42 protein-coding genes, 1 tRNA gene and 1 riboswitch (2 of these 44 cut by a window edge) are annotated in these 57,671 nt (G+C 56.3%); of the genes, 20 read left to right on the forward strand and 23 right to left on the reverse strand.

The genetic code is table 11. From position 1 onward, the window contains the following. Window positions 1-676, reverse strand: partial view of a transcriptional regulator ExuR gene (exuR, locus tag ACN1CO_RS17635; protein ID WP_090966126.1) — the 5' portion only. The gene continues 101 nt to the left of window position 1, outside the view; the window shows 676 of its 777 coding nt (coding positions 1-676); its start codon is at window positions 674-676; its stop codon lies beyond the left edge, outside the window. 86 nt (window positions 677-762) lie between these two features. Next, window positions 763-2,067: an MFS transporter gene (locus tag ACN1CO_RS17640; protein WP_419140079.1), complete on the reverse strand. Its 1,305-nt coding sequence runs from the start codon at window positions 2,065-2,067 to the stop codon at window positions 763-765. A 400-nt stretch (window positions 2,068-2,467) separates the two neighbouring features. On the opposite strand from ACN1CO_RS17640, the gene uxaC reads away from it, so the two are divergent. Genes uxaC through ACN1CO_RS17655 form a run of 3 tightly spaced genes read left to right on the forward strand, consistent with a single transcriptional unit; the run spans window position 2,468 to window position 6,829 of the window. Further along, window positions 2,468-3,883, forward strand: a complete 1,416-nt coding sequence (gene uxaC, locus ACN1CO_RS17645) for a glucuronate isomerase (RefSeq protein ID WP_419140080.1) — start codon at window positions 2,468-2,470, stop codon at window positions 3,881-3,883. A 2-nt stretch (window positions 3,884-3,885) separates the two neighbouring features. Further along, window positions 3,886-5,334, forward strand: a complete 1,449-nt coding sequence (locus tag ACN1CO_RS17650) for a tagaturonate reductase (RefSeq protein ID WP_419140287.1) — start codon at window positions 3,886-3,888, stop codon at window positions 5,332-5,334. 4 nt (window positions 5,335-5,338) lie between these two features. Further along, on the forward strand, window positions 5,339-6,829 hold the full coding sequence (locus tag ACN1CO_RS17655; protein ID WP_419140081.1) for a UxaA family hydrolase: 1,491 nt from the start codon (window positions 5,339-5,341) through the stop codon (window positions 6,827-6,829). Window positions 6,830-7,103: 274 nt separating this feature from the next. Here ACN1CO_RS17655 and sstT read toward each other — a convergent pair whose 3' ends face one another. The 3 genes from sstT to ACN1CO_RS17670 all read right to left on the reverse strand — a co-directional run bounded on the left by sstT (window position 7,104) and on the right by ACN1CO_RS17670 (window position 10,784). Continuing rightward, window positions 7,104-8,336, reverse strand: a complete 1,233-nt coding sequence (sstT, locus tag ACN1CO_RS17660; RefSeq protein WP_419140082.1) for a serine/threonine transporter SstT — start codon at window positions 8,334-8,336, stop codon at window positions 7,104-7,106. 235 nt (window positions 8,337-8,571) lie between these two features. Further along, the gene (locus ACN1CO_RS17665; protein WP_419140083.1) at window positions 8,572-9,540 is read right to left on the reverse strand and encodes a TerC family protein; all 969 of its coding nucleotides are present in this window, start codon (window positions 9,538-9,540) and stop codon (window positions 8,572-8,574) included. 257 nt (window positions 9,541-9,797) lie between these two features. After that, entirely contained in the window at window positions 9,798-10,784 is a 987-nt protein-coding gene (locus ACN1CO_RS17670; protein ID WP_419140084.1) for a Gfo/Idh/MocA family protein, read from the reverse strand. Window positions 10,785-10,930: 146 nt separating this feature from the next. Here ACN1CO_RS17670 and ACN1CO_RS17675 point away from each other — a divergent pair, with 146 nt between their 5' ends. Further along, entirely contained in the window at window positions 10,931-12,619 is a 1,689-nt protein-coding gene (locus tag ACN1CO_RS17675; protein ID WP_419140085.1) for a chloride channel protein, read from the forward strand. On the opposite strand, the gene ACN1CO_RS17680 is transcribed toward ACN1CO_RS17675, so the two are convergent. Continuing rightward, window positions 12,616-13,119 carry a M48 family metallopeptidase gene (locus tag ACN1CO_RS17680; RefSeq protein WP_010256568.1) on the reverse strand — a complete coding sequence of 168 codons (504 nt, stop codon included), beginning with the start codon at window positions 13,117-13,119 and terminating at the stop codon, window positions 12,616-12,618. The genes ACN1CO_RS17675 and ACN1CO_RS17680 overlap by 4 nt on opposite strands. Window positions 13,120-13,202: 83 nt before the next feature. Between ACN1CO_RS17680 and rlmG the strand changes: the two genes are divergently transcribed. Next, window positions 13,203-14,321, forward strand: a complete 1,119-nt coding sequence (gene rlmG / locus ACN1CO_RS17685; RefSeq protein WP_419140086.1) for a 23S rRNA (guanine(1835)-N(2))-methyltransferase RlmG — start codon at window positions 13,203-13,205, stop codon at window positions 14,319-14,321. Here rlmG and ACN1CO_RS17690 read toward each other — a convergent pair whose 3' ends face one another. Continuing rightward, window positions 14,322-16,340, reverse strand: a complete 2,019-nt coding sequence (locus ACN1CO_RS17690) for an FAD-dependent oxidoreductase (protein WP_419140087.1) — start codon at window positions 16,338-16,340, stop codon at window positions 14,322-14,324. Between the two features lie 184 nt (window positions 16,341-16,524). Continuing rightward, entirely contained in the window at window positions 16,525-17,232 is a 708-nt protein-coding gene (locus ACN1CO_RS17695; protein WP_419140088.1) for a polyphenol oxidase family protein, read from the reverse strand. A gap of 106 nt (window positions 17,233-17,338) precedes the next feature. Here ACN1CO_RS17695 and ACN1CO_RS17700 point away from each other — a divergent pair, with 106 nt between their 5' ends. The 4 genes from ACN1CO_RS17700 to ACN1CO_RS17715 all read left to right on the forward strand — a co-directional run bounded on the left by ACN1CO_RS17700 (window position 17,339) and on the right by ACN1CO_RS17715 (window position 22,526). After that, the gene (locus tag ACN1CO_RS17700) at window positions 17,339-18,148 is read left to right on the forward strand and encodes a 5'-nucleotidase, lipoprotein e(P4) family (RefSeq protein WP_419140288.1); all 810 of its coding nucleotides are present in this window, start codon (window positions 17,339-17,341) and stop codon (window positions 18,146-18,148) included. A 579-nt stretch (window positions 18,149-18,727) separates the two neighbouring features. Then, a complete protein-coding gene (locus ACN1CO_RS17705) occupies window positions 18,728-19,363 on the forward strand; it encodes a carbonic anhydrase (protein WP_419140089.1) in 636 nt (211 codons plus the stop codon). Beyond that, window positions 19,360-20,835 (forward strand): SulP family inorganic anion transporter, encoded by a 1,476-nt coding sequence (locus ACN1CO_RS17710; protein WP_419140090.1) that lies wholly within the window; start codon window positions 19,360-19,362, stop codon window positions 20,833-20,835. Before ACN1CO_RS17705 ends, ACN1CO_RS17710 begins: the two co-directional genes overlap by 4 nt. A 269-nt stretch (window positions 20,836-21,104) precedes the next feature. Continuing rightward, window positions 21,105-22,526 (forward strand): diguanylate cyclase, encoded by a 1,422-nt coding sequence (locus ACN1CO_RS17715; protein ID WP_419140091.1) that lies wholly within the window; start codon window positions 21,105-21,107, stop codon window positions 22,524-22,526. Window positions 22,527-22,546: 20 nt separating this feature from the next. Here the strand turns inward: ACN1CO_RS17715 and ddlA are convergent, their stop codons facing one another. Both ddlA and ACN1CO_RS17725 read right to left on the reverse strand, forming a co-directional pair. After that, the gene (gene ddlA / locus ACN1CO_RS17720; protein WP_419140092.1) at window positions 22,547-23,644 is read right to left on the reverse strand and encodes a D-alanine--D-alanine ligase; all 1,098 of its coding nucleotides are present in this window, start codon (window positions 23,642-23,644) and stop codon (window positions 22,547-22,549) included. 225 nt (window positions 23,645-23,869) lie between these two features. Then, window positions 23,870-32,455, reverse strand: coding sequence for a GH36-type glycosyl hydrolase domain-containing protein (locus ACN1CO_RS17725; RefSeq protein ID WP_419140093.1), 8,586 nt, complete (start codon window positions 32,453-32,455; stop codon window positions 23,870-23,872). A gap of 308 nt (window positions 32,456-32,763) precedes the next feature. Here ACN1CO_RS17725 and ACN1CO_RS17730 point away from each other — a divergent pair, with 308 nt between their 5' ends. Continuing rightward, window positions 32,764-32,919 (forward strand): YnfU family zinc-binding protein, encoded by a 156-nt coding sequence (locus tag ACN1CO_RS17730; protein WP_216844881.1) that lies wholly within the window; start codon window positions 32,764-32,766, stop codon window positions 32,917-32,919. A gap of 118 nt (window positions 32,920-33,037) precedes the next feature. Here the strand turns inward: ACN1CO_RS17730 and ACN1CO_RS17735 are convergent, their stop codons facing one another. From ACN1CO_RS17735 to ACN1CO_RS17745, 3 genes are all read right to left on the reverse strand, one after another. Next, window positions 33,038-33,310 carry a hypothetical protein gene (locus ACN1CO_RS17735; protein ID WP_238697655.1) on the reverse strand — a complete coding sequence of 91 codons (273 nt, stop codon included), beginning with the start codon at window positions 33,308-33,310 and terminating at the stop codon, window positions 33,038-33,040. A gap of 592 nt (window positions 33,311-33,902) precedes the next feature. Continuing rightward, window positions 33,903-33,978: transfer RNA gene (locus tag ACN1CO_RS17740), tRNA-Ile, on the reverse strand. A 202-nt stretch (window positions 33,979-34,180) separates the two neighbouring features. Next, window positions 34,181-34,972: an SDR family NAD(P)-dependent oxidoreductase gene (locus tag ACN1CO_RS17745; protein WP_191919303.1), complete on the reverse strand. Its 792-nt coding sequence runs from the start codon at window positions 34,970-34,972 to the stop codon at window positions 34,181-34,183. Window positions 34,973-35,110: 138 nt separating this feature from the next. On the opposite strand from ACN1CO_RS17745, the gene ACN1CO_RS17750 reads away from it, so the two are divergent. Next, window positions 35,111-35,695: a TetR/AcrR family transcriptional regulator gene (locus ACN1CO_RS17750; protein WP_061902026.1), complete on the forward strand. Its 585-nt coding sequence runs from the start codon at window positions 35,111-35,113 to the stop codon at window positions 35,693-35,695. Further along, the gene (mug, locus tag ACN1CO_RS17755) at window positions 35,692-36,210 is read left to right on the forward strand and encodes a G/U mismatch-specific DNA glycosylase (RefSeq protein WP_109652050.1); all 519 of its coding nucleotides are present in this window, start codon (window positions 35,692-35,694) and stop codon (window positions 36,208-36,210) included. The genes ACN1CO_RS17750 and mug overlap by 4 nt, the downstream gene beginning before the upstream one ends. A gap of 74 nt (window positions 36,211-36,284) precedes the next feature. On the opposite strand, the gene rpoD is transcribed toward mug, so the two are convergent. The 3 genes from rpoD to rpsU all read right to left on the reverse strand — a co-directional run bounded on the left by rpoD (window position 36,285) and on the right by rpsU (window position 40,579). Continuing rightward, a complete protein-coding gene (gene rpoD, locus ACN1CO_RS17760; RefSeq protein ID WP_419140094.1) occupies window positions 36,285-38,126 on the reverse strand; it encodes an RNA polymerase sigma factor RpoD in 1,842 nt (613 codons plus the stop codon). 373 nt (window positions 38,127-38,499) lie between these two features. After that, complete coding sequence (gene dnaG / locus ACN1CO_RS17765; RefSeq protein ID WP_419140095.1) at window positions 38,500-40,245, reverse strand: DNA primase; 1,746 nt, start codon at window positions 40,243-40,245, stop codon at window positions 38,500-38,502. Between the two features lie 118 nt (window positions 40,246-40,363). After that, window positions 40,364-40,579, reverse strand: coding sequence for a 30S ribosomal protein S21 (gene rpsU / locus ACN1CO_RS17770; RefSeq protein WP_001144069.1), 216 nt, complete (start codon window positions 40,577-40,579; stop codon window positions 40,364-40,366). Window positions 40,580-40,856: 277 nt separating this feature from the next. On the opposite strand from rpsU, the gene tsaD reads away from it, so the two are divergent. Next, window positions 40,857-41,870, forward strand: a complete 1,014-nt coding sequence (tsaD, locus tag ACN1CO_RS17775) for a tRNA (adenosine(37)-N6)-threonylcarbamoyltransferase complex transferase subunit TsaD (RefSeq protein WP_419140096.1) — start codon at window positions 40,857-40,859, stop codon at window positions 41,868-41,870. Window positions 41,871-41,898: 28 nt separating this feature from the next. On the opposite strand, the gene plsY is transcribed toward tsaD, so the two are convergent. Further along, complete coding sequence (plsY, locus tag ACN1CO_RS17780; RefSeq protein ID WP_419140097.1) at window positions 41,899-42,504, reverse strand: glycerol-3-phosphate 1-O-acyltransferase PlsY; 606 nt, start codon at window positions 42,502-42,504, stop codon at window positions 41,899-41,901. A gap of 108 nt (window positions 42,505-42,612) precedes the next feature. Here plsY and folB point away from each other — a divergent pair, with 108 nt between their 5' ends. After that, window positions 42,613-42,972 carry a bifunctional dihydroneopterin aldolase/7,8-dihydroneopterin epimerase gene (gene folB / locus ACN1CO_RS17785; RefSeq protein ID WP_419140098.1) on the forward strand — a complete coding sequence of 120 codons (360 nt, stop codon included), beginning with the start codon at window positions 42,613-42,615 and terminating at the stop codon, window positions 42,970-42,972. 190 nt (window positions 42,973-43,162) lie between these two features. After that, window positions 43,163-43,981, forward strand: coding sequence for an undecaprenyl-diphosphate phosphatase (gene bacA / locus ACN1CO_RS17790; RefSeq protein WP_064690002.1), 819 nt, complete (start codon window positions 43,163-43,165; stop codon window positions 43,979-43,981). A 15-nt stretch (window positions 43,982-43,996) separates the two neighbouring features. Here the strand turns inward: bacA and ACN1CO_RS17795 are convergent, their stop codons facing one another. Then, window positions 43,997-45,229, reverse strand: a complete 1,233-nt coding sequence (locus tag ACN1CO_RS17795; protein ID WP_419140099.1) for a multifunctional CCA addition/repair protein — start codon at window positions 45,227-45,229, stop codon at window positions 43,997-43,999. Window positions 45,230-45,387: 158 nt separating this feature from the next. Then, complete coding sequence (locus ACN1CO_RS17800; protein ID WP_008925741.1) at window positions 45,388-46,008, reverse strand: TIGR04211 family SH3 domain-containing protein; 621 nt, start codon at window positions 46,006-46,008, stop codon at window positions 45,388-45,390. Between the two features lie 273 nt (window positions 46,009-46,281). On the opposite strand from ACN1CO_RS17800, the gene ACN1CO_RS17805 reads away from it, so the two are divergent. The 3 genes from ACN1CO_RS17805 to hldE all read left to right on the forward strand — a co-directional run bounded on the left by ACN1CO_RS17805 (window position 46,282) and on the right by hldE (window position 51,973). Next, complete coding sequence (locus ACN1CO_RS17805) at window positions 46,282-47,592, forward strand: inorganic triphosphatase (protein WP_419140100.1); 1,311 nt, start codon at window positions 46,282-46,284, stop codon at window positions 47,590-47,592. A gap of 33 nt (window positions 47,593-47,625) precedes the next feature. Continuing rightward, a complete protein-coding gene (gene glnE, locus ACN1CO_RS17810) occupies window positions 47,626-50,478 on the forward strand; it encodes a bifunctional [glutamate--ammonia ligase]-adenylyl-L-tyrosine phosphorylase/[glutamate--ammonia-ligase] adenylyltransferase (RefSeq protein ID WP_419140101.1) in 2,853 nt (950 codons plus the stop codon). Window positions 50,479-50,548: 70 nt separating this feature from the next. Further along, window positions 50,549-51,973, forward strand: coding sequence for a bifunctional D-glycero-beta-D-manno-heptose-7-phosphate kinase/D-glycero-beta-D-manno-heptose 1-phosphate adenylyltransferase HldE (gene hldE, locus ACN1CO_RS17815; protein WP_419140102.1), 1,425 nt, complete (start codon window positions 50,549-50,551; stop codon window positions 51,971-51,973). Window positions 51,974-52,012: 39 nt separating this feature from the next. Here the strand turns inward: hldE and ubiK are convergent, their stop codons facing one another. Beyond that, the gene (gene ubiK, locus ACN1CO_RS17820) at window positions 52,013-52,402 is read right to left on the reverse strand and encodes a ubiquinone biosynthesis accessory factor UbiK (RefSeq protein ID WP_419140103.1); all 390 of its coding nucleotides are present in this window, start codon (window positions 52,400-52,402) and stop codon (window positions 52,013-52,015) included. Between the two features lie 171 nt (window positions 52,403-52,573). Beyond that, window positions 52,574-52,731, forward strand: a riboswitch (FMN riboswitch). A gap of 110 nt (window positions 52,732-52,841) precedes the next feature. Here ubiK and ribB point away from each other — a divergent pair. Both ribB and ygiD read left to right on the forward strand, forming a co-directional pair. Then, on the forward strand, window positions 52,842-53,498 hold the full coding sequence (ribB, locus tag ACN1CO_RS17825) for a 3,4-dihydroxy-2-butanone-4-phosphate synthase (RefSeq protein ID WP_283547063.1): 657 nt from the start codon (window positions 52,842-52,844) through the stop codon (window positions 53,496-53,498). Between the two features lie 222 nt (window positions 53,499-53,720). Next, the gene (gene ygiD / locus ACN1CO_RS17830; RefSeq protein ID WP_419140104.1) at window positions 53,721-54,506 is read left to right on the forward strand and encodes a 4,5-DOPA dioxygenase extradiol; all 786 of its coding nucleotides are present in this window, start codon (window positions 53,721-53,723) and stop codon (window positions 54,504-54,506) included. Window positions 54,507-54,559: 53 nt separating this feature from the next. On the opposite strand, the gene ACN1CO_RS17835 is transcribed toward ygiD, so the two are convergent. The 3 genes from ACN1CO_RS17835 to tolC all read right to left on the reverse strand — a co-directional run. Further along, window positions 54,560-55,720 (reverse strand): glutathionylspermidine synthase family protein, encoded by a 1,161-nt coding sequence (locus tag ACN1CO_RS17835; RefSeq protein WP_090966044.1) that lies wholly within the window; start codon window positions 55,718-55,720, stop codon window positions 54,560-54,562. A gap of 7 nt (window positions 55,721-55,727) precedes the next feature. Further along, on the reverse strand, window positions 55,728-56,399 hold the full coding sequence (locus ACN1CO_RS17840) for a DUF1190 family protein (RefSeq protein WP_136196749.1): 672 nt from the start codon (window positions 56,397-56,399) through the stop codon (window positions 55,728-55,730). Window positions 56,400-56,541: 142 nt separating this feature from the next. Beyond that, on the reverse strand, window positions 56,542-57,671 hold the 3' portion of the coding sequence (gene tolC / locus ACN1CO_RS17845) for an outer membrane channel protein TolC (protein WP_419140105.1). The gene runs 337 nt beyond the window's last position; 1,130 of the gene's 1,467 nt are visible here — the last part of the coding sequence; its start codon lies off the right edge, out of view — the gene reads right to left on this strand; its stop codon occupies window positions 56,542-56,544.

Consider the following 57,671-nt stretch of genomic DNA (forward strand, 5'->3'; position numbering starts at 1 on the left):
GCATCTGTTTAGTATTTTCCAGATGTTGCCACATCGCCAGTTTGCTGGCGGCGGGATCTTTGCGCATCAGCGCTTTGAGAATCTGATCGTGGTCGTCGCACCAGCTGAGAATGCTGCGCTGGTCGATGTGTTCGTGAAGTTTGAGCCAGTAGGGATTGTGCAGGCGATGCAGCCACATTTTTTCAACGATGGCGGCTAAGGCACTGTTCTGGGTGGATTGCGCGATGCGCACATGAAACTGCATGTCCCACTCGGAGTCGCGGAAATGATCCTCCTGGCGGGCTTTTTCCTGGATCGCCATCAGGTCGATGATGTCCTGACGCGTCACCTGAGTCGCTGCGAACTCCGCCACATTACTCTCAATCAGTTGGCGTGCCTGCAGTAATTCAAACGGGCCAAACGTCGCGAACTCAAGCTGACTGCTGGTAGGGGCGATGCGGTTCTGCTGCTGGCTGGCAATGACGTGAATACCGGATCCTTTGCGGACCTCAACATAGCCTTCCACTTCCAGCATGATGATGGCTTCGCGGACGACGGTGCGGCTCACTTCCATCTCTTCGGCAATCAGGCGCTCAGCAGGCAGTTTTTCACCGACCGGATAGATTCCGGTTTCGATGCGGCTTTTCAGCTCGCTGGCCAGCTGTTGATAGAGTCGACGGGATTCAGTGAGGTCCATAGCACAATCCTGGTAGCAGACAGATAAGTTGTTATACCACTTCAGGCGGTGCGAGGAAATGGGCTGGCTTGCGCCAGCCCGGCAGATCAATTGTGAACGGCGCTGGCTGGCGGAATCACCGTTTCCGCTTCCAGCTCGGAAATTGGTTTATTTTTCAGGACGGTCCAGATCACCACGGCACCCAGCAGATCGAACACCGCCAGTGCAGCAAACAGCGGGCTGAAGCCCAGCGTATCGGCCAGGGCACCGACAACCAGCGCAAACATGGTGCTGGCGGTCCATGCGGCCATACCGGTTAAGCCGTTAGCCGTCGCGACTTCATTGCGGCCAAAAACGTCTGACGACAGGGTGATGAGCGCACCAGAAAGGGCCTGATGCGCAAAGCCGCCGACGCACAGCAGACCAATGGCAACGTAAGGGCTGGTGAACAGGCCGATGGTGCCTGGCGCAATCATTAACACCGCACCCATCGTCACCACCATCTTGCGGGAGACGATCAGGTTAACGCCGAACCAGCGCTGAAACAGCGGCGGCAGATAGCCACCCAGGATGCAGCCGAAGTCCGCGAACAGCATCGGCATCCAGGCGAACATCGCAATCTCTTTCAGGTTAAAGCCGTACACCTTAAACATGAACAGCGGAATCCAGGCGTTGAACGTCCCCCATGCCGGTTCTGCCAGAAAACGCGGCAGGGCAATGCCCCAGAACTGGCGGTTACGGATAATCTGCAGGGCCGACATTTTGCGGGTGTTGCCGGTCTGATGCTGCGCTTCCTGACCAGAGAGAATATAGTCGCGCTCTTCATCGCTCAGCTTCTTCTGCTGTTTCGGGTGCTTGTAAAACACCAGCCAGCAGAGTGCCCACGCCATGCTCAGCACACCGGTCATGATAAAGGCCAGCTGCCAGCTGTGCGCCACGATCGCCCAGACGACCAGCGGCGGAGCCAGCATCGCGCCGATAGATGAACCCACGTTAAAGTAGCCTACCGCGACCGAACGCTCTTTGGCCGGGAACCACTCACTGCTCGCCTTCAGACCGGCCGGAATCATCGCGGCTTCAGCCGCACCGACGGCGCCACGCGCCAGCGCAAGACCGCCCCAGCTGCCCGCCATCGCCGTGGCGGCACAGAAGATCGCCCACAGTACAGCAAACACCGCATAGCCGACTTTGGTGCCCAGCAGATCCAGTACATAACCTGCCACCGGTTGCATCAGCGTGTAGCAGGCTGAATAGGCCGCAATGATGTATGAGTACTGCTGCGTGGTGATATGCAGCTCTGTCATCAATGTCGGGGCCGCCACGGCAATGGTGTTACGGGTCAGATACCCCAACACTGTACCGAGCGTCACCAGTCCAATCATGTACCAGCGTAACCCTTTGATCTTACGCATCCTCTACCTCTTCCAGTTCTGTATGCGGTCTTGCCGCTGTTGTTATCTGGAGCGGGACAGCACGTGATGCAGCTCTGCTCACGCCCGCAGGTTCTGTCTGAGCAACCCTGTTCTGACCTTGCCGTTATCTGAGTCATTAACGACCTCATGATGGAGCGAGAGCCTAACTTGTTATACAACTTTAAAAGTTGAGAGCCATCACAAAAACCCTTTCTGCACTGTGGGATACTGGAAACCTGCTTAATGACAGCCATTTAGCGCGCTACGGACGACTAAAACGTCCATAACGGCAGTCCGGTACCGCCGTTTATGTGAGCAGGATCGCAAATAAATCCGTAACGGACTAAAATTGGTATGATAACTTTGGACCATCAGTGGTTCAGTCGATGAGGAAGCATGTATGTCACGTTTCATGACCGAGGATTTTTTGCTGGATAACGAATTCGCCCGTCGTCTCTATCACGACTATGCGAAAGATCAGCCGATTTTCGACTATCACTGCCACTTACCGCCGCAGCAGATTGCCGAAAATTATCGCTTCGCCAACCTTTATGACATCTGGCTGAAGGGCGATCACTATAAGTGGCGGGCGATGCGCGCCAACGGTGTGGCTGAGGCGTTCTGTACCGGCAACGCCAGCGATCGTGAAAAATTTGACGCCTGGGCGCGTACCGTGCCGCACACCATCGGCAACCCGCTCTATCACTGGACCCATCTGGAATTGCGCCGGCCTTTCGGCATCACCGACACGCTGCTTTCTGAGAAAACTGCCGACAACATCTGGCACCGCTGCAATGAACTGCTGGCGCAGGATAGCTTCACCACACGCGGCATCATGCAGCAGATGAAAGTGAAGATGGTTGGCACCACGGACGATCCGCTGGATGACCTGCGCCATCATCGCGCGCTGGCAGACGACACCAGCTTCAGCGTCAAAGTGCTGCCGAGCTGGCGTCCGGACAAAGCGTTTAATATCGAAGCCGACACCTTCCTGCCGTGGATCGAAACGCTGGAGCAGCTGACTGACATCAGCGTGCAGCGTTTTGAAGATCTGCGTAGCGCTCTGCATCAGCGGCTGGATCACTTCGCCGCACACGGCTGTAAAGTCTCCGATCATGCGCTGGATGTGGTCTGTTATGCCGAGGCGGATGACGCCACGCTGGATGCGATTCTGGCGCGTCGTCGCAGCGGGGCCGCGCCGAGTCCGCAGGAAACGGCACAGTTCAAAACGGCGGTACTGGTCTGGCTGGGCAGTGAATATGCCCGCCGTGGCTGGGTGCAGCAGTATCACATTGGCGCACTGCGCAACACCAACCCGCGTCAGTACCAGTTGCTGGGGCCGGATGTGGGCTTCGACTCCATCAACGACCAACCGCTGGCAGAACCGCTGGCACGCCTGCTGGGCGCACAGAATCTCAATAATGCACTGCCGAAAACCATTCTTTATTGCCTGAATCCGCGCGACAACGAAGTGCTGGCGACCATGGCGGGTAACTTCCAGGGTGAAGGTCAGGCGGGCAAAATGCAGTTCGGTTCCGCCTGGTGGTTTAACGATCAGCTGGACGGAATGCAGCGTCAGATGACCCAGCTGGCGCAGATTGGCCTGCTGAGCCGCTTCGTCGGGATGCTGACCGACAGCCGCAGCTTCCTCTCTTACACCCGTCACGAGTATTTCCGCCGGTTGCTGTGCCAGATGATTGGCCGCTGGGTGGAGCAGGGTGAAGCGCCAGCCGATGAAGCGCTGTTAGGTCAGATGGTACAGAACATCTGCTTCAACAATGCCCGCGATTACTTCGGCATCGAGTTGGGAGCCTGATGATGAAAAGGCTAAACCGCCACGACTTTCCGGGCGCGGTCTATCGCGACCGGGTGATCCAGTTCGGCGAAGGAAACTTCCTGCGCGCCTTTATTGACTGGCAGATTGACTGGCTGAATGAACATCAGGGCACCGATGCCGGGATCGTGGTGGTACGGCCGCGCAACCGTGAAGTCAGCGACAGCCTGAATCAGCAGGATGGCCTCTACACCACGCTGATTCGCGGGCTGAACGACCAGGGCGAGCAAGTCAGCGAAACCCGGCTGATCCGCAGCCTCAATCGTGAGATCCAGCCCTGGCAGCAGTTTGGCGAATTTATGGCGCTGGCCCGGAATCCCGATCTGCGCATGGTCTTCTCCAACACCACCGAAGCGGGCATCGCTTTTGTCAGCACAGATCAACTCACCGATCAGCCCGCCAGCAGCTTCCCTGGCAAACTGACACAGCTGCTGTGGGCGCGCTATTCCCACTTCAATGGGGCCAGCGACCGGGGCTGGCTGGTGGTGCCGTGCGAGCTGATTGACCATAACGGCGACGCGTTACGCGATCTGGTGCTGCGCTACGCCGATCACTGGCACCTGCCATCCGAATTTAAAACCTGGGTTCATGAGCACTGTGCCTTCTACAACACCCTGGTCGACCGTATCGTTACCGGCTTCCCGGCGGAAAGCGAGCAGTTGCAAAGTGAACTGGGTTATGAAGATCGCTATCTGGTGGCGGGCGAAGTCTACTACCAGTTTGTGATTCAGGGACCGTCGGCGCTGTTCAGTGAGCTGAAGCTGGCGGCGCTGTCACCGCAGGTCCGGCATGTGGATGACATTGCGCCCTATAAAGCGCAGAAAGTGGCCATCCTCAATGGTGCGCATACCGCGATGGTGCCGGTGGCGTTTCTGGCCGGTATTGAGAGCGTCGGGGAGGCGATGGCCGATCCGGCAATTGCCGGATTTGTCGACAACCTGCTGCGCCACGAAGTGATCCCGACGCTGGATCTGCCCGCAAACGAACTGCACGCCTTTGCCGATGCGGTTCAGCGCCGCTTCCGCAATCCGTTTATCCGTCATGCGCTGCTGTCGATTGCCCTCAATGGCATGACCAAGTTCCGCACTCGTCTGTTGACGCCACTGCTTGCCGCACATCAGCAAACCGGCGAGTGGCCGACACACATTACCTTTGCGCTGGCAGCGCTGATCGCCTTCTATCGCGGCGAGTCAGCTGGCAAAAGCTGGCCGTTACAGGATGAGCCGCAGTGGTTACAGCGCTACGCCGACGCCTGGAAAGCGGTTAATGCGGACCAGATGTCACCGGCACAGCTTGTCGATACCGTACTAAGCGACGCGCAACACTGGGGCGAAGATTTAACCCGTCAGCCCGGACTGGCTGCGGTTGTCACCCAACACCTGCAAAATATCATCGCCCACGGAATGCGTGAGGCGCTGAGCCAACTGAGATAACGCTATGCAAGACGCAATTAAAATTGATCCCCGCGACAATGTCGCCGTGGCGTTACGTGACTTAGAGGCGGGCGCCACGATAGCGCTGCCGCCACTAAGTGTGGCGGTGCAACAGGCCGTCGGACGCGGGCATAAATTTGCCCTGCAGCCCATCGCGCAGGATGAACTGGTGATCAAATATGGGCTGCCCATTGCCCATGCCACGCAGCCTGTGGCCGCCGGTGAGTTAATCCATTCGCAGAACGCGCGTACTAATCTCAGCGATCTGGATGAGTATGCGTATCAGCCTGAGTTTGTGACATTACCAAAGCAGCCGGGCGATCGTGAGGTGCAGATCTACCGTCGTGCTAACGGCGAGGTCGGCATCCGCAATGAGCTGTGGATCCTCCCGACCGTCGGCTGCGTCAACGGCATTGCGCGTCAGATCCTGCAGCGTTTCCTGAAAGAGACACAGGAGGCAGAAGGCATTGACGGCGCATTCCTGTTCAGCCACACCTTCGGCTGCTCGCAGCTGGGGCAGGACCACGAAAACACCCGCACCATGCTGCAGAATATGGTGCGCCATCCCAACGCGGGGGCGGTGCTGGTGATTGGTCTCGGCTGTGAGAACAATCAGGTCGATGCCTTCCGCGATACTCTTGGTGCGTTTGAAAGCGACCGGGTCGAGTTCATGGTGTGCCAGCAGCATGACGATGAGGTTGAAGCCGGGCTGGAGCGTCTGCATGCGTTGTATGAAAAAATGCGTCACGACCGGCGCGAGCCGGGCAAACTCAGCGAGCTGAAGTTTGGTCTGGAGTGTGGCGGTTCGGATGGTTTATCCGGCATCACCGCGAACCCATTACTGGGGCGCTTCTCGGACCAGATGATCGCCAATGGCGGCACGACCGTGCTGACCGAAGTGCCGGAGATGTTTGGCGCAGAGCGGATTCTGATGAGCCGCTGTCGCGACGAAGAGACCTTCGGCAAAACGGTGGCAATGATCAACGACTTCAAACAGTACTTTATCGATCACCAGCAGCCGATCTACGAGAATCCGTCGCCGGGCAATAAAGCGGGTGGCATCACGACGCTGGAAGAGAAGTCGCTGGGTTGTACACAGAAAGCGGGGCAGAGCCAGGTGGTCGATGTGCTGAAGTATGGCGAGCGGTTGAAAACGCCGGGGCTGAATCTGCTGAGTGCACCGGGCAATGATGCAGTCGCTACCAGTGCGCTGGCGGGAGCCGGTTGCCACATGGTGCTGTTCAGTACCGGACGCGGTACGCCTTATGGTGGTTTTGTGCCGACGGTGAAGCTGGCGACCAACACGCCGCTGGCGGAGAAGAAACCGCACTGGATCGACTTTAATGCCGGACGGTTGATCGAGGGGATGAGCATGGATGCAATGCTGGAAGATTTTGTCGACAGCATTGTGGCGATTGCCAGCGGTCAGCAGACTAACAACGAGAAGAACGATTTCCGCGAGCTGGCGATTTTTAAAAGCGGTGTAACGCTCTAAGTTTGCCGGGCAAAAGTAGCAATCTTGAGGTCGTCATTAACGTCGGTTAATCCTATGCCCTTCGCGGGTGGCGGAGTCCGATCGCAAAGTCGCTTAAAGCATCCCTGCTCGCTCGGCCCGCGCAATTACGCACCTCATCCCTGAGGTGCGCCCGTTGCCGGGCCAACGCGTTGCGTTGTTCAAAAACGCTCCCGGCGTTTTTGTCCCTGGCGCGGGACGCTTTGCTCTTCGGACTCAGCCACCCGCTCTTTGAGCTGTTGAGCTATCTGAAAGATTAGGCCCGACTGGTTTCGCGCTCCGCTTCTGCCTGACAGACGGCTGCCGTAAACAGAATATCCGTTGAGGAGTTCAGCGCGGTTTCCGCCGAATCCTGCAGTACACCGATAATAAAGCCGACCGCGACGACCTGCATCGCCAGATCATTCGGAATGCCGAACATATTGCAGGCCACCGGAATCAACAGCAGTGAACCACCCGCCACGCCCGATGCCCCACAGGCACACAGTGACGCCACCAGACTCAGCAGAATCGCCGTCGGCACATCAATACTGATACCCAGCGTATGCACCGCCGCCAGCGTCAGCACGGTAATGGTGATCGACGCACCCGCCATACTGATGGTCGCACCCAGCGGAATCGACACCGAATAGGTATCCTCATCCAGATCCAGACGTTTCGCCAGCGCCATATTCACCGGAATGTTGGCGGCAGAACTGCGGGTAAAGAAGGCAGTCACGCCGCTTTCACGCAGGCAGGTGAAAACCAGCGGATAGGGGTTACGGCGGATTTTCTGGAACACCAGCATCGGATTCACTACCAGCGCCATCAGCACCATACAGCCCAGCAGCAGCGCCAGCAGATGCGCATATTGCCACAGCACGCCAAAGCCGGTTGAAGCCAGAATCGACGCCACCAGACCAAAAATACCGATTGGCGCGCAGCGGATGACGCAGCGAACCAGCCAGGTCACCGCCTCTGAGGCATCATTGAGGAAGGCGCGGGTAGTGTCACTGCTGTGACGGAACGCCAGCCCGAGGCCAATGGCCCACACCAGAATGCCGATATAGTTAGCCTGCATCAGGGCCGTGATCGGGTTCGACACCATGCTCATCAGCAGTCCACGTAACACCTCGGTAATGCCGGAAGGGGGAACGATTTCTGTGGTGCCCACCGCCAGCGTCAGCGTCTGCGGCATCAGATGGCTGAAGACCACCGCGACAACCGCCGCGAAAAAGGTGCTCAGCAGATAAAGCATGATAATCGGCCGGATATTGGTCTTCTGGCCCTGCTGGTGGTTGGCAATTGAGGCGATCACCAGCATCAGTACCAGCAACGGGGCGACCGCTTTTAGCGCACTGACAAACAGTTCACCCAGCAGACCGACCGCCAGCGCGGCATCGTGTGAAACCCAGGCGAGCGCCACACCAGCGATCAACCCAATCATGATTTGCTTCACCAGGCTTCCGGCGAGCAGCGTGCCCAGACGTGCGGAGAGAGTTTTCTGCATAATATTTTCTATATTTTGTCGCGGATGTAGTTTCAGACGCGATGTTTTGCATCGGCTAAAACGGTTTGCCCGGCGGAGTATAAGGAAAACATCGGATGAGAAAAGAGAAAGTTCTGTCGCTGTGGAGCAGGTCAGATTTTTATTATGCTGGATAGTGGAAGTGTGACAGAGGGATGAAATGGCGTGACAGGCTGTCGCAAAATAAAACAGGGGCATCCGCTGCCCCTGCAGGTAATTATGGTGCGATCTTTTTCTGGTCTCTTTTGCGGTTAACCCAGGCGTTAATCAGCAGGGTTGATGCCAGAATGGCACCGACTACACCCAGGGAGATACCGACCGGGATATGGTAGAGATCGACGATCAGCATCTTAAAGCCGATGAACACCAGCACAATCGCCAGGCCATACTTCAGCATCGAGAAACGTTCCGCCACGTTCGCCAGCAGGAAGTACATGGCACGCAATCCCAGGATAGCGAACAGGTTTGAGGTCAGCACGATGAACGGGTCGGTAGTCACAGCGAAGATCGCCGGGATACTGTCGACGGCAAAGATCACGTCGCTGAGTTCCACCATAATCAGCACCAGCAGCAGCGGAGTGGCAAACAGCACGCCATTTTTGCGGGTGAAGAACTTCTCGCCGTCGAGATCGTCGGTCATGCGTAAATGCTTACGCAGCCAGCGCACCACGGGTTTGTCGCCGACTGCACCGTCATCCTCTTTCGCCAGCGCCATCTTCACGCCGGTAAACAGCAGGAAGGCACCGAAGACATAGAGGATCCAGCTGAACTGCGTGACCAGCCAGCTACCCGCGAAGATCATGATGGTACGCAGCACGATAGCGCCTAATACTCCGTAGATCAGTACACGGCGTTGCAGGTTGGCCGGAATTGAGAAGTAGCTGAACAGCATCAGCCAGACGAAGACGTTATCCACCGCCAGCGCTTTTTCCAGCACATAACCGGTCAGGAAGGCGAGAGTTTGCGTATTGGCCACTTCACGTCCCGCGCTGCCCTCCAGATACCACCAGAAGGCGGCGCTGAACAGCAGTGAAACGGAAATCCAGATCAGCGACCAGACCGCCGCCTGTTTGAAAGACATGGTCTGCGCGCCGCGGCGTCCCTGCAACAGCAGGTCGATAGCCAGCATGATTAGCACCACAACCGCAAAGCTGCCCCACAGTAAAGGCGTACCCACAGTTTGCATATTCGTATCCTGTCTTAAAAAGAAAAAAAAACGGCTGAAGTCAGAAGACGTCAGCCGCTTATTTTTGTGTAAGCAAACCTCGCCTTCCGGCAAGGTCTCACTTACAACACAGAAATGGATTCCGGGTTGCCTGATGACCGGATGCTTTCGCAACGTAATGACGATCAATCAGCTTACAAGTTACTCCCCTTTGCAGGAGGCTAAGTTACGGATTAGCCGCACAGGAAGCAACACCTCTCAGACATATTTAGAAATATTTACACAGCAGTCAGATCGGCGGGGAAGATCACGCCGGTCTGACTGCGGATTTCAGTCAGGAGTGCTGCGGTAATGCGCGAAACCTCCAGTCCGGAATGGTCCACATGACGCTGCTCAACCAGCCGGGCAAACGCGGCCGCTTCATACAGCATGGTGTTGATGTGTTGCGGCTGGCTCAGCGCCTGCTTTTCAGCACCACGAAGAATAAAGGTCAGCTGCTGGCACTCCGATAACTTTTCAATCACCAGCGCGCCCGCTTCACCCTGAATCTCGCTGGGCAGGCTGGAATCACTCACTTTCGAATGCAGAATCGTCACGTCGAAATCACCATAGCTCAGCAGCACCACGCCATGCGCGTCCACGCCGCTTTCAAGCAGCGTCGCGGTAGCCTGCACGCGTTCTGGTTCGCCCCACAGCGCCACCGCCAAAGCCAGGCAGTAATAACCGATATCCATAATCGAACCGTTCGACCAGCGCGGATCAAAGGTATTCGGGTTCTCGCCGTTGAGATAGCGCGGATAACGTGAGGAGTACTGGCAGTAACTCAGCAGCGCTTTTCGCAGTTTACCGACGTCAGGCAGCGCCTGTTGTAAACGCAGGAAATTCGGCAGGCTGGCGGTTTTAAACGCCTCAAACAGCACCACCTGATGCTCACGGGCGCAGGCGATCATCTGCTCCACTTCGGCCAGATTCGAGGCCAGCGGTTTTTCGCAAATCACATGCTTGCCGTGCGACATAAACAGCAGCGCCTGCTGGCAGTGCAGGGCGTTGGGGCTGGCAAGATAGACCGCATCGATCTCCGGGCTGGCGGCCAGGGCTTCCAGTGAGGTAAAGGTCTGTTTGCAGGGATAATCGGCGATAAAGGCGTCGGCCTGCTGCTGACTGCGTGAATAGACCGCACAGAGCTTCATCGCTCCGGTTTCATGAGCGGCATCAATAAACTGGCGTGTAATCCAGTTTGTTCCCACAATGGCAAAACGAATCACGTCATCTCTCCGGCAGCGTTAAAGCGGCAGAGTAACATCTCCCCGGCGCTGTGCAATGGTGCCGGGCGGGCAGGGATTGATCCTGCGATCCGCATTCCAATAATATGCGGAAGCGATGATTTTTATGTATCAACCAGGGAGCGCAGGTGAAAGCAAGTAAGCACGCATTAAACTGGACCACACTTTTGATCGCTATTCCGGTCGGGTGTGCGGCGTCGCTGGTGACGCTGGCTTTTCGCGGCGTAATTGAACTGATCAATCATCTGCTGTTTGCCCGTAGTGGCGACATTACCGAATCCCTGCATCTCTGGCCGTGGATCTTCTGGCCGCTGCTGGTGGGCGCGGGCGGCGTGCTGGCAGGCTTTTTCCTGCGTTACGCGGTTGCCATTGAGCAGCAGCAGACGGTGAAAACGGATTACCTTGAAGTGATCAACGCCCGGCTCGATGCGGTGCCGACCAAAACGTCGCTGTTCCGCGCCTTATCGTCGATTGCCAGTATTGGCAGCGGCGCGTCGATAGGTAAAGAGGGGCCGATGGTGCAGCTCTCAGCACTGTGCGGCAGCGCGATTGGCCGCCTGTTACCGGCGTCGCTTAACCTGAAAAACAGCGATGTGGTCGCAATGGCGGCCGCGGCAGGCCTCGCATCGGTCTATCATGCGCCGCTGGCCTCGGCGATTTTCGTCGCGGAGATCGCCTTTGGTATTTCCGCGTTGCAGCGGCTAATCCCCCTGATTATCGCCTCAGCAACGGCGGTGATGACCATGTGGACGCTGGGCTTCCGCAGCGCGCTCTATCCGCTGGCGGACGCGAGCTTCGCCATGGATCTCAGCAGCCTGCTGATGACAGTGGTGATTGGGTTGAGCGCCGGGCTGGCGGGCTGGATTCTGATCAAATGCATCGCCCGCAGCAAAGTGCTGTTCAGCCGGGTCGCCACGCTGCCCGTGCGTCTGGGCGCGGGCGGATTCGCCGTAGGCTTACTGGCGCTGATCTCCACCGATATCCTCGGCAACGGCTACGAAGTCATCGTCAAAGTCATGGCGGGTGACTATCTGCTGCCGGGCCTGTTGCTGCTGCTGCTGCTGAAAACGCTCGCCACCAGCCTGTCGGTGGGGTCGAACGCCGTCGGTGGACTCTTTACGCCTTCGCTGCTGATTGGCGCGCTGCTTGGCGTCATCATCGCGACGGTGGGTGCGGCGCTCCATCTGCCGCTCGGCAATGTGCTGCTCTATGCCGCGATTGGGATGGCGGCGGTGCTGGCGGCGGTCAGTCAGGCGCCGTTGATGGCGATGCTGATGGTGCTGGAGATGACGCTCAACAGTAGCCTGCTGTTCCCGCTGATGATCGCGACCGTGCTGGCGTCGATGGTGGTCTATCGCCTGCAATCCGCCAGTACCTATCCGGTGGTAAGTCATCACTTCAGCCGTTCAGAGGCGAAATATGATTTCGACAACATGCGCATTGCCGAGCTGATCATTCCCGGTGCGGCGTTGCAGCCGGAGGAGTCCGTGGGGCAGGCGCTGGCGGTCAGCTCGCTGAAGCGTGAACGCTATGTCTACGTGATCAACGCCGCGGGTGCCTTCCTCGGCGTGGTCTCGATTCATGAGATTTCGCGCCGGGTGCTGGCGCAGGAGATCACCCTCGACTCACCGGTGCAGTGCGTAATGGATCAGGACTTCCCGGTAGTGTTTGAGAATCAGAGTATGCGCGAGGGGTGGGAGGCGTTTGCGGCAGTCACGCTGGAGCGACTGCCGGTGCTGAATAATCCGCAGGAGCGACGCTTTCTGGGGGCGCTGACCAAAACCAGCCTGATTCAGAAAGCGCAGGAGTTTCTTTAAGCTGCGTTGCCGCGCATCGCCTGGTCGGTCATCCACAGGCGCGCATCAAATTCGAGCTGGTGGTAATCCGGCTCCATATGGCAGCAGAGCTGATAGAACGCCTTATCGTGATCTTTCTCTTTCAGGTGTGCCAGCTCATGTACCACGATCATCCGCAGAAACGGCTCCGGCGCGAGGCGGAAAAAGGTTGAGATGCGGATCTCCGCTTTCGCCTTGAGTTTGCCGCCCTGAATCCGTGAGATAGCCGTGTGCAGGCCGAGTGCATGCTTCATCACCTTAATCTTGTTATCCCACATCACTTTGCTGATCGGCGGCGCATTGCGCATATAGCGATTTTTCAGCGCCTGCGTGTAGTCATACAGCGCTTTATCACTCATCACGTCATGAGTGTCAGGATAACGTTCCTGCAGGAACGCACCTAAGCGCTGATGGGCGATCAGCGACTGAACCTGCTCAAGAAGGGGGGCAGGATAACCCTGAAGGTAGATCAGTGAGGACATTAGGGATTCCAGGCGAAAGACAGTATACTGCGCCCCCGATTTTGGGGCGAAAATCAACCAAAGTGTACCACGCCGGAGAATGCATGAGCCAACTTGAACTGAACGATCGCACACTGATCCTGCATCGCTTCCCGCAGATGCGTGACGAAAGTCCATTACAAGCCTGGGATGCGGCTGATGAATATCTGTTACAGCAGGCGCTGCCAGAGGGGCCAGTGCTGGTCTTCAACGACAGTTTCGGGGCCTTAACCTGCGCCCTGAATTCGCGTACCGTCTGGCACGTCAGCGACTCCTGGCTGAGCCAGCAGGCCGCCCGTCAGAACCTGACCTTTAATGGGCTGGATGACAGCGACGTTCACTTTGTTGATAGCCTGGCGGAACTGCCTGCTTCACCTGCGGCTGTGCTGATCAAGGTGCCTAAAACCCTGGCGCTGCTGGAGCACCAGCTGCGCGCCATTCGCGAAGTCGTCACGCCTGATACGGTGATTCTGGCGGCAGCGCGCGCCAAAGAGATCCATAACTCTACCCTGCAGCTGTTCGAACAGATCATTGGTGAAACCAAAACCTCACTGGCGTGGAAAAAAGCGCGTCTGATCTACAGCCAGTTCAGCAAGCCTGAACTGCGTGAGGCCACGTCGACGCTGGTCTGGCCGCTGGATGGCACCCCTTATCAGATTCACAACTACGCCAACGTCTTTTCACGCGCTTCGCTGGATATCGGCGCACGGCTCTTTGTGCAGCATCTGCCGGAAAACATTGAGGGCGAGATTGTCGATCTCGGCTGTGGTAACGGCGTGGTGGGGCTGGTGGCGCTGGAGCAGAACCCGCAGGCCGAGGTGCATTTCCTTGATGAGTCTTACATGGCGGTCGCTTCCAGTCAGCTTAATGTGGAAATGAACCGTCCTGATGATCTGTCACGCTGTCAGTTCCTGGTGAACAACGTGCTGAGCGGCTATCCGTCAGATCGGCTGCACGCGGTGCTGTGTAACCCGCCGTTCCACCAGCAGCACGCGGTGACCGATCACCTGGCATGGCAGATGTTCCGCGATGCCAAACGCTGCCTTCAGTATGGCGGCGAGTTGCGCATTGTCGGCAACCGCCACCTCGATTATCACCACAAGCTGAAGAAGCTGTTTGGTAACTGTACGCTGATCGCCTCTAACCAGAAGTTCGTGGTGCTGCGCGCGGTGAAAATGCGTTAGTCAGACGGTTAATGCCAGTTGCGTCGCCTGCGCAATCGCACGGCGAGCATCCAGCTCCTGCGCCACATCCGCACCGCCGATGACTGTCACCCTCTGTCCTTTTGCACGCAGCGCGGCTTCCAGTTCGCGCTGCGGCTCCTGTCCGGCACAGATAATCACATTATCGACCTCCAGCAACAGCGTTTCGCCGTTGCGCCGCAGATGCAGGCCGCTGTCATCAATCGCCAGATACTCAACGCTGCCCCACATCTCAACGCCCTGCGCCTGCAGACTGGCGCGATGGATCCAGCCGGTGGTTTTTGCCAGCCCGGCACCCGGTTTTCCCGATCGGCGTTGCAGCAGCCAGATTTGCCGTAACGCGGCAGGCGGCTCGGGTTTCATCACGCCGCCACGCTGCGTCAGGCTGTGGTCGATGCCCCATTCGGCATAAAACGCCGCCAGATCCTCGTCATGGGATGGCTGTGACAGATACTCCGCCACATCAAAGCCAATACCGCCGGCGCCGATAATCGCTACCCGTTTACCCACCGGGCGCTTATCGCGCAGCACCTCCAGATAGCTCAGCACGCTGGGGTGGTCGATGCCCGGAATATCGGGCGTACGCGGCTGAATGCCGGTCGCCAGAACCACTTCATCGGCGTCACTCAGCTGATCCGCCGTCACCCGCCAGCCCGTCTGAACCGTCACGCCTGCGGCTGCCAGCTCATGCCGGAAATAGCGCAGCGTTTCGCTGAACTCTGATTTGCCAGGGATCAGCCGGGCAAGATTGAACTGGCCGCCTATCTCCGGCGCGGCCTCATAGAGGGTTACCTGATGGCCGCGCTGCGCCGCCTGTAGCGCAAACGCCATGCCGGCCGGACCGGCGCCCACTACGGCCAGCCTGCGCGGGGCGGTGCTGGCGATGACCGGCATCAGCGACTCATGGCAGGCGCGCGGATTGACCAGGCAGGAGGTAATTTTACCGGCGAACACCTGATCGAGGCAGGCCTGATTACAGGCAATGCAGGTGTTGATGCTGTCCGGTTCACCGCGCTGTGCTTTAGTGACAAAGGCGGGATCGGCGAGAAAAGGGCGCGCCATCGACACCATATCGGCGCAGCCGGACTGCAACAGCTGCTCGGCGACGGCGGGATGGTTGATGCGGTTGGTGGCGATGACCGGTACTGACACATGGGCGCGCAGGCGCTGCGTCACCCAGGCAAAAGCCGCGCGCGGCACGCAGGTGGCGATGGTCGGGATGCGCGCTTCGTGCCAGCCGATGCCGGTATTGAACAGCGTGACGCCGCACTGCTCCAGCTCGCCCGCCAGCATCAGCGTCTCCTCCAGCGTGCTGCCCTCTTCGATCAGATCGAGCATCGACAACCGGAAGATGATGATAAAGGCATCGCCGGTTGTGGCGCGAACCGCGCGGGTAATCGCCAGCGCGAACTGCATCCGCTGCCGGAAGTCGCCGCCCCAGCGGTCGGTGCGCTGATTGGTATGCTTTACCAGAAACTGATTAATCAGATAGCCTTCGGAACCCATGATCTCCACACCATCATAGCCCGCCTGCTGGGCTAGCCGGGCGCAGCGGGCGAAGTCATCAATCGTCTGTTCAATCGCCGCCTCGCTCATCGCCTGTGGCGTAAACGGGTTAATCGGCGCCTGGCGCGCCGAGGGCGCAACCAGATCGGGCTGATAGCTGTAGCGGCCGGTATGCAGGATCTGCAGGGCGATTTTGCCCTGATGCTGATGCACCGCCTCCGTGATCTGCCGGTGCCAGCTGCACTGCGCCTCATCGATGAGCACTGCGCCATGCGCGGTGGTGACACCCTGCGCATTGGGTGCAATGCCGCCGGTGACGATCAGCGCCACGCCTTCGCGTGCGCGCTCGCCATAAAACGCTGCCAGCCGGGCTGCGCCATCCGGATGCTCCTCCAGGCCGGTGTGCATCGACCCCATCAGAAAGCGGTTTTTCAGTCGGGTAAAGCCAAGATCCAGCGGCGTAAATAGCGCAGGATAATCAGGATTGGCGGACATGACAGTCACTCACAGTTAAGTGGTCGGATGAGTTTACTCTAGCCACTTCTGCGTTAAAAAAAAGTGAAAGAATGTCAGGGTGTGAGTGAAATCATAAACAATGGCAGGGGAACAGGGCGCAGGGAGCTTGTGTCTCAGGCCGAAACGCCCTGCGCGGCTTTTGATATTTCTGGCTCTGAAACGCTTAACGCCGCCGGATCCATGAATAGCGCGAGCGATAGCCGCTGCCATAGTGGGTATTAAAGCGGTAGCTGGAACCGCTCTCGGCCATGCAGTAGGTGCAGACATTGACGTTATCGATCTGCGTGGCCGGCACACCTGCGTTCACCAGCAACTGCGTCGCCAGTGCCGGCAGATCGAACCAGACGCCCTGCTGGTGGGCAGAAGCCTGTGGCCGTTGTGCCTGCGGATTTACCGGCTGATTGCGGTGCCAGCGCAGCCCACTGGAAAACGCTGGATTCTGCGCAATCTCTGCCAGCTGCGGTTCGGCCAGTTCATAGCAGCAGGGGCCCATCGACGGGCCGATTACCACCACCAGATCCTGCGGGTTGCAGCCCTGTTCGCCCAGTTTTTCCACGGCGCGGGTCAGCACACCCGCCAGCGTGCCCTTAAGTCCGGCATGCACGGCCGCCACGACCCGCTGCTGGCGATCGGCGAACAGCACCGGCAGGCAATCGGCGGTGTAGACCGCCACAGGTCGCGTCCCGCTGCCGATCACGCCATCGGACTCGCAGCTTTTGGGCGGGATGTTCTCAATATCGGTGACCACGGTCGCGCTGTGGCGCTGATGTCCATAGGCGGCATCGGCGGGAGGCGGCTCACCGGCGGGCTGAAACGCATAATCGAGCCACTCCAGCGAATCGAGCAACGGCGAGCGCGGGATCACGGCCATAAGAATCTCCTGTTATAACAGCGTGCGTTGGGCTGCCCACAGCTTACGTTAACTGCTACATTTTTGAAGCTTCTCCTCAGACCTTTCTCACCTTAAGGATGAAATGATGAAAACCTCCGCAAAACTGGCTGCATCCGGACTGGTCGCGCTGCTGCTGACCGGCTGCGCCTCGTCGACCCATCAGACCGCACAACAGCAACTCGGCCAGCAATCGGTGCTGGCGGTAAACTGGTTCCAGCAATCTGGCGAATATCAGGCGCTGACCTGGCAGGCCTTTAACACCGCGCGCATGGCGTTTGATCAGGCGCCGTCGCTGACCGGCAAACCCAAAGCGGTGATTGTCGATCTGGATGAAACCATGCTGGATAACAGCGCCTACAGCGCGTGGCAGGCGAAAAATGGCCAGCCGTTCAGCAGCAAAACCTGGTCAGCCTGGACGCAGGCGCGTCAGGCGAAAGCGGTGCCGGGTGCGGTCGAGTTCGCGCGTCATGTGACAGAGAATGGTGGCACGCTGTTCTATGTGTCGAACCGCGATCAGAAAGATTACGCTGCCACGGTCGCCAATATGCAACAGCTCGGCTTCCCGAATGTCAGCGATCAAACGGTACGTCTGAATACCGACAGCTCCAACAAGCAGGCGCGTTTCGATGCCATCAAAAACGCGGGCTATAACGTCGTGCTTTACGTCGGCGATAACCTCAACGATTTCGGTGGGGCGACCTGGCACAAGGGTAATCAGACGCGTCGCGATTTTGTGAATCTCAACCACCAGCAGTTTGGTACGCAGTTCATCGTGCTGCCGAATCCACTCTACGGCGACTGGGAGAGCGGAATGGCGGAAAACTACAATAAACTGACGCCGGAACAGCAGCTGTCGGTGCGGGAATCACGCCTGCAAAGCTGGAACGGTAAATAATTCGTCAAGAAAAAGAGCCTGCTCGTTCAGGCTCTGTTTAGAATTGGTCCTGATTTACTTACCGCCGTCACTATTTTCCTGCAAATTAAATTAATCATCTCTTGCTCCCTTCTTAACTCTCTACAGGTCTATCTGACTGGCTAAAAGCAATTAAGCCGGTGGATTGTGCTAATGGTTAATTTTTTAATTAAGAGTATTCCTGGTAAAAATAGAACTGGTTGGTATGGCAGTAAATATCCCCTCTGTTAATGCTTGTATTTATTTGTCAGCAATAACTTTAGTTTATTTTCTTTCCTTTTTTATCTCATTGATTGTAATAATCTAAAAATGAATTCTGGTTATTCTTTCTCATCCCTGCCGCTTAATTAAATTTACGTAAACCTGACTTTTGCTGACGGTGAATTGACAAAATACGTGATGTTAAAGCGCTGTGAAATATTGCCCGTGCATTGGCAATGGTTAGCGTCTATAACCTTTTTCTGTGACTCAGTTCTTATTTACCTGGCGGCTCACGCTTTATTTGTGAGCCGATACACTTTGTGGTTAGCCAGGATGCGACATCCCGGTAGTAGAGAGAAGATGAATGTGACGACACTTAAACCCTTATTAGCGAAAAATCGCAGTTGGGCATTACAGCGCCGCCAGCGTAACCCGGACTATTTTAAAAATTTCCTTCATCAGCAAAAGCCGCACTCACTCTGGATAGGTTGTTCTGATAGTCGCGTTCCGGCTGAGGTATTAACCGGTTCCCATCCTGGCGAACTCTTTGTGCATCGTAATATCGCCAATATGGTGATTGAGGATGACGACAATTTACTGAGCGTGCTGCAATACGCGCTCTTCTTTCTCGGCGTAAAACGCATCGTATTAAGCGGCCACTATGGCTGCGGTGGGGTAGAAGCCGCGCAGAATCTGCCGGGCAGTGTGCTGGACGGGCAGGAGAGCGCGCTGGCGAGACAAATTCAGACGCTGCGTCAGGATATTCAGGCGGGTCTGGCAGAAAGTCCCGCCTCAGACGCGGCGCCGGGTGAACATCTCGACCGGCTGGTTGAGGCCAACGTTAAGGCGCAATTCGCCAGACTGGTGAAATCTGAACCGGTCCGGCAAATCTGGCAATCGGGCCAGGAACTGGAGGTGTTTGGTTGTGTTTATGACCTGCGCTCCGGCCATCTCAAAGAGCTGATTCATCAATCTGCAGAGGAGCCTTCACTATGAACCTCGATACCCTGCGCCGCGACATTCCCGCGGGTCTGGTGGTGTTTCTGGTCGCCTTACCGCTCTGTCTTGGCATCGCCCAGGCCAGCGGACTGCCGCCGTTTGCCGGTCTGCTGACCGGTGTAATTGGCGGCCTGGTGGTCACCTCCCTGAGTCCATCCCGGTTTGCCGTCAGCGGCCCGGCGGCGGGCCTGGTCACTATTGTCGTCGCCTCAATGGCATCACTGGGTAGCTTCTCTGCCTTCCTCACCGCGCTGATTATCGCCGGGGCACTGCAATGTGCGTTTGGCCTGCTGCGCGCCGGACGGTTTATTGCGCTGGTGCCGGGCAGCGTCATCAAAGGGATGCTGGCGGCGATTGGTTTGCTGCTGATCATGCAGCAGATTCCGGTGGCGCTGGGTGCCGCTGGCGATGCGGAGCTGGTATCACTGGTGACCGGCGAGATGACTTTCTCGCTGCCTGCAATCCTGGTGGCGGGTGTCGGATTAGCCATTTTATGTCTCTGGACCACCGCGCCGGTAAAACGCATTAAAGCACTGGCCTGGATCCCCGGCCCGCTGATTGCCGTGCTGATCGGCTGTCTGGCAACGGTGGTGGGAGGGCGACTGTTCCCTGAGATGACCCAGGGCCTGGCGCGCATTTCGCTACCCGCGTTTGACAGCGTCTCCGCGCTGGTGGCTGAGCTGGAAACGCCCGACTGGATGGCCTGGCAGAATCCGCAGGTCTGGGTGGTTGCGGTGACGCTGGCACTGGTCGCTAGTCTGGAGACTCTGCTGAGCCAGGAGGCGCTGAAGAAACTGCGTCCTCAGACGCCCGCGCCGTCGCCCAACAAAGAGATGTTCGCGCAGGGTATCGGTAACCTGGCGGCAGGTTTCCTTGGCGCGATGCCGATAACAGCGGTGATTGTGCGCAGCTCGGTTAACGTCAGTGCGGGCGCACAAACCAAACTGTCGATCTTCATTCACGGTGTGCTGCTGCTGATTTGCGGCATGTGGTTCAGTGAGATGCTGAACGCCATTCCGCTGGCCAGCCTCGCGGCTGTGCTGCTCTACACTGGTTATAAGCTGGCGACACCGCGACTGTTCGTTGAGCAGTTCCGGATGGGGGCGCAGCAGTACGTGCCGTTTCTGGCCACCATCGTCGGGATTATCACGCTGGGTATGCTGGTCGGAATTGGTATCGGTATCGCCACGCAGATCCTCTACAGCATCTACAAGAGCCATCGCAACGCGCTGCAGCTCACCCGCTATGACGACCACTACGTGCTGCGCTTTCAGCAGAACCTGACCTTTATGCACAATCCAAAGCTGCAGGGATTGCTGGATGAGATCCCGGAAAACAGCGTGGTCATCGTCGATAACGACAATGCGGAATATATCGATCCCGACGTTAAAGCGGTGCTGAAAGATTTTGGCGATAACGCCGACAAACGCGGCATTCGCCTGAGTCAGTGGCCGGTTGCCGTAAAATAGCGTTTAGCGCAACGGTAAAGTCGTCAGAACAGCAAAAATCGGATATCTCGGATATCCGATTTTTTTATTTGCGATGCATAATAGAGCCCCAGTTTTTGCTGTCATCTGATGGGTTTAGCCTCAAAACGGTAACTTTTCTGAGTTAGCCCATGAAACGAGGTTTTATCGCCGGATGACATTGAGGATATTCAGGATTTAATCATTCTGACACCACGCGCCTGTCCAGGCTGGCGTGGACAGCCAGCCTCTCTGTGACAAGGTCCGGATGTATGCGCATACAGCTGTTTGAAGAGCACAACGTTAAGAAGAACGCATTTTCACTGTTTTTAATCACGTTGCTGTTTTGCTTTATCGGCGGACACCTGCGCTTTCCACAGGAGCTGTCGCTGTTCTGGCCGGTCAATGCGATCGTCACTGGCGTGATCGTCCGGAATCCTTTTCTGCATCAGACCCGCTATTACCTGGCCACCTTTGCTGCGATGGTGTTTAACGACATCGTTTTTTCAGGCTGGGCGCTCTCTGCTTTTACCCTCAACATGGCGAATCTTCTGTTTGTGCTGGTGGCGGTGACGCTGCTGGTAAAACATCTTCAGCACGACTCCGGCAGCGAGCGTATAACCAGCGTGCTGCGCATTTTTCCGGCCTGTCTGCTGGCCGGACTGGCCTGCGCCAGCTGGGGGGCGCTGGCGCAGCAGGCCGATTTTAACAGCGGGCTGGTGACGGCCTGGGGCGAATGGTTCAGCGAACAGTTCTCAACCGGGCTGATGCTGCTGCCCTTTTTGCTGACGCGCGACTGGGCGTCGCTGTCGCCCCGGCAGTTTATGCAGATGCGCAAGCTGGCACCGGTTGTCGCCGTGATTTTTTCGCTGATGATTGGCGCGATGATGGGCGGCGCAGGCAGCCTGACGTTCCCGGTTCCGGCGCTGGTCTGGTGCGCCATCGTGCTGCCGATGCCGCTCACCAGTCTGGTGATTTTGCTCACCGGCATTAGCGAAATCATTCTGGTTTCGCACGGTGTGATGAATATCCAGGGCGATGACAATATGCTGCCGATCACCCATCTGACTTCGGCACGGCTGGGCGTGGCGACCATTGCGATCAGCCCGCTGATTGTGGCGGTGAGCATGGATGCGATTCGCCAGCTCAACCAGCGTCTGGCGCTGCGCGCCAACTATGACTTCCTGACCCGGCTGCTGTCGCGGTCCGGCCTCTATGAAAGTCTGCGTGCTGAGCCGATCTTCCCGGACCGCCGGGCGGGCGTGATTCTGCTGGATGTCGACTACTTCAAAGCGATTAACGACAATTTTGGTCATGATGCGGGTGACAGCGTACTGGAAGAGATCGCCCGCCGTATGCAGCGCGTTGTGGGTAAAGAGGGGCGCATCTGCCGTTTTGGCGGCGAAGAGTTTGCGGTGGTGCTGTTCGACCAGAATCCGGAAAAGCTCTACTTTCTTGCTGAGAGCATCCGGCAGAAGATGGCGAAAGAAAAGTTCTGGCTGCAGGGCAGTACGGCCACGGTCACTGTCAGTCTGGGGCTGGCGCATGGCAGTGCCGGTGAGTCGACGGAGTGGCACCGCGTGATAAACCGGCTAATCTCCGCAGCCGATAAAAACCTCTATCTGTCGAAACGCAATGGCCGCAATCAGACCTCGCCGGTTAACTACCGTGCCATCACCAGCGACGTGGCATAACGCCACGCCGCCGGGTTGTGTCAGCTGACGCTGCTTTTCAGGGTACTGGCCTGCTGATGGCGTTCAATCGCCAGGTCAATCAGGCGACTGATCAGATCCTGATAGCTGAGTCCGGCCGCCTGCCACAGTTTCGGATACATGCTGATATTGGTGAAGCCGGGCAGGGTATTCACTTCGTTGACGATAATTTCGCCGTCGTCAGTTAAAAACACATCGACGCGCGCCATGCCAAAGCACTCCAGCGCGGTAAAGGCTTTGATGGCGACCTCACGAATCGCATCGCTGGTTTCCGATGAAATGGCTGCCGGGACCACCGTCTGCGCACCGCTCTCAGAGATATATTTGGTGTCATACGAATAGAAGGCGTCATGCACCACCACTTCACCGCAGGGGCTGGCTTCAGGGGCATCGTTGCCCAGCACCGCACACTCGATCTCGCGACCTTTGATACCCTGCTCAATCAGCACCTTGCGGTCAAAGGAGAAGGCCAGCGCCAGCGCGGCATCAAACTCTTCAATGCTGTCCACTTTGCTGACGCCCACGGATGAACCCTGGTTGGCGGGTTTGATAAACAGCGGCAGGCCAAAGCGGGCAATCACTGCGCTGGCGTCCAGATGTGCACGCTGGGCCTGGGTGACGCTCACCCACGGCGCGACGTTGAGGCCGGCGTCGCGCAGCAGGCGTTTGGTAAAATCTTTATCCATGCTGACCGCAGAGCCCAGCACGTCGGAACCGACGAAGGGTAACGAGGCCATACGCAGCAGGCCCTGCAGGGAGCCATCTTCACCCAGCGTACCGTGCACGATAGGGAAGATAACGTCGATCTGCGACAGCGGATGGGCGTTATGACGGGTGATGATCTGCTGCTGAGTTGTGCCGGGCACCAGCGCCACATCTTCAGCGGCGTGATTCAGCGCGATCAGCGCCGGATTTTCAGCGTTAAGTAAGAAGTTTGAAGCATCGTTAAGACGCCAGTGTCCCTGCTTATCAATGCCCAGCAACACCACGTCAAACCTGGTTTTGTCGATCGCCTCAAGGATATTTTTGGCCGACTGTAACGACACCTCATGCTCAGCCGATTTCCCGCCAAACACGATCCCTACCCGCAACTTTGTCATCAATTTTGCCCACTGAAAAAATCAAAACCACAAGATAGCATGGGCTTCGCGAGGGAAAACAGGGCAGGGCGACAGATAATTGTGAGCAGGCGATTAACCCTCGCCACTCACCAGAACGCTGCCGTTGAGCTGCCCGACCTGACGCGGGTGGCAGCTCAACGGCCCGCTCGCAAAGGCCACTTAATCTCCTCTTTAAGCTGATGCAGGCGGGGTGTCGGGTTTAACTTAACCTGATGCAGAGCCCAGCCAGACTTCAACCTGATGTTCCTGGCGATGACTTTCCAGCGCTATTTCGTCACCGTCACACCGTTTGCCATCCAGCCACAGCTGATAAGTGCTGTCACCGCGAGTGACCCGGATGTTGTAGATCCCTTCCCCCTCACGGTAGACAATTTTTATCTCTGACCAGTCAGCGGGAAGCTGTGGCCGGACAGACAGCGCGTTGCCGCGCCGGCTTATCCCAAGCAGACTCTCACTGATAAGCTGATAGGCCCAGCCTGATGAGCCGGTATACCAGGTCCAGCCGCCCCGCCCGCTGTGGCCTTCGGCCGCATACACATCCGCAGCCATCACATAAGGCTCTGCTTTGTAGATCGCCATATCCTGTTGATTGCCACTATGATTAACCGGATTAATCATAGAGAGCAGGGACCAGGCGCGCTCTGTTTCACCCATCGCCGCAAAGGCCATAATCGCCCACAGAGCCCCATGGGTGTACTGACCGCCATTTTCCCTGACGCCCGGTAAATAACCGCGAATGTAGCCCGGATTTGGCCCTGCACCATCGAAAGGCGGAGTGAGCAATTTAATCAGCCGGTTATCCTTATCAACCAGATGCTGATAAAGCGCCTCCATCGCTGACCGGCATCTGGCGTCCTCGCCTGCGCCAGAGAGTACCGACCAGCTCTGGGCAATGGCGTCTATCCGGCACTCACTGTCAGCATGTGAACCGAGCGTCTGGCCACTGTCAAAAAAGCCGCGCAGATACCATTCGCCATCCCAGGCCGCATGGTTAAGCGCGGTTTTGAGCGTCTGCGCGTGCTCCTGACAGTGGCGGGCGGTATCGGTATCGCCGAACCGCACAGCCAGCGCGGCAAAGCGGTCCAGAACCGTATAGAGGAAGAAGCCGAGCCAGACGCTTTCACCCTTGCCGGCAATCCCGACGGTACTCATACCATCGTTCCAGTCCCCGGAACCCATCAGCGGGAGGCCGTGCTGACCGAAAGTAAGGGCGTGGTTAACCGCGCGAACGCAGTGCTGCCATAGCGGTTCGTTAATCTTACTGACGCCCGGAAGCTCATAGACAGACTCTTCGTCCTCTGCCAGCAGGCGACCTTCAAGGTAGCTGACGGGCTGTGACAGCAGCGCAATATCATCGGTTGCCTGCACATAGCGGCACAGCGCATAGGGCAGCCACAGGTAGTCGTCGGAGCAGCGGGTTCTGACGCCACGGCCAGCAGGCGGATGCCACCAGTGCTGTACATCTCCCTCGATAAACTGGCGGGATGCACACAACAACAGCTGATCGCGCAGGCGCTGCGGGGCAGCGTGAGTCAGCGCCAGCGTATCCTGCAACTGATCGCGGAAACCAAAGGCACCACCAGACTGATAGTATCCGCTGCGCGCCAGCAAACGGCTGGCCAGCGTCTGGTACAGCAGCCAGCCGTTTGCCAGTAAATCGACCTCCGTTGCCGGTGTCTGGATTTGCACTTTAGTCAGTAGCTGGTGCCAGTGCTGTTTAACTTTAGTCAGCTCGTTCTGAGCCTCCCCGGTGGAGAGGAACTGCTGCATCAGCGCGGTCACTGCACCCTCATCTTCCCCGACGCCGAGAGCAAAAACAAAGCTGCGGCTGTCGCCGTCAATCAGTGTCGTCAGCGTCTGCAGCGCGGCGCAGGGATCCATTCCTGCCCCGGTGTTACCCGACAGACCACGAACATTCATCATCGCGGGCTGCCGTGTGGTGCCGTTACGACCCAGACACTCAAGCCGGTTGCCGCTGTACGCAATCCGGGTACCTGTGACGGCAAAAAAAGCGGTCCGCGCAGAGCCCGTGCTGTTATAAAAGTTTCTGGCCAGAACCGCGCTGCCTGTGGCGATAGCGGCAGGGGACGTCACCACATGCCTTGCGGAGCGGCTCGCCAGCTCACCCAGAACCCATTCGACGTATCCGGTAATCGACAGATTACGCGTTTTGCCAGAGAGGTTACTCAGCGTCAGCAGGGAAAGTCTGACCGGCGCCTCCTCTGCCACGAACACCGTTAACGTGCTGCTGATGCCATACTCCGTGTGTTCAAACGTGCTGTAACCGAAGCCATGACGGGTCAGATAATCACCCTTGCCGCGAACCGGAAGCGGCGTGGGCGACCAGACATCACCCGTCTCTTCATCACGCAGATAAAGCGCTTCGCCAGAGCTGTCACTGACGGGATCGTTGTGCCAGGGCGTCAGACGATATTCATGCGCGTTTTCATACCAGCTATAGCCCTGGCCACTCTCGGAAATGACGGTACCAGACTGGCTGTTGGCCAGCACATTGCACCACGGCGCAGGCGTCTGCTGCTGGCCGGAAAGAATGATGTGATATTCGCTGCCGTCCTCGTTGAAGCCACCGGTGCCATTAAAAAACTGCAACCGCTCCGGCGAAAAGGTGACGGCTGCAGGCGGCGGCGTCTTACTGACCGATGGAAACGCAAAAGCAGGCGGGGTGCGCACCGGTTTTAACAGCGTGCTGAGCTGATCGGCGAGGCTACCGTTCCGGCCTTCCAGCACGACAGCCGCGACGCTCAGCAACAGTTGCAGATCGTCAGCGGAAAAACTTTCGCTTTTGCGGATAAATATGCCGCCAGGTTTGTCCGCCTGCTGCCGTTCATCTCCGGCAGGGATCAGGGTCGTGAGCTGATTGAACAGGTTCTGCTGGTAGCCGCCCTGGTCGCTGTTCAGGATAAGCAGATCGACCGTCAGCCCTTTTTGTCGCCAGTACTGGTGCGCCTGAATGAGCGTGGTGACCAGGTCGAGCTGATTAATGTTTTCTATCCGAACCAGAAGAATCGGCAGATCACCCGAAATCGCATGGCGCCACAATGACTCCTGGCCCAGCCGGTTCTGCATCAGCGCGTCTGATTCGCCACGCATTTCGGCACTGGAAAACAGCACGGCACTGGCCAGCTGATTAAACAGGCTGGTATCTTCGGTGCGGATATTCAACTGACGCAAGGCGACCTGACTGTGGGACCACGCCAGTTCAAATACCCGATCGGCGCTGATGTGGTTACGGTACTTCTCAATCAGCGCAATAGTGGTGTCACGCTGAAGTGTCACACCGTAAAGCATATCGATGGTGACGGTCTCTCCCGCTTTTAACGTCACTGACTGGCGAATTGATAACACGGGATCTAACACCGCTCCCTGCTGACCCGTTAATTCACTGCCCGGCATCAGCGCCTGAGCATCGGCTGGGGTCCTGCCGCGCCCGAGAAAACGAGCCCGGTCGGTTTCAAAAGAGTTCTGGCGACCGGTATTGCCATGTATCGCCATCGCGTGAAACATCCATGCCGTCACTTCTTTCTCTTCACGTGGCCGACGGTGAGCCAGAATCGCTTCCAGCCTGTCAACGATCTCAGTCTGGACGAACAGATTACTGAACGCAGGGTGGGCCATATCGCTGGCTGCTGGTGCCAGTACCACTTCGGTGTAGCTGGTGATATCAAACGGGCGGGTCTGACGGGAACGGTTAGTGACCGTGATGCGTCTGATCTCCACATCATCTTCCGGGGAGACCACGATATGCGTGTGAATGCTGAAGGTGGTGCCTGAAGCGTCAAACTCAATCCCGGCATCATTGAAACGGGTTTTATAATGCGGACGCTCGCAGCAGGTCGGCTGATAGCTGTGAGCAATCACTTCGGCGGATTGCTGATCGGTAACGTAACAGAACGTTCCGTAGTTGTTGCTGGTGCTATCCGCACGCCAGCGGGTGAGTGCCAGCCCCTTCCACTGGCTGTAGCCTGTCCCCGCGTGCGTCACCATCAGATGATAATCTGCATTGGAAAGCAGCTGAAGTTGTGGCTGGCGCGGATCTGAACCACTGAATTCACGCTGGTCGGGAATGCTGCGCTGCTGTTTAGGGTCACTGTTTTCGACAAAACTGCGGCGTGGGGTATAGAGCTCAATATCATCAGGCACTTTTTCCTGCAGCAGCAAACGCGACGACTGAAACAGTGCGCTGGACATAAACCGCGCGACCATGGGCGCATCCAGCAGCTGGTGAGAGAGCGCAAGCAATCCCATCGCCTGATGATGAGCCATATACGATTTGACGATCGCAAATGGCTGACCGGGAGCCAGTCGATCCGCGGTGAAATCCAGCGCTTCGTAATAACCGTAGTCACCGCTGGCACCCATTTTTTTAAGTCTTATCAGATTAGCCGTCGCCTCCTGCGGCAGCACCATCAGCGCCAGCAGCGTCGCATAGGGCGCAACAACATGATTGTCATTCAGGCCGCGTTTCAGACCCAGTTCTGGCGTACCAAATGCCCGATACTGGTAGTTATGATTGACGTCAAACGCAGCGTAACCCGATTCCGAAACGCCCCAGGGCGTATCGGTGCTGTTACCCGAGGCAATCTGTTGCCTGACCGCCGATAACGCCATCTTTTCCAGCAGCGTGTCGGGGTAAACCGGCATGACCAGGTGCGGCATCAGGTATTCAAACATTGAGCCGCTCCATGACATCACGGCGGGCTGGTTATTAAGCTGAGTAAATAAGCGACCCAGTACAAACCAGCTCTTGGCCGGAAGCTGACTGGTGGAAATAGCAAAGTAGTGCGTCAGGCGGACTTCTGAAGGGAAAAGGTCATATTTGCTGGCGTCCAGCAGACCGCTGTCCATGTTATAGCCCACGCTGAGTAAAGACGTGGCCGGATAATAGAGAAAGCGGAAGTCCATACTGGCGTGATCGCTAAGGCGGCTGTCCAGCTCCAGCAGGGCAGCCATTCGTTCGCGGGCGGCCCATATCGCAGTCTCTGCCTGTTTTTCCGGGAGTCCGGGGCGGTTCAGGTTCAACTCAGCGAGCCACAGCAATGACGGAATGTCGGCAGGCAGTGGCGCATCCGGGCTAACCCAGCTGAAAAGGAGGGACCACTCCTGAGTAAAATCCACCAGCTGCTGGTGGAAAAGCGCCGGCCAGTTTACCCGCGTTGTCGGAAGATAAGCCTGTTCTGCCAATACGCTTAATGCCAGCAGAGCCTGCATCCCGGCGTGAAAATCGGCGGGTGAAGCGCGCTGCATCAGGCTTAGCTTAGCTGCGATTTGTTCCACAATGTCGCTGCGGGTGTCGCTCAGTTGGTCTTTAAGCAGTGAGAAGGTATCGGAGAGACCTTCCAGGATACAGGGGAGAGACATCACCGGCTGGTATTTCCACTGCGCCAGGCCAGCCTGAAGGGTCACAAGGTGAGCCGCCATATTACCGCTGTCTACCGTTGAGACGTAGCGTGGGTTCAGCGGTTTTAACGTCTGGGTGTCATACCAGTTATAAAGATGTCCTCTGAAATGCTCCATTCGATCAAGGGTATCGAGGGTGTCGAGCGTCCGGCTGATGACCCGATTCTGGCTGATATAACCAAAATCCCAGGCCGTCAGGTTTGCCAGCAGCGACAGGCCAATGTTGGTCGGTGAGGTCCGGTGGGCCACCCTCGACTCCGGAATCTCCTGCAGATTATCCGGCGGCAAATGGTTGTTGTCACTGCTGGCAAATTCGTTAAACCAGGCCCAGGTTCTACGCGCGGTGCGACGCAAAAAGAGGCGCTGTTCCGCTGAAAGGCTGCCTGGCTGAGCGTGTTTAGGCTGGCTCATGCGGCTCAGTAACGCGGGGGCGACCGCCCACAATAAAGCGAGCGCCAGTGCGACATGCGTCATCGACGGCATGCTCAGGCTGGTCAGGAATACCAGAACCGTGCCTGCTACCGGATTAATCCACATGCGGCGGTAGAAATGGCGCACATCAGGCTCGACAGGTTTCAGTGATGAAGCGCTTTTCCACTCATTCAGGTAGCGATGGCTGATAGTCAGGCGCCATAAGGTCACGATAATGGCCTTCAGCGACCAGTAACTCTCGTGAGGCAGAATGGCCAGCGCCAGGCCAGCGCGGGAGAGGCGGTTAAAGGCATCGGTGACCAGCATGGATAGATGCTGCCGCCAGGCACGCGTTTTACTTTTCGTCACCCCATCGATCACTAACGCTGGCAGTCCCGGAAGCAGCAGAAAGAGCATGATGCACCCGACCCAGAATATCGGGTTCGGTACTATCGTACACAGCATAAATACCAGCATCAGCAGGGCTGGTGCCACCAGGCTGCGGCGCAGATTGTCTGTTAATTTCCAGCGGGAAAGCGCACTGAGCGGGTTCTTTTGACGACTGCAATCTTCCTGCCGCACCTGCAACCGTAGCCAGTTAAGGAGCTGCCAGTCGCCCCGCACCCAGCGAAATCGTCGGGCAACATCGCTCAGATAACTATCCGGGTATTGTTCATACAGGACGACGTTACTGACCACACCGGAGCGGGCATAGCACCCCTCAAGCAGGTCATGGCTCAGCACCAGATTTTCCGGACAGGTATTGCGTATCGCCCGGCTAAAGGCAGCGACATCGTAAATACCCTTGCCGACAAATGAGCCTTCACCAAACAGATCCTGATAAATATCGGATGAGAGTGAGGAGTAAGCATCATTCCCCGGAATGCTGCTGCACAGCCGGGCATAGCGGCTCTGACCGTTAACTGGTATCTCTTCAGCCAGACGAGGCTGCAGGATGGCATAGCCTTCAACTACCCGATTTTTGACATCGTCGAATACCGGCGCATTGAGCGGGTGGGCCATGACGCCAATCAGCTTATGCGCAGTCTCACGCGGCAGTATTGTGTCGCTGTCGAGAGTAATCACATATTTAACGCTGTGCAGCTGAGCCTGCGTGGCACCTACCGTGATGCTGAAGGCGTTTTCTTCACCCTGTAGCCAGCGATTCAGAGCATGGATCTTACCGCGCTTGCGTTCATAACCCATCCAGACACCCTGAGAAATATTATGGGTGCGGTCACGGTGTAACAGGGAAAAGAGCGCAATATCCGATTTACCTCCGCTGTAGCGCCGATTCAGCGCTTCCGTTTTCAGCACGGCGTAACGGATAAGCGCGGCGTCATGATGATGGTCCTGTTCGGCGCTATCGGTAAAGTCGGTCAGTAACGCAAAACTGATATTCGCTAAGGCGTTACCGAGATAGCAGATTTCCAGAGAGCGCAGCAGGGCGTCTGTTCCCTCATTGCTGCTGAGTAAACAGGGGATAACTACCAGTGTGCGGTCATGCTCCGGTACCGCCTGAGCATAATCGAGTCGGGGCAGGGGAAGGGGATGGCGGCTGCGGGTGGTTAACTCGCTCAGCAACTGTAAGGCTAACTGGCTGCTGACAATGATGGCGGGCAGCACCAGCAACCAGAGTAATGACGCCATGCCCGCCTGATGGGTGCTGTAGAGCATCTCGGCGGTAAACGCGGTTGTCAGCAGTAAAAGGCTGCCTAACCAGGAGAGTAAAGGAGTCTGGCTCAGATGCTGCCGGCTCCTGTTCAGCCACGTTACTTTAACGTCAAGCTGCTGTTCCAGTTGCTGAAATCCTTTATCCAGCAGGTAATAGCCGACATGCTGCTGACGCAGGGGAAGATCAGGCTGGCAGGCCAGCGTCAGCACAGCCTGGGCGACTTCACGTTCATCAAAGCGACTGTGCCGTGCCAGACGTTCAATCACGTGGCGGTAGTCATCGCGACTGTCAAAATGCATCAGCGGGTATGTCCCGGTGGGATCCTGCTGCAGGACTTTCTCAACCAGGCTGACGGATTCGACAAAGGCCTGCCAGTCAATTTCGCCGAGTTGCCGCAGGCCGGTAATACTGTTGCTGACAGAGAGCTGACTCAGGGCCAGCTGCCGGTTGAACTGCTCAATGACTTCCGAGGTTTTCCGGCCGGTATTTTCCAGCTGTTGTTCGACCCAGGTTAACGCCAGGGTATTGTTCTGGCCACTTAATCGCCGTTCGAGTTCAGCGACGAAAGCGCCGGAAACCTGCGGGTTCTGGCGGGCCATATCAGCGATGACCAGAATAACTTTTGACGCATCTTCGGCGGCAGTGGAGAGGATATCGCTGATCCACTGCTCCGCTTTATTACGTTCCTGATGTACCCTGGCCACGTCAGCCGCAATCCGGGACAGATTGTTGATAAGCGCAAAACGTAACATGGCAGGCAGGGCCCACAGTTCGCCGAGCAGCAGGGGCGTAACGCGCTGGTAGGCAGCAATAAAAGGATGCAGGACGCTGGTTTCCAGTCTGCCATCACTGTGCTTAATCATCTCCTCGGCGATAGCCTGGATGCGCAGGTAATGAGCCGACTCCTCCAGCATGGGCAGTCCTTTACCGAATTTTGCCGGTAACAGGTGCCGGACCAGGCGGATCTGCTCTTCAATGATGTAAAAATTATCCAGTATCCAGACGGCCGCCGGTGTCTGGCTGCGCTTATCGCCTTCACTCAGGATCTCTGCGCTGCGCGTCAATGACAGTTCATTATCTGCCAGCTGCTGCAACAGTCGGTAGGACCATTTTCCACCCGACAGATTATGCGTTTTCGCTAATTTTTCGCCGTAGTTATCCATTTGTTCAGCCGAAAAAATATCTGGCCGGTGGGCCTGATAAATACCTTCTGTCGGGAACAAAGGAAAATGCTCATCGGGTAATTCACTTTCCCGGCTGAACCACGTCGTCAGTTTTATTTTCACACTCATTTCCTTGCGCTTACGCAGCAGCTGGATCCGGAAAAAAAGAAAGGATGACAAAAAAGGAGCCAAAAGAAGGGCTGGAGGTGATAAACAGGTGTAGATGATATTGATTATAGTCCTGTTTCCGTTATTCGTAGCTATCCTGATTAACCGGCTGGCGTTCTCTTGTAGCGATAAAATAAAGTTAAAAAAAATAAACAGCTGCCTTCTCCTCACCTTAGCCCTGTTTAACATCAGAGCCGACAGATAAAAAAATTAATTTACCTGCACTGTGTTACGCTGATGGCAACATTTCAGAGGATAACGACATGACCTGGTTGAGCTTTCTCTTCGACGCGCTACACAGCAGCGAAACCAATACACAGTGTCCGGTGTGTAAAAAGTTTTCCAGACAGTCTGTAGCTAAAAAGAATAAAGGACAGGCAGTCTTATGCCCTCACTGTAAGTCATTGTATGTTATATAAAGTCCGCCGTCTTTTTATGTTGCGAACAGCAGGCAGCAGCAAGTCATACTGTTTAACTCTATCCCTCATTGAGGTAATATCTTCGTAACATTAATTTCAATGTGCTGATAACTCTGCATTATCTTTCGTACTCGGTGAAATAACGCTGTGATTCACCCTGGTCGAGAAATTCGAATGGTGAAAGTTGAATAATATCTGGTCCTGCAGACCACACTTCATTAACTCTTGAGATAATATCGCCTTCCTGAAGCGTCAGAAGGTTATTAATGCGTAACACAGCAAATCTGCCATTTTCAAATTCGACCTGATACAACGCAACTTTCTTCAGCGGCATGATGGTTCTTCCACGAATTACCCGGCAGCAGAGTTCAGCACTTGATGAGCTTTTCATGATAAACCTCTAATCTATTCATACTCTTCTGTTCAATAAATTAATCTGCATAATTGTGAATCTGACCTCAGCGCACACGTTGTGCAGATTTCAATTGGCCCGTCTGGACTGTATTTGTTCATATCCGTAAATATAGCGGGTTTATGAAAATAATCTGATACACCCTCTGCAGGGTTAAAAAGTGACTCCGGGGTATTGAATGAGGATTAGCGGTGTCTTTTACAGGGAAAATAGTGGGTATGAGAGTGTGAGGTTAATCAGGGAAAGGGAGAGGTGAAACTACTGACGCGGCAATATACTGAAGCCTTCATCTCCCTGACGTAGTTTACTCGGCACGGCCCCGACCAGTGGAGATATGCGCACTAAGGCATCATCACGCCGCCTGTTGAGTTCGCGAAAGGCCGCACTTTCCATCTGATGGAATCGGACATCAATCAGCAGATTTCCGGCCTGCCGGGTTAGCTGGCGGTGGCTTAACAGAAAAATTTCAGACTTTTATAGGAAGAGAGAAACAAGGAAGGGGGATTTGAAGGATAAACAAAAAAGCCACCCTGAAAGCTAGCTTCAATATGCTGATTTAACAGGTAAAATTTGGTGGCCCCTGCTGGGCTTGAACCAGCGACCAAGCGATTATGAGTCGCCTGCTCTAACCACTGAGCTAAGGGGCCAGCGGAGCGGGGATTATAAAGTATCTCTTCAGGGCAATCCAGCACTCAGCCACCGGTTGCTGAAATAAGCAGCAGTGATTTACCTGCTGATTTCTATAACAAAACTGTCGAACCGCGATCCCGAAGTCGCAAACAGGCACGGATAATGCTTCTCCGTGCCTTTAGTGAAACCGGACTTCAGTCATTATGGCTGATGGCTGGCTCAGCTCTGACGATAACGGGATGCTGATTGATTCCGTGAAAGGTGGGGAACCATTGTGCCACGAGCCTGATCGTAGTCGTGCCACATCTGCAGATCTTCCAGCGCCGGAATAGTTACCGTCTCCTTGCTGTCGAGTCCGGCAAGCGCGGCGTCCACCATCTCATCAACGTCCATCAGCATTTCAGCCGGAATGTCATTAATAGACTGGCCTGCGCGGTCGAAAATCTCCGTACGGGTCGCACCGGGCAACACCGCCTGTACCTGTACGCCGCTCTCTGCGAGTTCACGCTGCATCGCACGCGTCAGAGTCAGTACATAAGATTTAGTGGCGTTATAAGCGCCGTTGAACATCTCGTGCACCAGCGACAGCACCGACGCGATATTGATAATGATGCCATTTCCGCGCGCTTTGAAAGCCCGGCCAGCCGCCTGTGCCAGACGGGTGGGTGCCAGAATATTTAACGCCAGCATGGTGTTAATGCGTGTGATGTCCGCCTCAAGAAACTCTCCCTCAACGTTCATGCCCGCGTTGTTCAGCAGCAGCGTAATCTGTGCGTTGTTCGCGAGCTCCGACTCCACGCGTTGCAGATCCTGCTCGTGCGTTAAGTCAGCCGCCATAACCGTCACCCGAATATCGTGCTGCTTTGCCAGTGCGTCAGCCAGGGTGGTGAGCCGCCCCTGATCGCGTGCGACCAGAATCAAATCATAACCGCGTGCTGCCAGTCGTTTTGCATAGGTCGCACCGATACCGCTGGATGCGCCGGTGATTAAAGCTGTGTCTGATTGTGACATCTCTTTTTCCTCGTATGATGGTCGTCATAATAGTTATTAATATGACGATCATCATATCTGTCGTCAAGCTGGAATATGATGACCGTAATAATTACTATAATAGCCAGACGCTACGTAGCAGACACCGCAGGAGATGAGATGGAGAAGCAGAGCAGCAAAGCGCATACGCGGTGGCGTATCCTTGATGAGGCGGCGCGCGTGATGCGTGAAACCGGCACCGAAGGAATTGGTGTAGCGGCGCTGATGAAGCGGGTCGGGCTGACACACGGCGGTTTTTATGCGCATTTTACCTCACGCGAGGAGCTGGTTGAGGAGGTGCTGAAGCATATGTTTGCTGAAGCCGATACCTTAAAGCCCGCGGAGTCCGTGACCCAGCCAGCGCAGCAGCTGGCAGATTTTATTGATAGCTATCTTTCCGAGGCGCATCGCAATGCACCAGCGCAGGGCTGTCCATTAGCCGCTCTGGTGAGTGAAGTAGCTCATCTTCCACAGCCGACACGGCAGATCTTCGCACAGGGCTTTAATGCGATGCACGGCAGTCTGACGCAGATATTACGTGAGTTGAAGTTGCCCGATGCGGAAGCGCTGGCCTCCAGCATGCTCGCAGAGATGGTTGGCGCGCTGGCGCTGGCGCGAGCCTGTCCGGATGCAGAGCAGGCCAGCCAGATGCTGCAACGCAGTCGCGATGCGCTGAAGCAGCGCACGCTGGAGGTGGCGGCATGAGTGAACACGCGATCCGCGACATCATCACCTCCGGTCTTGATGTGCTGTTCTGTGGCATTAATCCGGGTCAGTCAACCGCCCATCAGGGGTTTCACTTTGCGCATCCCGGCAACCGGTTCTGGAAAGTGATCCATCTGGCGGGATTCACCCAGCAGCAACTGAAGCCGGAAGAGGAGCAGCGCTTAACGGAGACCGGCTGCGGCATCACCATGCTGGTTGAGCGGCCCACGGTGCAGGCGAGTGAATTAGCGCCTGATGAGCTGCGCGATGGCGGCAAACGGCTGATGGAAAAGGTACTGGATTACCAGCCGGCTGCGCTGGCTATCCTGGGTAAGGATGCGTTTCGTCGTGCTTTTAAACAGAGCAAAGTCGAATGGGGCAAACAGCCGATATACATGGGGAAAACGCAGGTGTGGGTGTTGCCGAATCCCAGCGGCCTTAATCGCGCATCGCTGGACGAGATGGTAGAGGCGTATCGTCAGCTCTATGTGGAACTGCATGCGGGGAGCGAATGAATCTGCGCAGGGCAGGGGAGAGGCGGTAACAGGCAGGCATAAAAAACCCCGGCGAACCGGGGTTTTTGTCTGACTTAATCGTCGAGGAAGCTGCGCAGCACTTCCGAACGGCTCGGATGGCGCAGTTTACGCAGAGCTTTGGCTTCAATCTGACGAATACGCTCACGCGTAACGTCGAACTGTTTGCCCACTTCTTCCAGCGTATGGTCAGTGTTCATATCGATACCGAAACGCATGCGCAGCACTTTCGCTTCGCGCGCGGTCAGGCCAGCCAGCACGTCATGGGTCGCAGAACGCAGGCTCTCTGAGGTAGCAGAATCCAGCGGCAGCTCCAGCGTGGTGTCTTCGATAAAATCGCCCAGATGTGAATCTTCATCATCACCAATCGGCGTCTCCATAGAGATCGGCTCTTTAGCGATTTTCAGCACCTTGCGGATTTTATCTTCTGGCATCAGCATACGTTCAGCCAGCTCTTCCGGCGTGGGTTCGCGGCCCATCTCCTGCAGCATCTGGCGTGAAATACGGTTGAGCTTGTTGATGGTCTCAATCATATGCACCGGAATACGGATGGTACGCGCCTGGTCGGCGATAGAGCGGGTGATAGCCTGACGGATCCACCAGGTCGCATAGGTCGAGAACTTGTAACCACGGCGATATTCAAACTTATCTACCGCTTTCATCAGGCCGATATTACCTTCCTGAATCAGGTCAAGGAACTGCAGACCGCGGTTGGTATATTTCTTGGCAATCGAAATAACCAGACGCAGGTTAGCTTCCACCATCTCTTTCTTGGCGCGACGTGCTTTGGCTTCACCGATCGACATGCGACGGTTAATGTCTTTGACCTGTTCAATGGTCAGACCGGTCTCTTCTTCAACCTGCGCCAGTTTCTGCAGGGAGCGTGTCACGTCATCCTGCACTTCCAGCAGCTTTTCAGACCACGGCTTGTTCATGGCCAGAGCAGCTTTGAACCAGGTTTCATTGGTTTCGTTGCCGGTAAACAGCGTGATGAAGTTTTTCTTCGGCATTTTGCACAGCTCAATACAGAGCTTCATGATCAGACGTTCCTGGGTACGGACACGTTCCATCATGATGCGCATGCTGCTTACCAGGTAATCGAACTGCTTCGGTACCAGGCGGAACTGCTTGAAGACGTCAGAGAGGTTCTGGATTTCAGCAACGGCGGCAGCATGACTGCGACCTTTGCTTTTAATCACAGAGCGGGTCGTTTCATACTGCTTACGCAGGTCAGAAAACTTCTCGCGCGCCAGTTCCGGGTCGATTGAGTTATCGTCGTCGGAGCTGTCGTCATCCTCTTCATCTTCTTCTCCATCGTCTTTACGATCGGCTTCAGAAAGTTCAGAGCCCACGTGCGTTGCCGTTGGGGCGATATCGGCTTCTGCGTTAGGATCGACAAAACCGGTGATCAGATCGGAGAGGCGTGATTCGCCTGCTTCAACTTTGTCGTATTGATCCAGAAGATACGTAATCGCTTCAGGGTATTCGGCTACAGAACACTGAACCTGGTTGATACCGTCTTCAATACGCTTAGCGATGTCGATTTCGCCTTCGCGCGTCAGCAGTTCAACGGTACCCATTTCACGCATGTACATGCGAACCGGGTCAGTGGTGCGCCCGATTTCAGATTCAACGCTGGATAACACCTGAGCGGCAGCTTCCGCGGCATCTTCGTCAGTATCGGAGCTGTTTTCGTTCAGCATCAGATCGTCGGCATCAGGGGCTTCTTCAACCACCTGAATACCCATGTCGTTAATCATCTGGATGATGTCTTCGATCTGATCTGAGTCGACGATATCTTCCGGCAGATGGTCATTGACCTCAGCATAGGTCAGATAGCCTTGCTCCTTACCACGGGTGACAAGAAGCTTGAGCTGTGACTGCGGGTTTTGCTCCATAAGACGGTATCCACACTTCTGTTAAATTAGATTGGTGTCGGTCGGCAGCGCGCCAACAATAGCAGTGAAGGCGTTTAATTCTTGCCGCTGCCTTCGTCGCGGCGTGGGCTTTGCCCATCAGTAATCGGCACTTAAGCCGCTTGTGTTAACTCTGTGCTAAGGGCCTGGCTTACTCGCCATTCTGCTTCCCGGCAGTGCTCGATTTCCTCACGTACTTCAGTACGCTCCGGAAGCTGTGCGCTGGCGGTAACCAGACTGGCGTCAACGCCGACGGCCTTTAAAAATTGTGCTGAGGGCCTGGCTTACTCGCCTGGCCTTAAAATTTGTGCGGCTGCCCTTTCGTCGTTCGGAGCGGGCAGCGTGCTGAAAACGGTTATTTTCTGGCAAACGCCTGACTGAGCGTCCAGAATTCACGGCGCTCATCGGTGCTGAGCCCCTGAGTACGCTCGCGTGCAATCAAATACTCCAGGCGCTCTTCCAGAGCTGAATCATAGATGCTGGCCAGCGAGTCCTGAAACACCGCTTCGGCTTCTTCATCTACTATCATGTGGTTCCAGATCGCCAGCGTTTCAAGCGTCTGACTAAAATTTGTCCCGCGATATAACTCTAGTAGCTGTCCGGTGGTCAATCCAGGATTCTCAGTACACCGACCCACTAATTCAATAAATAGCGGTAATCCCGGCATTTTTGACTCAGACAGCCCATCAAGCGAAGGCACCAGGGTGGCCAGCTGCGGGTTCTGAATCAATAACGCAATCAGAACACGCATGGTGGTACGTTTCAGCGGTGGCGCAACCGGCGCCGTTCCGCTTGCGGCCAGCTTCGGCATCAGCTTTTCCAGCTGATTGTCGTCAAGAATACCCAGCTTATTCCCCAGCTCCTGACGCATATAAATACGTAAAGTCTCACCAGGGATCTGCGTAATCAGCGGTAAAGCCAGCGTGCTCAGGCGCGCTTTTCCGTCGCGTGAGCTCAGATCCACCTGCGGCAGCAGGCTATCAAATAAAAACGAAGAGAGCGGCATCGCCTGCTCCATCCTCGCTTCAAAGGCGGCTTTACCCTCTTTACGTACCAGCGTATCCGGGTCTTCACCATCGGGTAAAAACATAAAGCGTAGCTGACGACCATCATTCATGTAAGGCAATGCGGTCTCCAGCGCACGCCATGCCGCTTCACGTCCCGCCCTGTCGCCGTCGTAACAGCAAATCACGGTGTCGGTGCTGCGAAACAGCAACTGAATGTGTTCAGCAGTGGTGGAGGTGCCTAATGACGCAACGGCATAATCGATGCCGTACTGCGCCAGCGCTACCACGTCCATGTATCCCTCAACCACTAACAGGCGGGCGGGTTCAGGATGGTTTTTAACTGCTTCATACAGGCCATAGAGCTGGCGGCCTTTATGGAAAATAGGGGTTTCCGGCGAGTTCAGATACTTCGGCGTATCATTGCCCAGCACGCGTCCGCCAAAACCGATGACGCGTCCACGCTTATCGCGGATCGGAAACATGACGCGGTCGCGAAACCGGTCATAGGTACGGCCTTTGTCATTGCTGACCAGCATGCCCGCTTCCATCAATGACTCGCGGTCTTCCGATTGCTTACCAAAACGCTTGAGAACATTGTCCCAGCCGGCTGGCGCGTAACCTATGGCGAAATGATTGATGATGTCGGCGCTCAGACCACGACGGTCAAGATAGTCGCGTGCTGGCTGCGCACTGGATTGCTGCAGACCCTGCTGATAAAAACCGTTCAGGTTCTCCATCAGCTGGTACAGGCTCTGGCGCTGATGGCGTTCCATCTGGCTGGGCCCGCTGCCTGCTTCGTAAGGCACGTCTAAACCGTGGGAAGTGGCTAACTCTTCAATACTTTCAACAAACTCCAGACGGTCAAAGTTCATTAAAAAGTCGATAGCGTTGCCGTGTGCACCACAGCCGAAACAGTGATAGAACTGCTTTTCGCCGTTTACGGTGAAAGAGGGCGTTTTTTCATTATGGAAAGGACAGCACGCATGGAAATTCTTACCCTGCTTCTTCAGCTTAACGCGGGCATCGATAAGATCCACGATATCCGTGCGGGCAAGTAAATCGTTGATAAATACGCGTGGAATTCGTCCAGCCATACGCCCCAGATTTTCAGCTCATAAACGGCAACAAGCCGCGCTTCCTTTCGGAAAGCACGGCCTTTTACTTGACTCTGTCTGCGTGAATCACGCGGTGGAGGCGAACCTCCGGAACGACTTAGTACAGACGAGTGCGGCGTGCGTTTTCGCGAGCCAGTTTCTTGGCGTGACGCTTAACTGCTGACGCTTTGGCGCGCTTACGTTCGGTAGTCGGTTTTTCATAGAACTCACGACGACGAACTTCAGCCAGAACGCCTGCTTTCTCGCATGAACGCTTGAAGCGACGCAGTGCTACGTCAAATGGCTCGTTTTCACGTACTTTAATTACCGGCATGTAACTCTCACCTCGATAAAATTCGGTTTTTGCTGCTGACTGCGGCGCCAGCAAATTCAAAATGGTGCAGCATTTTACTCCAACTCAAGTTGGTTTGTAAAGCACCATGGATAATTTGAAACCAACAGGAGCGTTTGCCTGTGCGGCTGCCGGTTTTTCCAGGGGCGGGAGTATAGCGCACTCTTTAGCCGACAGAAAATGACTTTTTACGCGGGATGCCTGCGCTGCACATCCAATTGCTGTGATAAACTGCGCGCCGCAAGAATGAGGTGATGCAATGCGAATTCTGGGTATTGAAACGTCGTGCGATGAAACCGGCATCGCAATCTATGATGACGAGGCCGGATTACTGGCTAACCAACTCTACAGCCAGGTAAAACTGCACGCCGATTATGGCGGTGTGGTGCCGGAACTGGCCTCACGTGATCACGTGCGTAAAACCGTGCCGCTGATTCAGGCGGCGCTGAAAGAGGCGGGTCTGGAGCCGCAGCAGATTGATGCCGTCGCCTACACTGCCGGTCCCGGACTGGTCGGTGCGCTGCTGGTTGGTGCGACCATTGGCCGTGCCCTGGCGTTTGCCTGGAAAGTGCCCGCCGTGCCGGTTCATCATATGGAAGGCCATCTGCTGGCGCCGATGCTGGAAGAGAATCCACCGGAATTTCCGTTTGTGGCACTACTGGTGTCGGGCGGACATACTCAGCTGATTAGCGTCACCGGCGTTGGTGAGTACGAATTGCTGGGTGAATCGATCGATGATGCCGCAGGCGAAGCCTTTGATAAGACGGCGAAGCTGCTTGGTCTGGATTATCCGGGCGGACCCATGCTGTCCAGGATGGCGCAGCACGGCACGGCAGGGCGCTTTACATTCCCGCGTCCGATGACCGACCGTCCGGGCCTGGATTTCAGCTTCTCAGGCCTGAAAACCTTTGCTGCCAATACCATTCGCGCTAATCCTGACGATGAGCAGACCCGTGCTGACATCGCCCGCGCGTTTGAAGATGCGGTAGTGGATACGCTGTCGATCAAATGTAAGCGTGCGCTGGATCAGACCGGCTTTAAGCGTCTGGTGATTGCGGGCGGCGTCAGCGCTAACCGCACACTGCGCGAGCAGATGGCGATCATGATGCAAAAACGCGGTGGTGAAGTGTTCTACGCCCGTCCTGAGTTCTGTACCGATAACGGTGCGATGATCGCGTATGCGGGCATGGTGCGGTTAAAAGGCGGAACGCGAGGCGAGTTAAGTGTCAGTGTGCGACCGCGCTGGCCGCTGGCGGAATTGCCCGCTATCTGATGTAAAAAAAGCCGGCTTGCCGGCTTTTTTATGGCTCAGATTTCTTTTTGCGCTTCCAGATCTTACCTTCCTGTCCCCGCCACAACCGCTGAATATTATCGTGATGACGCAGCAGAATCAGGCACGAAAGCATTGAAACCGGGAAGGTGAACTGCGGTTTGAACCACCAGACATAGAATGGCGCGATCAACGCGCTGACGATGGCACCCAGCGAGGAATAGCCGCTGAGTAAAACCGTTAACAGCCAGGTGCCAGTGACCAGCCCGGTTAAGTCCCAGCCAATCGGCGCAATGGCACCAAATGCCGTCGCCACACCTTTGCCACCGCGAAAGTGAAAGAACAGCGGGTAGATATGACCCAGACAGGCAGCAATGGCGGTCAGGCCGAGATAAAGCGGAGTCACGTGCATCAGCCAGGCCAGCCAGACCGGCACCATCCCCTTCAGCACATCAAACACTAATACGGTTGCGGCGGCGGCTTTACCGCCCAGACGCAGTACGTTGGTGGCACCAGGATTGCCTGAACCGTGTGTACGGGGATCGGGCAGGCCAGCGAGTTTGCAGACCAGAATCGCACTGGAAATGGAACCGCAAAGATACGCGAAAATAATCATACCAAGCGCGAAAGCACTCATAACACCGTACCGTTCCCTTTAGGGTCGTTTTGATCTCATCAACCGTGGATAATACGCATAATCCGCCGGAAGTGGTATCCGGCTTAGCCAAAAACAGAGACCCTCATCATGGATATCGTATTTATAGAACAACTCACGGTGTTCACCACCATTGGCGTTTACGACTGGGAACAGGGCATACAGCAGAAGCTGGTGCTCGATGTCGAAATGGCCTGGGATAACCGTCTGGCGGCCAGCAGCGACGATGTAGAAGATTGCCTGAGCTATGCGGATGTCGCCTCCGCGATCCTGACGCATCTGAACGGCGGTCGATTTGCCCTGGTTGAGCGGGTTGCTGAAGAAATCGCGGATCTGTTGATGAACCGTTTCAATTCGCCTGGCGTACGTATAAAGGTAAGCAAACCGGGCGCTGTAGCCCAGGCGGCGCAGGTTGGCGTGCGAATTGAGCGCGGGACTATTCCTAAATAAATACGATGTGATTGCCATCACAATGAAACCAAACCAAATTACTGTCTGTCATAGCGTGTACCGTTTCGTTACAGCAGGCGAAACGGTGTGGACCTTAAGGTTTAATTTAGGCTAATAGCGGCATAATTTCAGGCGATAGCAGCGCGCTACCGCCTTTTTAATGGTTTGAAACGGATAGAGGAAACATTTGATGGCAGATATTCATCAGCTTTGGGTAGCTGCAATCCTGGGCATTGTGGAAGGGCTGACCGAATTTTTACCGGTCTCTTCCACAGGGCACATGATTATAGTGGGTCACCTGCTGGGCTTTGAGGGTGAAAAAGCCGAGACCTTTGAAGTTGTGATCCAGTTAGGATCGATTCTGGCTGTGGTAGTGATGTTCTGGCGCCGTCTGTTTGGCCTGATCGGCATCCACTTTGGCGAAGTTAAACATGAAGGCACCGGCACCGGCCGTCTGTCGCTGATCCACATCCTGCTGGGTATGGTCCCTGCGGTGGTCGTGGGTCTGGTCCTGCACGACCAGATTAAAACGCTGTTTAATCCAATCAATGTGATGTACGCGCTGGTGGTGGGTGGTGTGCTGCTGCTGGTCGCTGAGTACCTCAAGCCAAAACAGCCTAAAGCCGTCGGCGTCGATGATATTACCTATCGTCAGGCGTTTATGATTGGCTGTTTCCAGTGCTTAGCGCTGTGGCCGGGCTTCTCGCGTTCTGGTGCTACCATCTCTGGCGGCATGCTGATGGGCGTGAGCCGCTATGCAGCGTCAGAGTTCTCCTTCATCCTGGCGGTGCCAATGATGATGGGTGCAACCGTGCTGGACATGTACAAGAGCATCGGCTTCCTGACAATGGCAGACTTCCCGATGTTCGCGGTAGGTTTTGTGACGGCGTTTATTGTGGCGCTGATTGCGATTAAAGCCTTCCTTGAGCTGATTAAACGCATCTCGTTTGTCTCGTTCGCGATTTACCGCTTTATTGTGGCGGCAGCGGTTTACATGATCTTCATGTAAACCCCGGGCAGCCTGCTAGTCAGGCTGCCTGATGGCCAGACCCTGCGCGACGGCAGCAATCCGTCGTCGCGTCATCTCTTCCCGCACGTCCGCCCCTTTAAATCCCGCTTCGACGACCGCTTTGGCCGGCACCGCCTGCGCCAGCGCAAAAGCACGACGCAGATAGTCGCCCTGCGGATAAGGCATGCTCTCCAGTCCGGCTCGCCCGCGCGCATCCGCCTCGCTGGTCAGCGCCATCTGTTCAACACGCTGCGGCTTACGCCAGGCATCGATCCGGTCAAACAGCGCCACCAGTGACGCAGCAGATTGCCGTTCGATGGTGTGCACAATGTCGTGAAATTCGGTCACGATCAGCGCCAGATCGCGAATTGCGTTTGGGACGCGCAGTCGCTGGCACAGCGCCTCGACCAGCGGAACGCCCGCCAGTCCATGGCCGTGGTGGCTCGGCCACAGTTCAGGTGGCGTCAGCGCCTTGCCGACGTCATGGAACAGCGTGGCGAAGCGCACATCGATCTCGCTGGAGAGGGCAGCGGCCATCGCCAGTGTCATCAGCGTGTGAACGCCGGTGTCGATCTCCGGGTGCCATTTAATCGGTGCAGGAATACCAAACAGATTATCCAGCTCAGGAAACAGCACCTGCAATGCACCGCAGTCGCGCAGAACCTGGAAATAGACCTGCGGATTACGGGAGCTCAGCGCCTTTTCCGTCTCTTTCCACACCCGTTCGGCAGTGAGATTCGACAGCTCGCCGCTTTCAGCCATCTGCTGCATCAGCTGCTGGGTTTCGGGGGCAATACGAAAGTTGAGGTGGGCAAAACGTGCAGCGAAGCGCGCAACGCGCAATACCCGCAACGGATCTTCACTGAAGGCTTCGGAGACGTGACGCAGCAGGCGCTGGGCAATATCACGCTGGCCATTATAGGGATCGACCAGCTCGCCGTTCTCATCCTGCGCAATAGCATTGATAGTCAGATCACGGCGCTGTAAGTCCTGCTCCAGCGTCACGTCGGGGGCAGACCAGGTGACAAATCCGGTGTAGCCTTTCCCGTTTTTCCGCTCGGTCCGCGCCAGCGCATACTCTTCGCGACTGACGGGATGCAGGAAAACGGGAAAATCGCGACCGACCTGTTGATAGCCCTGCTCAAGCATGGCTTCGGGTGTGGAACCTGTTACTACCCAATCTTTGTCTGTAACCGGCAGATTCAGCAGCGCATCACGCACCGCACCGCCAACAAGAAACGTCTTCACGCAAAACTCCAGAGAAAAAGAAATGACCTGCACGCCGGGCACATCCCGCGCCTGAAATCAGCAGTGCATCTCATTTAATTGTTGCACAGATTCCCCGGATTGCAGACATGCCAAAAAGGGGATCCTGCGATCCCCTGCTTAAATCCGACAAAATATTGTCAGTTCATCCAGCGATCGCTTTTCTTACGGCGCGGCAGCATGTGCGGCAGTAACAGCCCCAGCAACAGGCCGACGCCCAGCACGCCGCCGCCATACATAAACCACTGCATGATGATGGTACGCTGCTTATCATCCAGCTGAACGTTAGCGGCGCTGACTTTCTTCTGCGCGACAATCAGCTCATTTTTCAGCTTCTGATTCTCGCCTTTCAGCCCGTTAATCACGCCATCGCTGCTGGCGACTTTGTTCTGCATCTCAGCGGTGCGCTGATTCCAGCTGTTGTCGATGTTATCGAGTTTGGCCGTCAGATCTTTCACCTGCTGCTCAAGCTGCGGCACCCGGGTGCGCAGGCTTGGATTCGCGCTGAGCTGCGACAGGGGGATCCATGTGGTGCGGCCTTCCGAATCACGGATCTGGCCATAATGGGTGTCATTATTAGTCTGTAACAGCTGCACCTCTTCCCCGGCGTTTAGTTTACCGAGCAGGCGGAACTGATCGCCTGGTCCGCTACGTACCCAGGTCGAAAGCTCATCAGAAACATAGCGTTTTTCGTCGGCATGGGCAGGTGCAAGGGTGCTAAGGGCCAGCAAAGTGAGTCCAGCGAGTGTGATTTTTTTCATTCGATTTCGTTTGGCTTAGTCTGACTTAAAATTTACCGGCACAGTCTGGAGAGGCCTCGCATAAATCTGAATGAGAACTATCCTGGTCTCATGAGAGTGCGAAAAGGTCTGCGAAAGAGCAAAGAAAGCAGAGACAGCGCGGCTTCTGTGCATTAATCTTCGCCTCATAAACCCCTTGCCCTCCAGGCGACAGCGTGAGCAACCTGCTGATAATCGCCTGAAATATGCAGGAAAAACCCTCTTAAGTGCCAGCGGCGTAGTGAATAAAAAATTATGACCATCGAAATCGAACTAAAGTTCATTGCAACTCCACAGGCAGCCGGGAAACTGGCTGAACTGCTCTCCACTCTGCCGCATCAGCATCAGGCTGCTCGCGAGCTGACCAACATCTACTTCGAAACCGACGACAACCAGCTGCGACGCTGGGATATGGGATTACGTATCCGTGGCGTCGACCAGCGTTATGAAATGACGTTAAAAGCGGCGGGGCAGACGCTCGGCGGCCTGCATCAGCGTCCGGAATATAACGTTGAGCTCAGCGAGCCGGTGCTGGACATTGCGCGCCTGCCCGCAGAGATCTGGCCGAAGGGCACCGATGTCGCGGCGCTGCAACCGCGCTTACAGCCGCTGTTTACCACCCATTTCCAGCGCGAAGTCTGGCTGATCACCACAGGCAACAGTGAAATTGAAGTGGCGTTTGATCAGGGTGCAGTCACGGCGGGTGAGCTTAGCGAGCCGCTGTGCGAGATCGAACTTGAGCTGAAAAGTGGCGAACGCCAGGATCTGCTGGCCTTTGCACAGCAACTGGTGGCGCTGGGCGGTCTGCGTATGGGCAGCCTGAGCAAAGCCGCTCGCGGCTATCAGCTGGCGCAGGGTAATCCGCCGCGCCAGATTGAGGCGTTCCCGCTGCTGAAAGCCGGTGCCAAAGCGACCGTAGAGCAGGGCATGGTGGCCGCCATGTCGGCTGGCCTGCGTCACTGGCAATATCATGAAGAAGTCTGGCTGCGCGGTAACGCGGCGGCGCAGGATGCGGTGCGCGAAGCGCTGGATCTGCTGCGTCAGGCCTTCAGCCTGTTTGGTGCGCTGGTGCCTCGCAAAGCCAGCAGTGCCCTGCGTCAGCAGCTGACCACGCTGGAAGAGACGCTGGTGAATGAAGAGCAGGAGGCGACGACTTTCTGCCTCTCTTCTCTCTCTGTTGAAACGCAGCTGGCGCTGACACACTGGCTGGCGGAATCTCAGTGGCGTCAGTGGATCGATGCCAAAGGGGAAGCCAAGCTGCAGGGTTCGTTTAAGCGCTTCAGCGACATCATGCTGAGCCGCGTTAATGCCGATCTGAGAGAAACCTTCATCACGGTAAAACAGCCTAACGAATATCAGGACAAAGCCACGCGTCTGGCGCGTCAGCTGCTGACGGTGCACCTGCTGGCGGGTTCCTATCCCGTGGAAACGGTGATGGCCTGGCTCGATCCCTGGCAGCAACTGCTGTCGGCGATCCATGAAAAGCAGACATCCGGATTAGCCTGGCTGGCGATGCAGGCGCTGAAACAGCAGCCGTTCTGGCTCACCAGCGGCGCTGCCCGCTAACGGGCATTCCGTTACGCCATCAAGGAGGGAGTTATGTTGTCAGCACTTCCCGCGTTGCTACGCGCTCAGGCCGAAGAGGCTGCCCGACAGCTTGGGGTTCCGCTGGCTTCGCTTAGCCCGGAGCAGGCCGCCGGGCTGGCTTTCAGCGATTTTGTGCTGGAAAACCTGCAACAACATCCCGACTGGTGGCAGACGATGCTCGACCAGCCGCCTCAGCCTGATGAGTGGCAACACTACGCTGCGTGGCTCGATCAGGCGCTGAACGGTATCGACAGTGAAGCGAGCCTGATGCGCGAACTGCGGCTGTTTCGCCGCCGTATGCTGGTGCGTGTCGCCTGGATGCAGGCCCTGCAACACGCGACGACCGGACAGAGCCTGCAGCAGCTCAGTGTCTTAGCCGAAGTGCTGATCAGTCGGGCGCGTGACTGGGTCTATCAGGATTGCTGCCGTGATTTTGGTACGCCCTGTAATGCGGACGGCGACGCGCAGCCGCTGCTGATCCTCGGCATGGGCAAGCTGGGCGGCGGCGAACTCAATTTCTCCTCTGACATCGACCTGATTTTTGCCTGGCCGGAAAACGGCACCACGCGCGGCGGACGACGTGAGCTCGACAACGCCCAGTTCTTTACCCGCATGGGACAGCGGCTGATCAAAGTGCTGGATCAACCCACCATGGATGGCTTTGTCTATCGGGTGGATATGCGACTGCGTCCGTTTGGCGACAGCGGCCCGCTGGTGATGAGCTTTGCCGCGCTGGAAGATTACTACCAGGAGCAGGGACGCGACTGGGAGCGTTACGCCATGGTCAAGGCGCGACTGATGGGCGATGACCAGGATCGCTGGAGCCAGGAGCTGCAACAGATGCTGCGGCCGTTCGTCTATCGCCGCTACATCGACTTCAGCGTGATCCAGTCACTGCGTAATATGAAAGGGATGATCAGCCGTGAAGTCCGGCGACGCGGGTTGAAAAACAATATCAAACTCGGCGCGGGTGGCATCCGTGAAACCGAGTTTATCGTGCAGGTGTTCCAGCTGATCCGCGGCGGACGTGAGCGCTCGCTTCAGTTGCGTTCGCTGTTGCCGACGCTGGAGGCGATCAAAAATCTTGCCCTGTTGCCTGCCGAACAGGTCGATGCGCTGCGTGATGCCTACCTGTTCCTGCGGCGGCTGGAGAATCTGCTGCAAAGCCTGGGCGATGAGCAGACTCAGACGTTGCCCGAGGATGAACTGCATCGCGCCCGTCTGGCATGGGCGATGGATTGTGCCGACTGGGCTGATCTGATGACCCGGCTCGATGGCCAGATGGCGGCGGTGCGGGCCATCTTTGACGAGCTGATTGGCGAAGATACCCCTGAAATTGGCGATCAGCGTGAGCTGGCGGAGTTTCAGGTGCTGTGGCAGGACCAGCTGGAAGATAGCGAGCTGGCACCGCTGGTGCCGCAGCTCAGTGACGATCAGCGGCTTGCGCTGCACCAGACGCTGGAGGCGTTTCGTCAGGATATCAACCGGCGTACTATCGGCCCGCGTGGCCGTCAGGCGCTGGACCAGCTGATGCCGCGGCTGCTGAGCGAAGTCTGCCCGCGTGAAGATGCGGCGGTGACGCTCAGTCGCCTGACACCGCTGCTGATCGGCGTGCTGACACGCAGTACCTATCTGGAGCTGCTGACGGAATATCACGGTGCGCTGCGTCATCTGATTCGTCTGTGCGCGGCCTCACCGATGGTGGCCAGCCAGCTGGCGCGTCACCCCTTATTGCTGGATGAACTGCTCGACCCCGCCACGCTCTATCAGCCGACCGCCACCGACGCCTATCGCGATGAGCTGCGGCAGTATCTGCTACGCATCCCCACTGAGGATGAGGAGCAGCAGCTGGAAGCGGTGCGGCAGTTTAAGCAGGCACAGCATCTGCGTATTGCTGCCGCTGATATTGCTGGCACGCTGCCGGTGATGAAAGTCAGCGATCATCTCACCTGGCTGGCGGAAGCGATCATCGAATCGGTGGTGCGCCAGGCGTGGAATATGATGGTGCAGCGCTACGGTCGTCCTTCGCATCTGAGCAATGAACATGAGCGGGGTTTTGCCGTGCTGGGCTACGGCAAGCTGGGGGGTTGGGAGCTGGGTTACAGTTCCGACCTCGATTTAGTCTTCCTGCATGACTGTCCGGCTGACGCGGTGACGGAAGGCGAGCGCAGCATCGATGGCCGTCAGTTCTATCTGCGTCTTGCCCAGCGCATCATGCATCTCTTCAGTACCCGCACCTCCTCCGGCATTCTCTATGAAGTGGATGCGCGCCTGCGTCCTTCCGGCGCGGCAGGCATGCTGGTCAGTACCTTTGAGGCCTTTGAAGAGTATCAGCGCAGTGAAGCCTGGACCTGGGAACATCAGGCACTGGTCCGGGCGCGCGTGGTGTTTGGCGAAGCGGCGCTGGGTGAGCGTTTTAACGTGATCCGTCAGGCGATTCTGTCGCTGCCACGTGCCGCAGACGCACTGCAAACCGAAGTGCGCGAGATGCGTGAAAAGATGCGTGCTCACCTCAGCAACAAGCATAAAGGTCGCTGGGATATCAAAGCCGACGCGGGTGGCATCACCGATATTGAATTCATCGCCCAATATCTTGTCTTACGCTACGCCGCTGAGCAGCCTGAACTGACGCGCTGGTCTGACAATGTGCGCATTTTCGAGCTGATGGCGAAGTACCACAAAATGCCCGCCGATGAAGCGCAGGCGCTGACGCAGGCCTATGTGACGCTGCGTGATGCCTTGCATCATCGTGCCCTGCAGGAGCTGCCTGGTCACGTTGAACCAGAGGCTTACGCAGCGGAGCGGCAGACGGTTCTGAACAGCTGGCAGCGCTGGCTGATAACGCCTGCGTCTATCCTGGCGTGATGCTGATAGCACAAATCGCAACTGTGCTATCATCCGCGCACTATTTTTAATGCAGTCTGGAGTGTCTGGAATGAAAGTGACTCTGCCCGCGTTCGGCCAAGCCTCAGTGCTGGTTGTTGGCGATGTAATGTTGGATCGTTACTGGTATGGCCCAACCAGCCGTATCTCCCCTGAAGCCCCGGTTCCGGTGGTGAAAGTGGACACGGTTGAAGAGCGCCCTGGCGGCGCGGCAAACGTGGCGATGAACATTGCAGCACTCGGTGCCGCGTCCCGCCTTATCGGCCTGACCGGTGAAGATGATGCGGCGCGCGTGCTGAGTAACACGCTGAAAGACGTCAATGTTCATTGTGACTTCGTGGCGGTCAAAAGCCATCCGACCATTACCAAACTGCGCGTACTTTCCCGCAATCAGCAGCTGATCCGCCTCGATTTTGAAGAGGGCTTTGATCAGGTTGATCCGGAGCCGATTCACCAGAAAATGCGTGATTCACTGGCTGCAGCGGGTGCGCTGGTGCTGTCCGACTACGCCAAAGGCGCGCTCTCCAGCGTGCAGACCATGATTGCCCTGGCGCGCGAAGCGGGCGTGCCGGTTTTAATCGATCCGAAAGGCACCGATTTTGAGCGCTATCGCGGCGCGACGCTGCTGACGCCGAACCTCTCTGAATTTGAAGCTGTGGTTGGCAAATGCAAAAACGAAGAGGAGATCGTGGCGCGCGGCACCCAGCTGATCGCTGATTTTGATCTCTCGGCGCTGCTGGTGACCCGTTCAGAAAATGGCATGACGCTGCTGCAGCCGGGCAAAGCGCCTCTGCATCTGCCGACTCAGGCCCAGGAAGTGTATGACGTGACCGGTGCAGGCGATACCGTGATCGGCGTGCTGGCTGCGGCTCTGGCTGCTGGTGACTCGCTGGAAGAAGCCTGCTTCCTGGCTAATGCCGCGGCGGGTGTGGTGGTGGGTAAACTCGGCACCTCGACCGTCAGCACCGTTGAGCTGGAAAATGCGATTCACGCCCGCCCGGAACAGGGTTTTGGCATCATGACGGAAGCGCAGTTAAAAGCCGCCGTTGAGATGGCCCGCCGTCGTGGCGAAAAAGTGGTGATGACCAACGGCGTCTTCGACATCCTGCACGCCGGTCATGTTTCCTATCTGGCAAATGCCCGCAAGCTCGGCGATCGACTGATCGTCGCGGTGAACAGCGATGCGTCGACTAAACGTCTGAAAGGCGAAAGCCGTCCGGTGAATCCGCAGGAAAACCGGATGATCGTGCTGGGTGCGCTGGAAGCGGTCGACTGGGTGGTGGTATTCGAAGAGGATACGCCGCAGCGGCTGATTGCAGGCATTCTGCCTGACCTGCTGGTCAAAGGTGGCGATTACAAGCCGGAAGATATCGCGGGCAGTAAAGAAGTGTGGGCAAATGGCGGTGACGTGCAGGTGCTGAACTTCGAAGACGGTATCTCCACCACCAACATTATCAAAACTATCCGCGGCAGCTGAAGCGGAAAGTAAGCGGGAGCCAGGCTCCCGCTCAACCGCTTATTCTGGCTTGTTGTCCGTGGCAGGTTTCACCACATCCGCAACCGATGCCGGTGAAGCCGCTGGCGAACTCGCTACCGCTGCATAGGGTGTAGTTGCTGCAACAGGCGTGGTCGGTGCAGTGGCGGTCGGTGGTGTACTGGCTGATGAACCCTGACTTTCCAGCTGGGCCAGACGCTGCTCCAGCGCCGCCAGTTTCTCCCGCGTACGCAGTAATACCTGCGTCTGCACATCAAACTCTTCACGGTTGACCAGATCCATACGGGTCAGCTGCGCCTGAAGAACCTGACGAATTTTCTTTTCGACATCATCACCAAACTCACGAACACCTTTAGGCATCGCTTCGTGAACCTGACGGGCAAGTTGTTCAATTTTTTTCGTGTCGATCATGATGATTTCCTGGTTACGGGGAGCTGTGTCAGCGTGTTTACCAACGTAATAAGTGTTAAGTGTAATGCCAGAAATGAAAAGGTTAAACCTCAAATCGGTAACGCAGGAAATGCAAAAGCAATTGCGCTATTGATGATTGCCGCCTCAAACGATCGGCGTTATAGTTGAAAGGCTTATTCTCAGGGCGGGGCGCAATTCCCCACCGGCGGTAAATCAGCTTCGGCTGAAAGCCCGCGAGCGCTTTATCTTGATGAAAAGAGAGGTAAAGGTCAGCAGATCCGGTGTAATTCCGGGGCCGACGGTTACAGTCCGGATGGGAGAGGGTAACGACATCTGTCGGACAACTGTGTCTGCTTCACGTTATTGCCACGTCTTTTTGACGTCACTCCTAAGCACGCCCTGATTCTGGTAACCCATACATTTTAAGGTTTTTATTACCATGAATCAGACGCTACTTTCTGAATTTGGCACGCCTGAACAGCGTGTAGAACGTGCTATCGCCGCCCTGCGTGAGGGACGCGGTGTGATGGTACTCGACGATGAAAATCGTGAAAACGAAGGCGATATGATCTTCGCCGCAGAAACCATGACCGTTGAACAGATGGCCCTGACTATTCGTCACGGTAGCGGCATTGTCTGCCTCTGCCTGACCGAAGAGCGTCGCCAGCAGCTCGACCTGCCCATGATGGTGGAAAACAACACCAGCTCGTTTGGCACCGGCTTCACCGTGACCATTGAGGCTGCAGAAGGCGTCACCACCGGCGTTTCCGCGCAGGATCGTATCACCACCATTCGCGCAGCCATTGCTGACAATGCCAAACCTGCCGACCTGCATCGCCCTGGCCATGTCTTCCCGTTGCGTGCCAGCGAAGGCGGCGTGTTAACCCGTGGCGGACATACTGAAGCGACCATTGATTTAGTGACGCTGGCCGGCTTTAAGCCAGCAGGTGTTCTGTGCGAACTGACTAACGACGACGGCACTATGGCCCATGCGCCCGAAGCGATTACGTTTGCGCGTCAGCACAACATGCCGGTAGTGACCATCGAAGATCTGATCGCCTGGCGTCGCACGCACGAAACGCGCCACGCCAGCTAATCTGTTTAGCGCTAAACAGGCCCGTCTCAGGGCCTGTTTTATTTCCAGACGTACCGGCCAGACCTTCAACTTTCCCTCTCCTCTCTGCTGAACAGCTGTTAAACCTGCCACCTTAAATCTCATTCAAATTTCCTGATAATCTCCATCACGCTTATCAGCGTGATAAAGCGCCGAATGCGCGTATCGTAGTGGCTATCAGATAATCGATCCCGGGGATCACGAATGAGCCAGTTACGAATGCCAGCGCTGTTTTTGGGTCATGGCAGCCCGATGAACGCCCTTGAAGAGAACCGCTATACCGCCGCATGGCGTCACGCAGGCGACACTCTGCCACGTCCACGCGCGATTATTGCGGTTTCGGCGCACTGGTATACGCGCGGCACCGCTGTGACGGCAATGGCAGAGCCAAAAACCATTCATGATTTTGGCGGCTTTCCGCAGGCGCTCTTTGATACGCGCTATCCGGCGCCGGGATCGCCTGAACTGGCTCAGCAGCTGGTGGAGCAGTTAGCACCCGTCGAGGTGAAGCTGGATTATGAGTGGGGATTCGATCATGGTTCCTGGGGCGTCCTGATTAAGATGTATCCGGATGCCGATATCCCGGTTGTGCAGCTCAGCATTGATGGCACTAAACCCGCGGCATGGCACTTTGAGATGGGCCAGCAACTGGCGGCGCTGCGCGATCAGGGTGTGATGATTGTCGCCAGCGGCAACGTGGTGCATAACCTGCGTAAAGTGGGCTGGGATGGCAACAGCGAAGTCTATCCATGGGCCAGCAGTTTTGAACAGTATGTCCGCGATAACCTGGCGGTGCAGAGCGATGCGGCTTCTCATCCGCTGGTTAACTTTATGGACCATCCGGGTGCGGCGCTCTCTAACCCGACGCCTGAGCACTATCTGCCGCTGCTCTACGTGCTTGGCGCACGTCAGCCGGATGAGGCAATCAGCATCCCGATTGACGGGATGGAGATGGGTGCCATCAGCATGTTGTCGGTTCAGGTAGGTTAGGGCGAAGCTAAGAGAAAACAGGCCAGAAGCTGGCCTGTTATTACCACGGTGCATTAACCGATAAAAGCGTGAGGATAGAAACGGGAAAGATCCTGAGTGATCAGGTCGCGATCTTCGCGCAGTCCGATCCCGGCCGGTTGATCGTCAATCAGCCAGCTGCCGATCAGCGTATAGCTGTCGCCAAATTTAGGCAGCGGATGGAACTGCTGGACGATCATTCCCTCTTCGCCGTATGGCCCATCAACGCGGGCAATCTCCTGACCATTTTCTACGATCCGGATGTTGGCCCCCTCACGTGAAAACAGCGGCTTCACCACATATTTGTCCATGTGCGGCACGTCATCTTCGGCGAACCAGGCGGGCAGCAGGTTAGGGTGATTCGGGAACATCTCCCACAGCAACGGCAGCAAGGCTTTGTTCGAGATAATGCTTTTCCATGCCGGTTCCAGCCAGCGCACGCCAGCATCACCCAGTTTGGTAGAGAACATCTCACGCAGCATAAACTCCCACGGATAGAGCTTGAACAGGTTGCTAATCACCTGATCCTGAGCGTCGGTAAATTCCCCTTTCTCGCCCAGACCAATCTCATCCATGTAAAGGAATTCACTCGGCAGACCGGCTTCGGTGGCGCAATCCTGAAGATACTGTACGGTGCCACGATCTTCGTCGGTGTCGCGGCAGCAGGCGAAGTGCAGCCAGTTAAAGCCGTGCTGCTGATGTAACGCGGCAAAGCGTTCAATCAGCTTTTCCTGCAGGCTGTTAAACTGATCGCTGCCTGCAGGGAGCTGACCGGCATTGAGCTGATCTTCGAGCCATAGCCACTGGAAAAACGCCGCTTCATACAGTGAGGTCGGCGTATCGGCATTGTTCTCCAGCAACTTCACATCGCCTTTGCCATCCCAGGCGAGATCAAGGCGTGAGTAAAGCGATGGCTGACGCTGATGCCACGAATCGCGTACGAAGTCCCAGGTGTGTTTCGGAATGCGGAATTTAGTCAGCAGCGCTTCGCTGTTGACCACTTTTTCCACTACCTGCAGGCACATCTGATGCAACTCGGCGGTCACCTCTTCCAGATGCTCGATTTGCGCCAGCGTGAACTGGTAATAAGCATCTTCACACCAGTAGGGTTCGCCATGCATGGTGTGAAAACGAAAACCGAACTCGGTGGCTTTTTCGCGCCAGCCTGGGCGTTCTGAAATGGCAATGCGTTCCATCGGGGCGTTAGCCTCCCATTGAGCGGCTGGATGTGCCGCTGGCGCTGCTACGCTGCATGCTGTTCTGCTTCGCGACGGTTTCACCAAAGCCACCACGGGTAATGGTGGAGGTGGTTGCCGGTTTTGGTGCCATCGCGGTTTTAGGCACGGTCATGGTTTTGCCGGAGGTGGCAGCACCATAATTACGGCCGGATGCATCAACAAACTGGCCGTTGGCCGGGCTGCGGGCATTTTTCGGGGAGAACAGCGGTTGCTGCGCAAAGCCCGAACCACCACCCATCATGCGGCCCATCATGTAACCCGCCATCAGTGGCATCCAGAAGCTGCCGCCGCTCTGCTGTGACTCGGCATTAGTGGTGCCCACGCCCGCCTGAGCCGGTGTCTGCTGACACTGGTTTTCACCAAACTCAGCGACACAATCTTCACGCGTGGCATATTTTGGCGCGGTACGTTCCGCCTCTTTTTTGGCTTCATTGAATGCGGTAGTACATTGCGCACTCTGACCCGGATTGGCTTTCGAACAGTCATCCGCGTTCTGGTACATCGAAACAGTTTCATCGTTCTGTTCGCAGCCAGCCAGCATAAATACCGCCGAAACGGCGATAGCAACGGGCGTTAAATGGCGTGCCTGCCAGCTCTTACGAAAAGCGGCATAGCGAATAGATTTTGTGCGTTTCATTATGATTATCCTGTGCCCAAAGGTAGCGCATAGAATAGGGGAAGGGGGGGTAAAATTGAAGCTGGAGGCCTGATACAACAGGGATCTTTACTTAGTTATACGTTCAACAGAGAGACGGGCCGCAAAGCAGCCCGTCCACTGATTAATTACCGAAAGGGTTACCGCTGCTGTGGCGAGCTGCAGGACGCGCTGCCTCAGAAGAGCCGGTTGCCACCGGACCGCTATCCACACGTGCGGTCTGTTGTGCATTTTCCGGTGCCACCGTTTCCGGTGAAGTCGGGATCTCTTTACCCAGCTGGCTGTTCAGTTTCTGCAGGCTCTGCTCATTGAGCGTACCCAGTGCATAGCTGATATTCAGCTGGTTAATCAGGTAGCTATAACGCGCATCAGAAAGCTGCTGCTTAGCGTTGTAGAGCACGGTCGTCGCATCCAGCACATCGACGATGGTACGCGTACCAACCTGATAGCCTGCTTCTGACGCATCCAGAGAGCTTTGCGCAGAGACCACGGCCTGTTTGTAGGCGTTGATGCTGCTGATAGACGCATTCACGTTGTTAAACGATGAGCGTACTGTCTGGACGGCTGAACGGTGTGCGCTTTCCAGCGATTCGCTGGCGCTGACGAAGCTGTACTGCGCCTGTTTCACCTGAGAGGTGACGCTGCCGCCGCTATAGAGTGGCAGTGAGAAGCTCAGGCCAACCTGGTTAGAACCGGTAATGGAGTCAGTTGAACCCTGGCTCTGGTTCGCACGGCTGCCGCCATATTTGCTGTTTGACAGGCCGGTAGAGGCAGTCAGACCCAGCGTCGGCATATGACCCGCTTCAGCGGAGCGAATCTGCTCACGGGCTAAATCCTGGTTCAGACGCGCAGAGAGCAGCGACAGGTTACGGGCTTCGGCCTGCTTAAGCAGGGCGCTCACCGCATCGGGCTTATCGGTTCTGAAGCGATCGATGCTCAGCGAAGCCAGCGACATGTAATCCATGCCGGTGATCTGACGCAGTGTTTCAACGTTGTTATCAAGGTTGTTACGCGCGGTCACTTCGTTAGCCAGCACGCTGTCATACTGCGCACGGGCGTTCTGAACGTCAGTAATAGCAACCAGGCCTACGTTAAAGCGCTGAGTCGTCTGGTCCAGTTCGCGGTAGATCGACTGTTTCTGCGCTTCGGTGTAAGAAAGCGTATCAATCGCTTTCAGCACGTTGAAGTAGGCGGTCGCAGTGTTCAGAATCAGATCCTGCTGTGCCACCTGATAGGTCACATCCTGAATACCGG

It is taken from the genome of Pantoea sp. R13S299, from assembly GCF_048515925.1.
Lineage (GTDB): Bacteria > Pseudomonadota > Gammaproteobacteria > Enterobacterales > Enterobacteriaceae > Pantoea.

Excerpts from the sequence above, each read along its gene's own strand:
- ACN1CO_RS17640 (WP_419140079.1), bottom strand. The coding sequence starts at position 2,067 with ATGCGTAAGATCAAAGGGTTACGCTGGTACATGATTGGACTGGTGACG.
- uxaC (WP_419140080.1), top strand. The coding sequence starts at position 2,468 with ATGTCACGTTTCATGACCGAGGATTTTTTGCTGGATAACGAATTCGCC.
- ACN1CO_RS17650 (WP_419140287.1), top strand. The coding sequence starts at position 3,886 with ATGAAAAGGCTAAACCGCCACGACTTTCCGGGCGCGGTCTATCGCGAC.
- ACN1CO_RS17655 (WP_419140081.1), top strand. The coding sequence starts at position 5,339 with ATGCAAGACGCAATTAAAATTGATCCCCGCGACAATGTCGCCGTGGCG.
- sstT (WP_419140082.1), bottom strand. The coding sequence starts at position 8,336 with ATGCAGAAAACTCTCTCCGCACGTCTGGGCACGCTGCTCGCCGGAAGC.
- ACN1CO_RS17665 (WP_419140083.1), bottom strand. The coding sequence starts at position 9,540 with ATGCAAACTGTGGGTACGCCTTTACTGTGGGGCAGCTTTGCGGTTGTG.
- ACN1CO_RS17680 (WP_010256568.1), bottom strand. The coding sequence starts at position 13,119 with ATGTCCTCACTGATCTACCTTCAGGGTTATCCTGCCCCCCTTCTTGAG.
- rlmG (WP_419140086.1), top strand. The coding sequence starts at position 13,203 with ATGAGCCAACTTGAACTGAACGATCGCACACTGATCCTGCATCGCTTC.
- ACN1CO_RS17690 (WP_419140087.1), bottom strand. The coding sequence starts at position 16,340 with ATGTCCGCCAATCCTGATTATCCTGCGCTATTTACGCCGCTGGATCTT.
- ACN1CO_RS17695 (WP_419140088.1), bottom strand. The coding sequence starts at position 17,232 with ATGGCCGTGATCCCGCGCTCGCCGTTGCTCGATTCGCTGGAGTGGCTC.
- ACN1CO_RS17700 (WP_419140288.1), top strand. The coding sequence starts at position 17,339 with ATGAAAACCTCCGCAAAACTGGCTGCATCCGGACTGGTCGCGCTGCTG.
- ACN1CO_RS17705 (WP_419140089.1), top strand. The coding sequence starts at position 18,728 with ATGAATGTGACGACACTTAAACCCTTATTAGCGAAAAATCGCAGTTGG.
- ACN1CO_RS17710 (WP_419140090.1), top strand. The coding sequence starts at position 19,360 with ATGAACCTCGATACCCTGCGCCGCGACATTCCCGCGGGTCTGGTGGTG.
- ACN1CO_RS17715 (WP_419140091.1), top strand. The coding sequence starts at position 21,105 with ATGCGCATACAGCTGTTTGAAGAGCACAACGTTAAGAAGAACGCATTT.
- ddlA (WP_419140092.1), bottom strand. The coding sequence starts at position 23,644 with ATGACAAAGTTGCGGGTAGGGATCGTGTTTGGCGGGAAATCGGCTGAG.
- ACN1CO_RS17730 (WP_216844881.1), top strand. The coding sequence starts at position 32,764 with ATGACCTGGTTGAGCTTTCTCTTCGACGCGCTACACAGCAGCGAAACC.
- ACN1CO_RS17735 (WP_238697655.1), bottom strand. The coding sequence starts at position 33,310 with ATGAAAAGCTCATCAAGTGCTGAACTCTGCTGCCGGGTAATTCGTGGA.
- ACN1CO_RS17745 (WP_191919303.1), bottom strand. The coding sequence starts at position 34,972 with ATGTCACAATCAGACACAGCTTTAATCACCGGCGCATCCAGCGGTATC.
- ACN1CO_RS17750 (WP_061902026.1), top strand. The coding sequence starts at position 35,111 with ATGGAGAAGCAGAGCAGCAAAGCGCATACGCGGTGGCGTATCCTTGAT.
- mug (WP_109652050.1), top strand. The coding sequence starts at position 35,692 with ATGAGTGAACACGCGATCCGCGACATCATCACCTCCGGTCTTGATGTG.
- rpoD (WP_419140094.1), bottom strand. The coding sequence starts at position 38,126 with ATGGAGCAAAACCCGCAGTCACAGCTCAAGCTTCTTGTCACCCGTGGT.
- dnaG (WP_419140095.1), bottom strand. The coding sequence starts at position 40,245 with ATGGCTGGACGAATTCCACGCGTATTTATCAACGATTTACTTGCCCGC.
- rpsU (WP_001144069.1), bottom strand. The coding sequence starts at position 40,579 with ATGCCGGTAATTAAAGTACGTGAAAACGAGCCATTTGACGTAGCACTG.
- tsaD (WP_419140096.1), top strand. The coding sequence starts at position 40,857 with ATGCGAATTCTGGGTATTGAAACGTCGTGCGATGAAACCGGCATCGCA.
- plsY (WP_419140097.1), bottom strand. The coding sequence starts at position 42,504 with ATGAGTGCTTTCGCGCTTGGTATGATTATTTTCGCGTATCTTTGCGGT.
- folB (WP_419140098.1), top strand. The coding sequence starts at position 42,613 with ATGGATATCGTATTTATAGAACAACTCACGGTGTTCACCACCATTGGC.
- bacA (WP_064690002.1), top strand. The coding sequence starts at position 43,163 with ATGGCAGATATTCATCAGCTTTGGGTAGCTGCAATCCTGGGCATTGTG.
- ACN1CO_RS17800 (WP_008925741.1), bottom strand. The coding sequence starts at position 46,008 with ATGAAAAAAATCACACTCGCTGGACTCACTTTGCTGGCCCTTAGCACC.
- ACN1CO_RS17805 (WP_419140100.1), top strand. The coding sequence starts at position 46,282 with ATGACCATCGAAATCGAACTAAAGTTCATTGCAACTCCACAGGCAGCC.
- glnE (WP_419140101.1), top strand. The coding sequence starts at position 47,626 with ATGTTGTCAGCACTTCCCGCGTTGCTACGCGCTCAGGCCGAAGAGGCT.
- hldE (WP_419140102.1), top strand. The coding sequence starts at position 50,549 with ATGAAAGTGACTCTGCCCGCGTTCGGCCAAGCCTCAGTGCTGGTTGTT.
- ubiK (WP_419140103.1), bottom strand. The coding sequence starts at position 52,402 with ATGATCGACACGAAAAAAATTGAACAACTTGCCCGTCAGGTTCACGAA.
- ribB (WP_283547063.1), top strand. The coding sequence starts at position 52,842 with ATGAATCAGACGCTACTTTCTGAATTTGGCACGCCTGAACAGCGTGTA.
- ygiD (WP_419140104.1), top strand. The coding sequence starts at position 53,721 with ATGAGCCAGTTACGAATGCCAGCGCTGTTTTTGGGTCATGGCAGCCCG.
- ACN1CO_RS17835 (WP_090966044.1), bottom strand. The coding sequence starts at position 55,720 with ATGGAACGCATTGCCATTTCAGAACGCCCAGGCTGGCGCGAAAAAGCC.
- ACN1CO_RS17840 (WP_136196749.1), bottom strand. The coding sequence starts at position 56,399 with ATGAAACGCACAAAATCTATTCGCTATGCCGCTTTTCGTAAGAGCTGG.